Origin of the sequence: Streptomyces sp. NPDC050433 (genome assembly GCF_044458565.1) — a bacterium.
GTDB lineage: Bacteria > Actinomycetota > Actinomycetes > Streptomycetales > Streptomycetaceae > Streptomyces.
In genome coordinates, this window is sequence record NZ_JBITIB010000005.1 from 243,190 (window position 1) to 300,860 (window position 57,671).

General features: G+C 70.5%; 49 protein-coding genes (1 of these 49 running past the window's edge). 22 read left to right on the forward strand and 27 right to left on the reverse strand.

The window, feature by feature from the left end; all coding sequences use genetic code 11:
* The 13 genes from ACIBLA_RS09065 to ACIBLA_RS09125 form a co-directional block, all read right to left on the reverse strand.
* The coding region (locus tag ACIBLA_RS09065) for a family 16 glycosylhydrolase (protein ID WP_399198211.1) at positions 1-854 on the reverse strand (854 nt) is incomplete at its 3' end.
* A 155-nt stretch (positions 855-1,009) separates the two neighbouring features.
* Positions 1,010-2,278: a cytochrome P450 gene (locus ACIBLA_RS09070; RefSeq protein ID WP_399198247.1), complete on the reverse strand. Its 1,269-nt coding sequence runs from the start codon at positions 2,276-2,278 to the stop codon at positions 1,010-1,012.
* Between the two features lie 126 nt (positions 2,279-2,404).
* On the reverse strand, positions 2,405-3,697 hold the full coding sequence (locus ACIBLA_RS09075; RefSeq protein ID WP_399198212.1) for a cytochrome P450: 1,293 nt from the start codon (positions 3,695-3,697) through the stop codon (positions 2,405-2,407).
* Positions 3,698-3,713: 16 nt separating this feature from the next.
* Positions 3,714-4,316, reverse strand: a complete 603-nt coding sequence (locus ACIBLA_RS09080; RefSeq protein WP_363243159.1) for an ATP/GTP-binding protein — start codon at positions 4,314-4,316, stop codon at positions 3,714-3,716.
* Entirely contained in the window at positions 4,294-4,653 is a 360-nt protein-coding gene (locus tag ACIBLA_RS09085) for a DUF742 domain-containing protein (RefSeq protein WP_363243158.1), read from the reverse strand. Before ACIBLA_RS09085 ends, ACIBLA_RS09080 begins: the two co-directional genes overlap by 23 nt.
* Positions 4,650-5,096, reverse strand: coding sequence for a roadblock/LC7 domain-containing protein (locus ACIBLA_RS09090; RefSeq protein WP_363243245.1), 447 nt, complete (start codon positions 5,094-5,096; stop codon positions 4,650-4,652). Before ACIBLA_RS09090 ends, ACIBLA_RS09085 begins: the two co-directional genes overlap by 4 nt.
* Before the next feature lie 8 nt (positions 5,097-5,104).
* The gene (locus ACIBLA_RS09095; protein WP_363243157.1) at positions 5,105-6,532 is read right to left on the reverse strand and encodes an ATP-binding protein; all 1,428 of its coding nucleotides are present in this window, start codon (positions 6,530-6,532) and stop codon (positions 5,105-5,107) included.
* Between the two features lie 437 nt (positions 6,533-6,969).
* On the reverse strand, positions 6,970-8,019 hold the full coding sequence (locus tag ACIBLA_RS09100; protein ID WP_399198213.1) for a serine hydrolase domain-containing protein: 1,050 nt from the start codon (positions 8,017-8,019) through the stop codon (positions 6,970-6,972).
* The gene (locus ACIBLA_RS09105) at positions 8,016-8,897 is read right to left on the reverse strand and encodes a DUF6895 family protein (RefSeq protein WP_363243243.1); all 882 of its coding nucleotides are present in this window, start codon (positions 8,895-8,897) and stop codon (positions 8,016-8,018) included. Before ACIBLA_RS09105 ends, ACIBLA_RS09100 begins: the two co-directional genes overlap by 4 nt.
* Before the next feature lie 104 nt (positions 8,898-9,001).
* Positions 9,002-9,913, reverse strand: a complete 912-nt coding sequence (locus ACIBLA_RS09110) for a DUF6895 family protein (RefSeq protein ID WP_363243156.1) — start codon at positions 9,911-9,913, stop codon at positions 9,002-9,004.
* A 101-nt stretch (positions 9,914-10,014) separates the two neighbouring features.
* On the reverse strand, positions 10,015-10,707 hold the full coding sequence (locus ACIBLA_RS09115; protein ID WP_363243155.1) for a hypothetical protein: 693 nt from the start codon (positions 10,705-10,707) through the stop codon (positions 10,015-10,017).
* A gap of 13 nt (positions 10,708-10,720) precedes the next feature.
* Complete coding sequence (locus tag ACIBLA_RS09120) at positions 10,721-10,906, reverse strand: hypothetical protein (RefSeq protein WP_363243153.1); 186 nt, start codon at positions 10,904-10,906, stop codon at positions 10,721-10,723.
* Positions 10,907-10,982: 76 nt separating this feature from the next.
* Positions 10,983-11,840: a helix-turn-helix domain-containing protein gene (locus tag ACIBLA_RS09125; protein WP_399198214.1), complete on the reverse strand. Its 858-nt coding sequence runs from the start codon at positions 11,838-11,840 to the stop codon at positions 10,983-10,985.
* A 245-nt stretch (positions 11,841-12,085) separates the two neighbouring features.
* On the opposite strand from ACIBLA_RS09125, the gene ACIBLA_RS09130 reads away from it, so the two are divergent.
* Together ACIBLA_RS09130 and ACIBLA_RS09135 are read left to right on the forward strand one after the other, a co-directional pair.
* Complete coding sequence (locus ACIBLA_RS09130) at positions 12,086-12,931, forward strand: ABC transporter ATP-binding protein (RefSeq protein ID WP_363245678.1); 846 nt, start codon at positions 12,086-12,088, stop codon at positions 12,929-12,931.
* The gene (locus ACIBLA_RS09135) at positions 12,928-13,776 is read left to right on the forward strand and encodes an ABC transporter permease (RefSeq protein ID WP_399198215.1); all 849 of its coding nucleotides are present in this window, start codon (positions 12,928-12,930) and stop codon (positions 13,774-13,776) included. The genes ACIBLA_RS09130 and ACIBLA_RS09135 overlap by 4 nt, the downstream gene beginning before the upstream one ends.
* Before the next feature lie 411 nt (positions 13,777-14,187).
* Here the strand turns inward: ACIBLA_RS09135 and ACIBLA_RS09140 are convergent, their stop codons facing one another.
* Complete coding sequence (locus ACIBLA_RS09140) at positions 14,188-14,982, reverse strand: RNA polymerase sigma factor SigF (protein ID WP_399198248.1); 795 nt, start codon at positions 14,980-14,982, stop codon at positions 14,188-14,190.
* A gap of 462 nt (positions 14,983-15,444) precedes the next feature.
* On the opposite strand from ACIBLA_RS09140, the gene ACIBLA_RS09145 reads away from it, so the two are divergent.
* Positions 15,445-15,813 (forward strand): STAS domain-containing protein, encoded by a 369-nt coding sequence (locus ACIBLA_RS09145; RefSeq protein ID WP_363245641.1) that lies wholly within the window; start codon positions 15,445-15,447, stop codon positions 15,811-15,813.
* A gap of 232 nt (positions 15,814-16,045) precedes the next feature.
* Positions 16,046-16,534, forward strand: coding sequence for an ATP-binding protein (locus ACIBLA_RS09150; protein WP_363245642.1), 489 nt, complete (start codon positions 16,046-16,048; stop codon positions 16,532-16,534).
* 64 nt (positions 16,535-16,598) lie between these two features.
* Here the strand turns inward: ACIBLA_RS09150 and ACIBLA_RS09155 are convergent, their stop codons facing one another.
* Entirely contained in the window at positions 16,599-18,158 is a 1,560-nt protein-coding gene (locus ACIBLA_RS09155) for an oligopeptide:H+ symporter (protein ID WP_363245643.1), read from the reverse strand.
* 282 nt (positions 18,159-18,440) lie between these two features.
* On the opposite strand from ACIBLA_RS09155, the gene ACIBLA_RS09160 reads away from it, so the two are divergent.
* Both ACIBLA_RS09160 and ACIBLA_RS09165 read left to right on the forward strand, forming a co-directional pair.
* On the forward strand, positions 18,441-19,118 hold the full coding sequence (locus ACIBLA_RS09160; protein WP_363245644.1) for a response regulator transcription factor: 678 nt from the start codon (positions 18,441-18,443) through the stop codon (positions 19,116-19,118).
* A 79-nt stretch (positions 19,119-19,197) separates the two neighbouring features.
* Positions 19,198-20,463: an ATP-binding protein gene (locus tag ACIBLA_RS09165; protein WP_363245645.1), complete on the forward strand. Its 1,266-nt coding sequence runs from the start codon at positions 19,198-19,200 to the stop codon at positions 20,461-20,463.
* Here ACIBLA_RS09165 and ACIBLA_RS09170 read toward each other — a convergent pair.
* On the reverse strand, positions 20,456-20,959 hold the full coding sequence (locus ACIBLA_RS09170) for a GtrA family protein (protein WP_363245646.1): 504 nt from the start codon (positions 20,957-20,959) through the stop codon (positions 20,456-20,458). The two genes, ACIBLA_RS09165 and ACIBLA_RS09170, sit on opposite strands and share 8 nt — an antisense overlap.
* A gap of 191 nt (positions 20,960-21,150) precedes the next feature.
* On the opposite strand from ACIBLA_RS09170, the gene ACIBLA_RS09175 reads away from it, so the two are divergent.
* From ACIBLA_RS09175 to ACIBLA_RS09190, 4 genes are all read left to right on the forward strand, one after another.
* Entirely contained in the window at positions 21,151-22,290 is a 1,140-nt protein-coding gene (locus ACIBLA_RS09175) for a 5-(carboxyamino)imidazole ribonucleotide synthase (RefSeq protein ID WP_363245647.1), read from the forward strand.
* A complete protein-coding gene (purE, locus tag ACIBLA_RS09180) occupies positions 22,287-22,811 on the forward strand; it encodes a 5-(carboxyamino)imidazole ribonucleotide mutase (protein WP_363245648.1) in 525 nt (174 codons plus the stop codon). The genes ACIBLA_RS09175 and purE overlap by 4 nt, the downstream gene beginning before the upstream one ends.
* Positions 22,812-22,819: 8 nt before the next feature.
* Positions 22,820-24,013, forward strand: coding sequence for a dipeptidase (locus ACIBLA_RS09185; protein ID WP_399198216.1), 1,194 nt, complete (start codon positions 22,820-22,822; stop codon positions 24,011-24,013).
* An 804-nt stretch (positions 24,014-24,817) separates the two neighbouring features.
* A complete protein-coding gene (locus ACIBLA_RS09190) occupies positions 24,818-25,996 on the forward strand; it encodes a dipeptidase (protein ID WP_399198217.1) in 1,179 nt (392 codons plus the stop codon).
* Positions 25,997-26,013: 17 nt separating this feature from the next.
* Here ACIBLA_RS09190 and ACIBLA_RS09195 read toward each other — a convergent pair whose 3' ends face one another.
* Positions 26,014-27,357, reverse strand: a complete 1,344-nt coding sequence (locus ACIBLA_RS09195) for a UDP-glucose dehydrogenase family protein (RefSeq protein WP_399198218.1) — start codon at positions 27,355-27,357, stop codon at positions 26,014-26,016.
* Positions 27,358-27,562: 205 nt separating this feature from the next.
* On the opposite strand from ACIBLA_RS09195, the gene ACIBLA_RS09200 reads away from it, so the two are divergent.
* Positions 27,563-28,735: an acyl-CoA dehydrogenase family protein gene (locus ACIBLA_RS09200; RefSeq protein WP_363245653.1), complete on the forward strand. Its 1,173-nt coding sequence runs from the start codon at positions 27,563-27,565 to the stop codon at positions 28,733-28,735.
* Between the two features lie 114 nt (positions 28,736-28,849).
* On the opposite strand, the gene ACIBLA_RS09205 is transcribed toward ACIBLA_RS09200, so the two are convergent.
* Positions 28,850-30,130 carry an LCP family protein gene (locus ACIBLA_RS09205; protein ID WP_363245654.1) on the reverse strand — a complete coding sequence of 427 codons (1,281 nt, stop codon included), beginning with the start codon at positions 30,128-30,130 and terminating at the stop codon, positions 28,850-28,852.
* Positions 30,131-30,269: 139 nt separating this feature from the next.
* Here ACIBLA_RS09205 and ACIBLA_RS09210 point away from each other — a divergent pair, with 139 nt between their 5' ends.
* The gene (locus tag ACIBLA_RS09210) at positions 30,270-30,818 is read left to right on the forward strand and encodes an acyl-CoA thioesterase (protein WP_356584539.1); all 549 of its coding nucleotides are present in this window, start codon (positions 30,270-30,272) and stop codon (positions 30,816-30,818) included.
* 53 nt (positions 30,819-30,871) lie between these two features.
* On the opposite strand, the gene ACIBLA_RS09215 is transcribed toward ACIBLA_RS09210, so the two are convergent.
* Positions 30,872-32,263 (reverse strand): LCP family protein, encoded by a 1,392-nt coding sequence (locus tag ACIBLA_RS09215; RefSeq protein WP_399198219.1) that lies wholly within the window; start codon positions 32,261-32,263, stop codon positions 30,872-30,874.
* Positions 32,264-32,594: 331 nt separating this feature from the next.
* Between ACIBLA_RS09215 and ACIBLA_RS09220 the strand changes: the two genes are divergently transcribed.
* Entirely contained in the window at positions 32,595-33,626 is a 1,032-nt protein-coding gene (locus ACIBLA_RS09220; RefSeq protein WP_399198220.1) for a glycosyltransferase family 2 protein, read from the forward strand.
* Between the two features lie 76 nt (positions 33,627-33,702).
* Here ACIBLA_RS09220 and ACIBLA_RS09225 read toward each other — a convergent pair whose 3' ends face one another.
* From ACIBLA_RS09225 to ACIBLA_RS09240, 4 genes are all read right to left on the reverse strand, one after another.
* Complete coding sequence (locus ACIBLA_RS09225; RefSeq protein ID WP_399198221.1) at positions 33,703-35,433, reverse strand: LCP family protein; 1,731 nt, start codon at positions 35,431-35,433, stop codon at positions 33,703-33,705.
* A gap of 70 nt (positions 35,434-35,503) precedes the next feature.
* Positions 35,504-37,411, reverse strand: coding sequence for an LCP family protein (locus ACIBLA_RS09230; protein ID WP_399198222.1), 1,908 nt, complete (start codon positions 37,409-37,411; stop codon positions 35,504-35,506).
* 224 nt (positions 37,412-37,635) lie between these two features.
* Positions 37,636-39,003 (reverse strand): LCP family protein, encoded by a 1,368-nt coding sequence (locus tag ACIBLA_RS09235; RefSeq protein WP_363245659.1) that lies wholly within the window; start codon positions 39,001-39,003, stop codon positions 37,636-37,638.
* A 180-nt stretch (positions 39,004-39,183) separates the two neighbouring features.
* Positions 39,184-39,963, reverse strand: coding sequence for a TIGR03089 family protein (locus ACIBLA_RS09240; protein ID WP_399198224.1), 780 nt, complete (start codon positions 39,961-39,963; stop codon positions 39,184-39,186).
* Positions 39,964-40,100: 137 nt separating this feature from the next.
* Between ACIBLA_RS09240 and ACIBLA_RS09245 the strand changes: the two genes are divergently transcribed.
* From ACIBLA_RS09245 to ACIBLA_RS09255, 3 genes are all read left to right on the forward strand, one after another.
* Positions 40,101-41,369 carry an N-acetylmuramoyl-L-alanine amidase gene (locus ACIBLA_RS09245; RefSeq protein WP_363245661.1) on the forward strand — a complete coding sequence of 423 codons (1,269 nt, stop codon included), beginning with the start codon at positions 40,101-40,103 and terminating at the stop codon, positions 41,367-41,369.
* 62 nt (positions 41,370-41,431) lie between these two features.
* Positions 41,432-42,514 (forward strand): sugar phosphate nucleotidyltransferase, encoded by a 1,083-nt coding sequence (locus ACIBLA_RS09250; protein WP_399198225.1) that lies wholly within the window; start codon positions 41,432-41,434, stop codon positions 42,512-42,514.
* An 867-nt stretch (positions 42,515-43,381) separates the two neighbouring features.
* Positions 43,382-44,383, forward strand: a complete 1,002-nt coding sequence (locus tag ACIBLA_RS09255; RefSeq protein ID WP_399198226.1) for a DNA-3-methyladenine glycosylase family protein — start codon at positions 43,382-43,384, stop codon at positions 44,381-44,383.
* A gap of 34 nt (positions 44,384-44,417) precedes the next feature.
* Here the strand turns inward: ACIBLA_RS09255 and ACIBLA_RS09260 are convergent, their stop codons facing one another.
* Genes ACIBLA_RS09260 through ACIBLA_RS09270 form a run of 3 tightly spaced genes read right to left on the reverse strand, consistent with a single transcriptional unit; the run spans position 44,418 to position 47,276 of the window.
* On the reverse strand, positions 44,418-45,797 hold the full coding sequence (locus tag ACIBLA_RS09260; protein ID WP_399198227.1) for a coenzyme F420-0:L-glutamate ligase: 1,380 nt from the start codon (positions 45,795-45,797) through the stop codon (positions 44,418-44,420).
* Positions 45,794-46,762 (reverse strand): 2-phospho-L-lactate transferase, encoded by a 969-nt coding sequence (cofD, locus tag ACIBLA_RS09265; protein ID WP_363245664.1) that lies wholly within the window; start codon positions 46,760-46,762, stop codon positions 45,794-45,796. Before cofD ends, ACIBLA_RS09260 begins: the two co-directional genes overlap by 4 nt.
* 13 nt (positions 46,763-46,775) lie before the next feature.
* Positions 46,776-47,276, reverse strand: coding sequence for a cysteine dioxygenase family protein (locus ACIBLA_RS09270; protein ID WP_363245665.1), 501 nt, complete (start codon positions 47,274-47,276; stop codon positions 46,776-46,778).
* A 659-nt stretch (positions 47,277-47,935) separates the two neighbouring features.
* Here ACIBLA_RS09270 and ACIBLA_RS09275 point away from each other — a divergent pair.
* From ACIBLA_RS09275 to ACIBLA_RS09285, 3 genes are all read left to right on the forward strand, one after another.
* Positions 47,936-48,199: a WhiB family transcriptional regulator gene (locus ACIBLA_RS09275; RefSeq protein ID WP_023541320.1), complete on the forward strand. Its 264-nt coding sequence runs from the start codon at positions 47,936-47,938 to the stop codon at positions 48,197-48,199.
* A gap of 279 nt (positions 48,200-48,478) precedes the next feature.
* Positions 48,479-52,207 carry a glycosyltransferase gene (locus ACIBLA_RS09280; protein ID WP_399198228.1) on the forward strand — a complete coding sequence of 1,243 codons (3,729 nt, stop codon included), beginning with the start codon at positions 48,479-48,481 and terminating at the stop codon, positions 52,205-52,207.
* On the forward strand, positions 52,204-53,805 hold the full coding sequence (locus ACIBLA_RS09285) for a DUF5719 family protein (protein WP_399198229.1): 1,602 nt from the start codon (positions 52,204-52,206) through the stop codon (positions 53,803-53,805). The genes ACIBLA_RS09280 and ACIBLA_RS09285 overlap by 4 nt, the downstream gene beginning before the upstream one ends.
* Before the next feature lie 67 nt (positions 53,806-53,872).
* Here ACIBLA_RS09285 and ACIBLA_RS09290 read toward each other — a convergent pair whose 3' ends face one another.
* Positions 53,873-54,301, reverse strand: coding sequence for a metallopeptidase family protein (locus ACIBLA_RS09290; protein WP_363245680.1), 429 nt, complete (start codon positions 54,299-54,301; stop codon positions 53,873-53,875).
* A 271-nt stretch (positions 54,302-54,572) separates the two neighbouring features.
* Here ACIBLA_RS09290 and ACIBLA_RS09295 point away from each other — a divergent pair, with 271 nt between their 5' ends.
* The 3 genes from ACIBLA_RS09295 to ACIBLA_RS09305 all read left to right on the forward strand — a co-directional run.
* Positions 54,573-55,001, forward strand: a complete 429-nt coding sequence (locus ACIBLA_RS09295; RefSeq protein WP_363245668.1) for a DUF3499 domain-containing protein — start codon at positions 54,573-54,575, stop codon at positions 54,999-55,001.
* A 201-nt stretch (positions 55,002-55,202) separates the two neighbouring features.
* The gene (locus tag ACIBLA_RS09300) at positions 55,203-56,819 is read left to right on the forward strand and encodes an L-lactate permease (RefSeq protein ID WP_399198230.1); all 1,617 of its coding nucleotides are present in this window, start codon (positions 55,203-55,205) and stop codon (positions 56,817-56,819) included.
* Between the two features lie 79 nt (positions 56,820-56,898).
* Positions 56,899-57,671: the 5' portion of a phosphomannomutase/phosphoglucomutase gene (locus ACIBLA_RS09305; protein ID WP_399198231.1), read on the forward strand. The gene runs 586 nt beyond the window's last position; the window shows 773 of its 1,359 coding nt (coding positions 1-773); it begins with the start codon at positions 56,899-56,901; the stop codon falls past the right edge of the window.

A 57,671-nucleotide genomic window follows, 5' to 3' on the forward strand; every position in this document is an offset into this window, starting at 1 on the left:
CGCACGTAGTCGACGGTCAGCGTGCTCGGGAAGGGCGTGCTGCCGTTGGGGTCGCCGGGCCAGTAGCCGCCGACCGCGAGGTTGAGGATCAGGAAGAACGGATTGTTGAACACCCATTCCCGGCCGCCCAGATCGGCGGGCGTACGGGTCTGGAAGACATTGCCGTCGACCGACCAGCGGATGGAGTTGGGCGACCAGTCGATCGCGAAGGTGTGGAAGGCGTCGGCGAACGCCTGGCCGCCGGGGAGGGTGTAGCCGGCGCCTATGCCGCCCGAGCCCGAGTAGCCGGGGCCGTGCAGTGTGCCGTGCACGGTGCTCGGCTCGAAGCCGACGTTCTCCATGATGTCGATCTCGCCGCTGTTGGGCCAGCCGACGTCGCCCATGTTGTTGCCGAGCATCCAGAACGCGGGCCACATGCCCTGCCCGCGCGGGATCTTCATGCGGGCCTCGACGCGGCCGTACTGCGCGGTGAACTTGCCGGCCGTGTTCAGCCGGGCGGAGGTGTACTCGCACCGGCCGTACCAGCACTGGTAGTTGCCGGGGTTGTCCTTGCGGGCGGTGATGACGAGATTGCCCTGGCCGTCGAGGGCGGCGTTGTTGTTGCCCGCCGTGTAGTACTGCCGCTCATGGTTGTTGACGTTGTCGCCGGTCTCGATCTGCCATCTGCTGCCGTTGACGGCCGATCCGGCGGGTCCGTCGAAGTTCTCGTCGAACGTCACGGCCATGGGCGCGTTCGCCGCGTTCGCGCTGATACGGGGCTCGGGGGAGGGCGCCGCCGCTCCGGCGGGCACGGCCGTGGCCACGCTCGTACAGGTGAGAAGAGCCAGGGCGTACAGCGTCACACGACGCCGCATGGGGATTCGCACAGGTCATCACTTCACTTCTCATGGGGGCATGTGCATGACATTCGTGCAGTTAATTCAATACTTGATTTAAGGGAGGTCCAGGGGGGCCGTCAAGGAGTTGGTATGGACCAAACTTGACCGGCCTCCCCTGGTTCCGGGCCCAACTACCCCAGCGAAACCGGCAGTCGCTGCACGCTGTTGCCCACGAAGCTTGCGTGCCGCGGCAGTTCCGCCTCCGTGACCGCGACGTCCAGGTCCGGGAAGCGGGTGAACAGCCGCTCCAGCGCGATCGTCGCCTCCATCCGGGCGAGCGACGACCCCAGACAGAAGTGCGCGCCGTGCCCGAGCGAGAGGTTACGGGTGGCCGGGCCCGTGGCGTACCGGGTGAGGTCGAACACGTCCGCGTTCTCGCCGTGCGCGGCCTTGTCGCGGCCCGCCGCCGAGTAGCCCGCCAGGACCGGCGTGCCCTGCGGGATGACCGTGCCGTCCACAGTCAGGTCCCGCGTCGGATAGCGGAACGGGAAGAAGCTCACCGGGCTGTCCCAGCGCAGGGTCTCCTCGACCACGTCCGACCAGCTCGCCTTGCCCATCTGGACCAGTTCCAGCTGATCGCGGTGGCGGCAGAGCGCGCGTACCGCGTTGGTGATCAGGTTCAGCGTCGTCTCGTGCCCGGCGATGATCATCAGCAGCAGGGTGCCGATGAGTTCGTGCCCGCTCAGCCGGTCGCCGTCCTCCTCGCGCGCCGCGATCAGCGCGCTGGTCAGGTCCTCGCCGGGGTTCGCGGTACGGGAGGCGGCCACGGCGCCCAGTACGGCCACGATGTCCCGGTTGGCGGCCATCGCGTCCTCGGGGGAGATGTCCGTCGCGACAATCTGGTTCGACAGATGGTGCAGCTGGTCGTGGAACTCCGCGTCCACGCCCAGCAGTTCGCAGATCACGCTCATCGGCAGCGGCAGGGCGAAGTGCTCGCGGAGATCGACGACGACCGGCCCGTCGACGACGACCGGCCCGTCGACGACGACCGGCCCGTCGACGACGGCCGCCCCGTCCTCGCCGCCGGCCGCCGCCAGGTTGTCCAGCAGCTCCGCCGTCACCTCCTCCACCCGCCCGCGCAGCGCCTCCACCCGCCGCGTCGTGAACGCCTTGCTCACCAGCGAGCGCAGCCGCCGGTGGTCTGCGCCGTCCGCCGTCGTCATGCCCTGCACGGTCGCGAACGTCTTCAGCGGCCACCCGTCGGGGATCCGCCCCTCCCGCAGCGCCGTGAAGTGCGTGGCGCCCTTCGCGACATCGGGATGCGACAGGAACTCCTTCAGCGCGTCGTGCCCGATGACCGCCATCGCCTCGACCTCACCGGGGAGTACGACGGGGGCCACCGCGCCCCGCGCGAGCAGGCGCGCGTTGGCGGCGTGCGGGCAGCCGCCGGCCGGATCCATCCGGTGCGGGACGGCGGGCCTGTCGGTTGACGTGTCGGACGACGTGTCGGACGGCCTGTCGGTTGACGTGTCGGACAACGTTTCAGCGGCGGGTGTGTTCGGCTCGGGGCTCAAGGCGGGCTCTCCTCAACTCCGCGTCGCGCGCGGTCCACGCGGCAACTGCGGCTCGGTGAAGCGGACGGGAAGGGCCGCCAGGCCCTTGCTCCAGGGCGATTTGATCCAGGCCAACTCGGTCTCCGGCACGGCCAGTTCGAGATCCGGCAGCCGATGCCTGATGGTGTCGACCGCGGTACGGGTGATCAGCCTGGCAGGGTCCTGGGCCGGGCAGGTGTGCGGCCCGGCCCCGAACGCCAGATGGGAACGGTTGCCCACCACGGGCGTACCGTCCTCCGGCAGGATGTCCGGGTCGGCGTTCGCCGCGGCCAGACCGAGGATCAGCATGTCCCCGGCACGGATCTCCTGGCCGCCGAACCGCAGATCGCGGGTGGCGTACCGGGCGGGGAAGTTCTGCGTCGGCGGGAAGCGCCACAGCACCAGGTCCAGCGCGTCGTCGACGCTCAGATGACCGCCGCTGAGCGAGGACCGGAACGCCGGGTCGCAGAGCAGGATGCGCAGGGTGGTGGCGATCCAGTTCACCGTGGTCTGGTTGCCCGCGACGAACATCACCACCAGGTTGTGCAGCACCTCCTCGTCCGTCAGCCGCGCCGGATGGTGCAGCAGCGCGGACGTGACGTCGTTGCCGGGACGGTGCCGCTTCTCCTCGATCAGGGCGAGCAGGATCGCGCCCATCCGCTTGCTCGCGTCGGCGGAGTCGGCGTTCGCCACGACCAGCCCCGCGATGGCCTTCACCAGCTCCTGCCCCGTCGGCCCGTCGAGCCCGAGCAGACCGGTGATCACCATCAGCGGCAGCTTGCGCGCGTAGTCCGACACCAGGTCCGCCTGCTTGCGGTCGGCGAACTCGGCGATCAGCCGCTCGGCCGTCTCCCGTACGCCGCGCCGCAGTTCATGCCCGTTGATCCGGCCGAGCGCGTCCGACACCGCCGCCCGCATCCGGCGGTGCTGCTGCCCGTCGGCGAACAGCAGCGCCGGGCGCCAGCCCACCATCGGCAGGATCGGCGAGTCCGCCGGCACCCGGCCTTCGCGCAACTGGCCCCAGCGGCGCGGGTCGTGCGAGAAGTCCTGCTCCTCGCGGGTCAGCCGCAGCAGCTCGCGGTGGCCGAGCACCAGCCAGGCCGTGATGCCGGGTGCGACGGTGACCGGGGCCACCGGGCCGTGATCGGCGCGCAGTTGCTCGTACAGACTCGGCATGCGGTCGCCGTCGAGATGCTCCCCGTAGATCGCGGTCGCGGTCCCGGTCGCGGTCGGGGATGTCGGCGCGGGTGTCGGCGCGGATGCGGGTGTCGCAGCGGGTGTGGTCATGGTGTGGACTCCGGCGTCATGAGGACTCGGCGGCGAGGACGAGGTGGCGTACGAGGGCGATGAGCGCCATGACGGAGGACCGCTCGTCCCGCGCGTCGCAGGACACCAGTGGCGTGTCCGGCAGCAGGTCGAGCGCGGCGCGCAGCTCGGCGTCGGTGTGCAGCGGGCTGCCCGGAAAGACGTTGACGGCGACGGCGAACGGCAGCCCCAGGTCCTCCAGATGGCCCAGCGCGTCGAAGGACGCGGTCAGATCGCGGGTGTCCACCAGGGCGAGCGAGCCGAGCGCGCCCCGTGCCAGATCGCGCCAGGCCGGGAGGAAGCGCTGCTGCCCCGGCGTACCGAACAGATAGAGGACCAGCTCGCCGTCGATCGTCATCCGGCCGAAGTCCAGGGCGACGGTGGTGGTGGCCTTGGCCTGGTCCACCGTGACGTCGACCGAGGCGCCGGCCCGGGTCATCACGGCCTCGGTGCTGAGCGGCTTGATCTCGGAGACCGTACCGATGAACGTCGTCTTGCCGACGCCCAGCGGCCCGACGACCATGATCTTCGCGGCGCCGGCGACGCTGGAGCTGACGTACTTGCCGGCGGCGAGGGCCTCAGAGGCGGCTTTCGAGGCCATGGAGGACCTTTCTCAGCATGGTCACATCGGCTCGTTCGGCCGGCGGTATGGGCGGGCGGGTCACGATCAGTCCCCATTCGATGAGGTCGGCGAGCAACACCTGCACCACGGAGGGCGGTTGGCCGAGATGGGCCGACACCTCGGCCACCGACAGCAGTCCCTGACAGTGCGTCAGGATGGTGCGGTGCTCCGGCTGAAGTGTCACCGGCGGGTCCGTTTCGGCCGCCATCACGAGCGATTCCCAGGACAGTGGTTCGGCTCCGGCGGCCGTCCTTCCACCGGTGATCACGTACGGGCGCACCGCCGACGTGGTCCGGTCGTCGGGACGTTCCGTCATGAGGACGGGCTCACCGGATCCCGAGGCTGGCTGCTCAGGTGGCTGCCGATCTTCACGACCAGCAGCTGCATCTGCTGGGCCACCAGGCCCACATCGGCGTCGGTCTCGGTGGCGGCACCCAGCTGGGCACCCACACCGGCCGACGTGAAGAGGACGAAGCCCTGGTCGGACTCCAGCATCAACTGCCGTACGTCGGCGCCGCCCCCGAACACCAGCCCGGCCGTGGAGCGGCCCGTCATGGTCAGCGCGGCGGACGCGGCGGCGAGCGATTCGGCCTCGGCGACGGTCAGTTCGGCCACGGGACCCTTCAGATTGTCCGCGGACGCGTGGCCGAGCCGCAGGCCGTCCTCCGAGACGACCACCGCGTGTCTGACCCCCGGTATCTCGGTCAGGGGGCGGAGCATCCACCCCAGGTCGGGGAGTCGGGAGATCGTTCCGGTCACTCTTCCGGTCACTGCCGGCCTCCGTCGTGTTGGTCGGGCACATCGGTGTCCTGGTCGGCCGCGGCGCGGCCACGACGCGAGCCGGACAGCACGCTGGTGATCGACGCGCGGGCCGCTTCGGGGGTCCAGGCCCGGTCGGGCCGCGCCTGCTGCGGGGGTTGCGGCTGCGACACCTGTGGTGCTTGTTCCGCCGCGCGGTCCTGGTCGGCCGCCGTGGCGGGGGCCCGCCGACGGCTGCGGCGGCGGGGCAGCCCGCCGGGCTCGGGTCCGTCCTCCGCACGTACGGTGCCTGCCGCAGACCGCTCGTGCTCCTCGTCCGGCACTGACACCGACGCCGACACCGGCTCGCGTACGGGCACGTGCACCGGCTCCGCCGGAAAGTGCGACAGCGGTTCGGTCAGCAGCCGGTGCGGTACGAAGGTGACGGCCCGCGTCCCGCCGTACGCCGACGCCCCCGTCAGCTCCACGTTGAAGCCCATCTCCCGGCTCCAGCGCCCCACGCACGCCAGCCCCAGCCGCGGTACGGCCCCGAGCCGCGTCAGGTCCAGATCGTCCCTGAGCTGGGACATCGCCTGGTGCAGCACGTCCGGAGGCATGCCGAGACCCGCGTCGTCGATCTCCACGACGGCCCCCGCGCCCACCTCACGGATCGTCACGATCACCTGGGTGCGGGAGGGGGAGAACACGGTCGCGTTCTCCAGGAGTTCGGCGATGGCGTGCATCAGACCCTCGACGGCGGGCGGCACCACGAACAGCGTCTGCCCGCCGTGCACCTCCACCCGTCCGAACTCCACGATCCGCGACTGCGCGCCGCGCACGCAGTCGTACAGCGAGACGGGCTGCGACTCGCGCCTGGCCGGCCAGATCCCGCACATCACGAGGAGCGTCTGGGCCTTGCGGGTCATCTGCGAGGCCGCGTGGTCGGCCTTCATCACGTCCGCCATCAGCCGCGGGTCGTCGATGGCGCGCTCCACGTGGTCGAGGACCTGCTGCTGCACCGTGGCCATCGCGTGCATGTTGCGGGCGACCGACTCGAAGGCCGTCTGCACCGAGTCGCGCAGCCCGCGCTCGCGCCGTACCGCCTCGTCCGAGCCGAGGGCGGCGACCACAGCGGCCAGCGCGTGTGCGAAGTCCTCGCCGGTGTCGGCCTCGGGCGCGACAGGTCCCGGTACACCGTCCAACCGCCGTCCCGCGCGTACCCGTTCGGCGATGGCGGGGACGCGTACCGCAGCCAGATGGGCGACCTCGGCGCCTCGCGCGGCGGCGGTCCGCCGCTCCCGGTCCCGTTCGGCGCGCTCGGCGCCCAACCGCCGGTGCAGCACCAGCACCCAGGCGATGAGCAGCACGGCCAGGGCCGCGCAGCCGCCCGCGAGTGCCTGCCGCCACTCAGCCGTGGACGCCCGGCCGATCAGCACGGCGGCGACGCCGGCTGCCACGAGGACTCCCAGCCACTGGACCGCCCGTCTGCTCTGACTGTTCACCGGACGGCTCGACACGGAGACGGGGCCCCTTCCAGGATTCGTCGGGACACCTAGGGCTCCCGATGGGGGGTGATCGCGAGCACCCAGATCCTACGAGCAATGTGCTTGATTCGGGCGGGAGTTGGCCAACATCTGTCACTCGGCGGCACAGGCCGGGCACCATCCGCACATGTGTACGGAGGGGGTTGTCGGTCATACGGGCTGGCCGCAGCACGTGAACACATCCCGTATCGCACGAACTCACCCCCCACACCGACACCCTCACCACCATCGGGCCCATGTACAGGTTCACCCGCCATGTCAGCCGCATTCGGATCATTTACGGCTCCGACCACCGCCGGCCCTCGCCCGCCGCGACCGCGCTGCCCGGTGGTTCACCACCGTGCCGGATCTCAGGCGCCGAACAGCACCCCGTACGCCGTCGGCACGAACGCGTCGGCCCGCCTGAAGCGCCGCGAGGCGACGGCGGCCACCGCCGTTCCCGTCCCCGGGCAGAACCCGAGGAACGCCTGCTGCCCGCTCGTCGCCCCGCAGTGGAAGTACGCCGGACCGTCGTCGGTCGGGTGCTGGAACCAGGTCAGTGTGTGCGTGTGCGCCTTGCCGATTCCGCGCCGCAGCACGGGGCGGCGCACCGCGTGCAGGGCGTGCGCCAGCGACGGCGTGCGCTCCGGCCGCAGATGCGCCTCCAAGAAGGTCAGCAGATCGTGCGGAGTGGCCCGGACGGCCCCGGCCGCCGCGAAGCCGCCGATGCTCAGCGGGGGCACCTCGCTCACGCCGTCCCCGGCGTGACCGACGGCGTCGGCCGCCCCGGCGCTGCCCGCGCCGGCGGCGCGTGTCGATGTCCCGGACAGCCCGAGCGGCGCCAGGACCTGCTCCTCCATCAGCGCGTCCCAGCCGGTGCGGGTGGTGGAGGACAGCGCGTGCCCGAGCACGGAGACGGCGAAGTTGGAGTAGTGCCAGCGCGTGCCGGGCCGGTGGCGCGGACGCGCGCGCAGGAACGCGTCGACCACGCGGTGCGCGGGGTACCCGGCGAACGGGTTGGTCGTCCAGCGTGGCAGCGCCTGCCGGTAGAAGTCGCGCGGCAGGGCGGGCAGTCCGGACGTGTGGGTGATCAGATGGCGCAGGGTGATCGGCGCGACGTGCGGGGGCGGCTGGGGGCCGAAGCAGGCCGCCGCCGAGTCCTCGTACGCGACGTGACCGGTCCGCGCGAGCTGGGCCAGCAGCAGTCCGGCGTACGGCTTGGAGGCGGAGCCGATCTCGTAACGCAGCCCCTCCGCACCCGGCGAGGCGCGGACGGTGCGGGCTCCCTGCACGGAGACGGCGAAGACGACATCGGGGGCGTCGACCGCGCGCACGGCGGCGTCGAGCCGTTCGTGCGGGGTACCGGCGAGGGCGGCACGCGCGCTGTCCGCCCGTACGGCCATGATCTCGCGCTCGCTCATGACGCCACGGGGGTCGTCAGGCGCGCCAAGGCGCGTGAGGTGGCCAGCACGGAGGCGAAGGCGGCGACCAGCGTCGGGTGGTAGACGATGTCGAACACGTCGTCCGCGCTCCCCTCCGGCATCTCGTGCACGGCGGGCATCGCGCCGTCGGGCTGCTGCGCGGCGGCGAAGCCGCGCCATGCCCGTTCGTCCAGGGTCGGTTCGGGCAGGCAGGCGTCCACGACGAGCAGTTCGCCGAGGAGATCCCAGCGCTTCAGGTCCAGCCAGTCGTCGAGCCAGACCGGCAGCCACAGGGCCAGGTAGTCGGCGATGGCGGCCGGCAGCCCGGCGGGCTCCTGGCCCCAGTCGGTGAGATGGAAGACCGTGTGGGTGATGTCGTACCCGATATGGCCCTCCACGGTCCACGGTTCGGGTGTGCGGGCGAGCCAGGTGCGCGCGGTCGCGTCGTCGAGGGGAGTGCTGGGGGCCAGTCCGAAGCGCTGCTCGTAAGTGGAGATGCCCAGCCGCCGGACCGGCAGCACCTCCAGGGCGGCCCAGCTGCCGAGCCGGTGGTTGAGGCGGGCGGCCCGCTCGGTCTCCGGTTCCTGGTAGCCCATCTCCTTGAAGGGCAGATAGACCTCGAAGGGGATGGGCGAGATCGGCTCCTGCCGCTGGCCGCGCGCCAGCATCCGTCCGCCGTCGAGGGCTTCACGCCACAGGTGGTCCATCAGCCCGCGGGCGAGGGAGGCCTGCCGGGAGCCCGCCACCCCTTCGCGGAAGAGGATCTTGCAGATCATGGCGGCTTCGCCGATCGGCTTGAAGCGCTCCAGGAAGCCCACTTCGGGATCGGCGTCGGGTTCGAGCCGGAAGCCGGCCCGGTTGGTGTGCAGCCACTCCATGGCCTGCGCGCCGACGCCGTGGATCAGCCGCGTGTGGTCGGGGCTCGTGCCGTCCGCGCCCCCGGTGTTCTCCGCGCTGTCCGTGCCGTCCGTGCTGTCCGTCGTCATGCGACGCCTTCCTGTACGGCCGCCAGGCGGACGTCGGCCAGCGTGGCGGCGAAAGCGGCCATCAGCGTGGAGTGGTAGCAGTACGCGAAGTCCCGCGGCGGCTCGCCGGGGCGCCCCGCGCCGTTCTCGGGGATGCCACCGGCCGCGTCCTGGACATCGGCGATCCGTGCCCATCCGGCGTCAACCGCGTCGGCCAGGCCGCGATATGACGAGGCATCAGGAACGCTTCCGGCAACGGCGAGCAGTTCACCGCTCAGGTCCCACTGCTCCGCCTCCAGGCAGGTGTCCAGCCACGCGGGCAGCCACGTCGCCAGATAGTCGGCCAGCCCGCCCGGCATCAGATACGGCGCGTTGCCCCAGTCGGTGAGGTGGAAGACGACATGCGTCAGCCCGTAACCCGCCGTCCGCTCGAACGTCCATGGCTCCGGCAGCCCGCCCAGCCAGGTCCGCGCAAGCGCGTCCGACGGCTCCTCGTACGGCGGAAAGCCCACGCGCCGCTCGGAGTTGAGCACACCCAGGCGTCTGTTCGGCTCCTGCTCGACGCGCTGCCAGCCGCGTGTACGACGCACGGCCGCCGCCAGTTCCTCGAAGCCCGTGTGCCGCAGATCCGCGGCGGCGAAGGCCGCGTAGATCTCCAGCGGATACGTCGCGAAGGGCTCGCCGCGCAGCAGGTCGAGAAAGAGCCGGCCCCGCCGGGTCTGGTCCCACGCGAAGTCCAGCAGCTCCGAGGCGAGTCGGTGGCGGAGGGAGCCGGGGTCGCTGTGCGCGCGGATCGAGAAGCTGAGCTGCGCCAGCTCGCCGAGCGGCTTCAGCGTCCGGTTGACGTCCGCGTCCGGGGCCAGCACGTCGTCCGGCAGCCGGAAGGAGTCGCGGTGGTCGTGCACCCACTCCAGGGCGGTCCGGGACACGCGGGACGCATGAGACTCCCGTGCCTCCCGCGACTCCCGTGCCTTCCGCGATTCCCGCGATCCGCGAGACAGCTGTGACGCGCCGGCCGTCTGCGACGTACTCATCGGCGGCCCACGGCGCGGATGTGCCGCGCGGCGTGCACATGCAGGCCGACCCGCGCGTCCGTCCCCGCCATCTGCCCGACGAATTCGAGTCCGGTGTCCAGCCCGAGCGTGTCGGGGACACCGTCGACGACGGTCAGCCAGCGCCCGGCACCGGCCGCCTGGAGCCAGTCACGACGGCGTACGGCGCGTACGAAGCCCCGCGCCACGTCCACGGGGCGGCGGGCGGCGGCCCGTGCCACCCCCGAATCGGCGCCGGGCACGGCGAGCGCCCCCAGGAGGGAGAGCTGATGGGTCAGCTGCGGCCACGCCAGGCCGTCCAGCCACGACGCGTCGGGCCCGGCATGCGGTCCGGTCGTGGGTGCGTCCAGTCTGTGCAGGGTCTGTGTCATCGCCCAGTGGCTCCAGACCGTCGTCTCGGTCGACGTGGCGCCGGGCGCGAAGGTGAGGGCCGCACGCTGGAAGACCGCCAGATCGTCCGGGAGCGGCCGACGGTGGGTCAGCACGCTCGGCAGCAGGACGTCGGCGCCCAGCACGCGCACCGCCGCCAGACCCAGCTTGTCGTCCGCGAGGGTGCCGACGGTGCCGCCCACCACAGAGGAATGGCCTCCGTCCCGAAGGACGGAGACCACCTCTGAAGCCAGGTCATGCACCACACCCGCAAGGCGGGAAGAGGTACCTGACTGCTCCATATGACGTTTCCCGTCAGCCCTTCTTCGGGCGGGGGGTCGGCGGCGAGAGCAGAACCGCGCCACCTCCGGCGGCCAGCGCCAGTGCGGCGCACTCCCGGCTGTCGCGGTATGTGCCTTCGGCCTCGCTCGGGCTCAGGACGGAGTCGATGTCGACATCCAAGTCCTTAGTAACGTCTCGGGCGTTGGTCGCAGTGGACATGCCATCATCCCCTCAGAAGGAAGCTGGTTCGGTGTACCCAGCCAGTGGAACTCACAAATCGGACACCCGCAAACGCTCAGCGTCCGAACGGGCTCCGCCGGGCCGGGGCGAGCCGTTCGGGCCCGGCGCGCCGCAGGGCGGCGGCGACGCGCTCGGCGGACCAGCCGAGCGCGGCGGCCGGCCCCTCGATCTCGACCGGCGCCTTCCCGTGCACGAGGGCCGCGAGCAGTGTCAACGCGTCGTCGACAGAGCTGGGATCGATCGCCATCTCGTCGTGGAGGGAGGCGAAGAACCGGGCCATACGGTCGAGCCGGACCCCCGCCGGTGTGTCCGCGCCGACGATGCCGGCCCCCTGCCGGGCGGTGTCCGCCCAGGTCGCGGTCGAACGCGTGTCGCGCGTCCAGGCCCGCAGCCAGACGTCGTCGTCCACGACGTACAACTCGCGGCGCGAGCGGGGATCCCGGTCGCGCCGCACCACCTCCAGATCTTCGAGATAGCCGATGGCCTTGGAGACGGACGCGGGGCTGACCCGCAGCTGACGGACCAGGTCGGCGGAGGTGAGGCTGCCGGAGTCGGTGAGGAACAGCCGGACCAGGATCCGCGACACCATGGGGGGCAGCCCGGTACTCACCAGCATCGCCACGAACTGCTCGGCGAAGTGGCGGAGTTCGTCGCGGTCGGGCCCGGCGGGCCCGTCGGCGCCGATGTCGCCGGGCCGGCCCGGCGCGGGCCCGCGCCGCCGGGCCCGCCGCTCGGTCGCCCGCAGCGCGCGGTCCGCCCGGTAGCCGTCGGCGCCGCCGTTGCGCGCCACCTCCCGGCTGACGGTGGAGGTGGGCCTGCCGAGGCGTCTGGCGATCTCTGCGTATCCCAGTCCGCCGGCCAGTCCCGCGCCGATGTCCCGGCGGTCCTCGGCGGTCAGCCTGCCTCCGGGCATCCGCGTTCGCCTCCTGACGGTCCATGGGTGAGGGGTCGGCCCAGTATGCGTTCAGCGCCATCTCATTGCAACGATTCTCTCGCCGAAGACCGTTGCGTTCACCGTCATGACCATTGCAATTGATGTTGACGACTAGCGAAACGCAACGTAGCTTTCCTCGTCACTGAAGCAGTGAAGCGGCGAGGCCAAGGGATTTCGATGTGGCGAACAGCGACAGAGTCGTGCTCGATGTCGAGGGACTGCGCATGCGGTACGGGACGCACGACGTCCTGCGCGATGTGCGGTTCCAGGCACACCACGGGGAGGTGCTGGCCCTGCTGGGGCCGAACGGGGCCGGCAAGACCACCACGATCGAGATCCTGGAGGGCTTCCGGATGCGGTCGGCGGGCCGCGTCGACGTACTGGGCTCCGACCCGGCGCACGGCGACGAACGCTGGCGCGCCAGACTCGGGGTGGTCCTCCAGTCCTGGCGCGACCACGGCAACTGGCGGGTACGCGAATTGCTCGCCCATCTCGGCACGTACTACGCCCCCTACGCGACCGGACAGGTACAACGCCCCTGGGACACCGCCGAGTTGGTCGACGCGGTCGGCCTGACGGCGCACGCGGGCAAGAAGATCAAGACCCTGTCCGGCGGGCAGCGGCGCAGGCTCGACGTGGCGATCGGCATCGTCGGCCGCCCCGAACTGCTCTTCCTGGACGAGCCGACGGCGGGCTTCGACCCGAGCGCGCGGCACGAGTTCCACGACCTCGTCCAGCGCCTCGCCCGCGACCACGCGACCACGGTCCTGCTCACCACGCACGACCTGGACGAGGCCGGAAAGCTCGCCGACCGGATCGTGATCCTCGTCGGCGGCCGGATCATCGCCGACGGCTCGGCGGACCAACTGGCCCGGCAGGTTGCGGGCGAGGACGAGGTGCGCTGGACGTACGGCGGACAGCACCGCACCCACACGACCACCGACTCGACCGGATTCGTCCGCGACCTGTTCGCCCGGTACGGCACGGCGATAGGTGAACTGGAGGTCCGCCGGGCCTCGTTGGAGGACACGTACATGGCGCTCGTACGCGAGGAGGAGGCGGCCCGGTGAACCTGACGACCAGCACGGTACGGGCGGGCTGCTCGCGCGGCCTGATCGAACTGCGGCAGTCCTTCACCAACGGCGGTGAACTGCTGTCCCATCTGCTGTGGCCGACCATGATGCTGACGGTGCTGTACTTCCTGCGGGACGCGTCCTTCGGGTCCGCCGGGCTCCTGCTCGGCACCCTCGCCCTGCCCGGCATCCTCGGCATGAACGCCGCGATGGGCATGGTCTCCATGAGCCAGATACTCACCGCCGAACGCGAGGACGGCACCCTCATGCGTGCCAAGGCGACGCCCGACGGCATGCCCGCCTATCTGATCGGCAAGGTCGTATCGGTCGGCGGCGGTCTCCTCGCCGACCTCGCGATCCTGCTGATCCCCGGCCTGCTGATCATCGACGGCCTCACCGCCGGCGACGCCGGATCCTGGCTCACCGTGACGTGGGTCCTGCTCCTCGGCATGGCGGCGACGCTCCCCATCGGCGCGATCCTCGGCTCGGTCTTCACCAGCGCCCGCGGCCAGGGCCTCATCCAGCTCCCGGTCATGGGAATGATCGCGATCTCCGGCATCTTCTACCCGCTCACCTCGATGCCGGAGTGGGTGCAGTGGCTCGGCCAGGCGACCCCGGTCTACTGGCTCGGCCTGGGCATGCGCTCCGCCCTGCTCCCGGACTCCGCGCTCACCGCGGAGATCGCCGAGTCCTGGCGCCACTGGGAGACGGCCGGGGTACTCGCCCTCTGGGCGGCACTCGGCCTCGCGCTCGCCCCGCTCGTACTGCGCCGCATGGCACGGCGCGAGTCGGGTTCGACCGTCTCGGCACGCCGCGAGAAGGCACTGCGCCGGGTCGGCTGACCTGACGGCGCCCGTATCGGGACCCGCCCCGGTGCGGGCGTAATACCTGACCCGACAAGGCCGTCCGGCCAGTACATCGATACGAATCGGAGGCGGGGCCATGTCCGCCGGGGAAACGCCCCTCATACCGGATCCGTCCGGACATCCGAGGCCACCCACCGCACCCCGCGTCCAAGGGCCTTGGCAGGCCGAGCGCCACCGGCCGACGGCGGCTCACCACCAGGTCTCCGACCGGCTGTTCGTCGGCTCAACCGGGCAGGGGCCCCCGCTGCTGGAGAGTGTCGCACCCGGCGGCTGCTCGACCTGCCGCCACGCGACCTCGACTCCACCCGGTGAATGCACCGGTGGCCCGGCAGCCGTCAGGAACGGCCACCGGACCGCATGCGGAACCCGCCCCCGGTGAAGTCGCCGTCACTCCTCGATCGTCAGACCCTTCCGCAGTCTGACGAGCGTGCGCGACAGCAGCCGGGACACGTGCATCTGTGAGATGCCCAGCTCCTCGCCGATCTCCGACTGGGTCATGTTGGCCACGAACCGCAGCGACAGGATCGTGCGGTCACGGGTCGGGAGGCCGGCTATCAGGGGCTTCAACGACTCGACGTACTCGATGCCTTCGAGCCCGTGGTCCTCGTAGCCGATGCGGTCGGACAGCGCGCCCTCGGTGTCGTCGTCCTCCGGCTGCGCGTCCAGCGAGCTGGCCGTGTACGCGTTGCTCGCCGCCATACCCTCGGCGACCTCGTCGGTGGTGATGCCGAGCCGGTCGGCGAGTTCGGTGACGGTCGGTGCGCGGTCCAGCAGCTGGGACAACTCGTCGCCGGCCTTGGCCAGTTCGAGACGGAGCTCCTGGAGCCTTCGCGGCACCCGCACGGACCACGACGTGTCGCGGAAGAAGCGCTTGATCTCGCCGACGATCGTCGGCATCGCGAAGGTGGGGAACTCGACGCCCCTGCTCAGCTCGAAGCGGTCGATCGCCTTGATCAGACCGATTGTGCCGACCTGGATGATGTCCTCCATCGGCTCGCTGCGGGAGCGGAACCGGGAGGCGGCGAACTTGACCAGGGCGAGATTCAGCTCGACCAGGGTGTTCCGTACGTAAGCGTGCTCGTGGGTGCCCTCTTCCAGGAGTTCGAGGCGCCCGAAGAGGGTCTTCGACAGAGACCGGGCATCCAGCGCGCCCACCTCGTCGAAGGGCGGGATCTCTGGCATGTCATCGAGGTCCGGGAAACCGGACGCGAGTGCGGTGCCGTTCTCGTCAGGTTCGGACGGGAGTGTCGACGGCGCGCCCATCTTCTCGGGCCGCGATTCGTCGAGCCGGGGTGACATGGGTCTCCTCCATACGTTCTCGGCATATGGCTGCCGATGCCAATACGCGCTGCTGCGGTTTGCGGCGCCTCCATAGCCGGTCGCGTTTCGGTCAGGTCGGTTGTGCAGCTACTAGCCCTATCGGTTGAGTACGGACACGTGCAAGTGTCATTTCGCACGTATGTCCGCATTGCGTGGGAGATTGGCTACCGGAGGCCGTGTGAAAGGCGTAATGTTTCGGCGAACGTCAACGGCAAATGACGCGACCAGGAGTGCCATCGCGGGCGCGACCACAACGCCACGGGCGGCAGCTCCCAGAGACATCCGACGACGGTGCACCACACGGCAGAAGAGGGAAAGACGGGCATGGACCGCCAGACCGTCGGCAGCGCGAACCGGGGCCGGCTTCGGGTCGAAGTTCGGACCGAGGGCCGAAGCGAGGTCGTGACAGCGGCGGGTGAGTTGGATCACCACACCGCCGAACTGTTGCGCGCACCCCTGGAAGAAGCGATCGACCAAGGACGGGTACGCCTCGTCGTCGACTGCTCGCAGCTTGAGTTCTGCGACTCGACCGGGCTGAACGTCCTGCTCGGCGCCCGCCTCAAGGCCGAGGCCGCCGGAGGTGCCGTCCATCTCGCCGCGATGCTGCCTGTGGTCGCCAGGGTCTTCGAAATCACCGGCGCCGACGCGGTCTTCACCGTGCACGAATCGCTGGAAGCAGCTCTTGCCGAGTGACCTGGGGGCCGCGTCACGGCCCTGCGGGAATCAGGTGTTGCAAGTGTCACGTCACCCGCGTAGGTCTTGTGGGTGTTGTCACGATTACGAGGGGCAGAAGAGTCCCCGGGCGGTTCGGGACAGGCCGGGCACTCTCTGTACTGACGACGTAACGACGCTATGACGACGTACTGACGACGCAATGACGTATCGACCAAACGGCGAACCGGTGAATCGGTGAGGTGAAGCGCTGATGAGCACCACCCGGCAGTTTCCGCCGGGCGATTTCGGCTCCGAGCCGGACGGCGTGGGTATCACCTCCGCCGGGTCCGAAAGCCGGGTGCGCACCCTGGTGTTGGGCAGCGCCAGCGGAATCGTCCCGATGGCCCGCGACTTCACCCGTCAGGCGCTCTACGACTGGGGCTGGCTGCCGGCCGGGACCGCCGACCGCCGCGCCGCCGCCGAGGACGTCCTGCTCGTCGTCTCCGAACTGGTCACCAACGCGTGTCTGCACGCCGAGGGTCCCGAGCGGCTGCGGGTCTCCTCCGACACCAAGGTGCTGCGCCTCGAAGTCACCGACCGCGGCACCGGCCAGCCCGCGCCCCGCACCCCGCACCGCGCCGGACGGCCGGGCGGGCACGGCATGTTCATCGTGCAGCGGCTCTGTCTGGACTGGGGGGTGGCCCGTACGCCGGGAGCGCCCGGAAAGACGGTCTGGGCGGTCCTGGCGGCTCCCGCGTAGTACGCGACCGTACGAGACGCGGTGCGCGCGGTCCCCGGACACCGGGAACCGCGCGCACCCCGTCTCAGCGCACGTCACCCATCAACGACCGCACGGTCCTGCGGTACATGAACACCGCGAAGCCCGCGGCCGTGGCCAGCGCCGCCTCCATGGCGACCACCCCCGTACGGCTCAGATCGATCCCGGCGATGGAGAGCATCCCCGTCACCGAGTCGCCCGCCGTGACCGCGAGGAACCAGACGCCCATCATCTGGCCGGCGTACTTCGCCGGAGCCATCTTCGTCGTCACCGACAGACCGACCGGCGAGACGCACAGCTCGCCGACGGTCTGGATCAGATAGATGCCGACCAGCCAGACCGGGCTGACCAGAGTCCCGTCCGCCGCAAGGACCAGCGGGATCAGGAAGAAGAAGAACGAGACGCCGACGAAGGCCAGGCCGGCGGCGAACTTCACGACCGTGCTCGGCTCCTTGCCCCGCCGGTTCAGCCACAGCCACAGCCAGGCGATCACCGGGGCCAGCGCCATGATGAACACGGGGTTCAGCGACTGGTACCAGGACGTCGGGAAGCTGATGCCGAAGACATGGTCGGCGGCCTTCGTCGTACCGAACGCCTGGATCGTCGACCCGCCCTGGTCGTAGATCATCCAGAAGACGGCCGCCGCGACGAAGAACCAGATGTACCCGGACATCTTCGTCTGCTCGGCCTGTGACAACTCCTTGTCACGCTTTATCCGGATCAGGACCCCGGCCGGAATGACGATGCCCGCGAGCGTCAGCGGCACCATCGCCCAGTTCATCGTGAAGTTGCCGGTGAAGACGACGACTCCGTAGAACACCGCGCCGATCAGCAGCCAGCTCAGCCCCTTCGTCAGCCACCGCGCGCGCTCCTCGCGCGACAGCGGCGTCGGGACGCGGCTGCTCTGCGGGGCCAGGTGCTTCGTACCGAGCAGGAACACGATCAGGCCGATGCCCATGCCGACGGCCGCGAGCGCGAAGCCGAGGTGCCAGCTGTACTTCTCGCCGACAGTGCCGATGATCAGCGGCGCGAAGAAGGCACCGATGTTGATGCCCATGTAGAAGATGGTGAACCCGCCGTCGCGGCGCGGGTCGTTGGGGCCGTCGTAGAGATGGCCGACCATCGTGGAGATGTTGGACTTCAGCAGTCCCGAGCCGAGCGCCACCAGCGCCAGACCGGCGAAGAAGGAGCCCGAGCCCGGCAGGGCGAGCGTCAGATGGCCCGCCATGATGGTGCAGGCCGCGATCGTCACGGTCTTGCGCGGGCCCCAGACCCGGTCGCCCAGCCAGCCGCCGGGCATGGCCAGCAGATAGACCATCGACAGATAGATCGAGTAGATCGCCGTCGTGGTGGCGAGGGTCAGGCCCAGACCGCCCTCCTGGAGCCCCTTCGCGGCATCGGGGCCGCCGGACAGCAGATAGATGGTGAGCAGGGCCCGCATGCCGTAGAAGCTGAAGCGCTCCCACATCTCCGTCATGAAGAGCGTGGCCAGCCCGCGGGGGTGGCCGAAGAACGTCTTCTCGGGGGCGGTGCGGGGGCCGGGGGTGTGGGGACCGCCGGGCGGGTCGGACGGGTCGGGGGAGTCCTTGGTGAGGCTGGACGCCATGGGGGGATCCTTGCTTGCTCGGGGCGTGTTCGGGGTGCGCTCGGGTTCATGAAAAGGGGACCTTCGGCCCTCAAGCTGCCAAAGATCCCCATCAGTCCTGTGTTGAGCCAAGCCACCATACGGCATGACAGAGACGCATATGGAACGACTTGAGGGAAGGATCACAGGTTTTCTCTCGAACCACGGAGCACATTCGAAGGCGGCTGACCCAATCGCATCTCAGAGCCACAGGCATCGGCGATCACTGCCCGGCCGCTTGTCCACGCGGACTACCATCACCTCATGACCCGTGTACTGCTCGCCGAGGACGACGCGTCCATCTCGGAGCCGCTGGCCCGCGCACTGCGCAGGGAGGGCTACGAGGTGGAGGTACGCGAAGACGGTCCCACGGCCCTCGAAGCCGGCCTCCAGGGCGGAGTGGACCTGGTCGTACTCGACCTCGGACTCCCCGGCATGGACGGCCTCGAAGTGGCGCGGAGACTGCGTGCCGAGGGCCATTCCGTGCCCCTTCTGGTGCTGACAGCCCGCGCCGACGAGGTCGACACGGTGGTCGGCCTCGACGCGGGCGCTGACGACTACGTGACCAAGCCCTTCCGGCTGGCCGAACTGCTCGCCCGCGTGCGGGCCCTGCTCCGGCGCGGCGCGAGCGAGCCGGCCGCCTCGCCCACCACGCACGGCGTGCGTATCGACGTCGAGTCGCACCGGGCCTGGATGGGCGAGGAGGAGCTTCAGCTCACCGCGAAGGAGTTCGACCTGCTGCGCGTCCTGGTCAGGGACGCGGGCCGGGTCGTCACCCGTGACCAGCTGATGCGCGAGGTCTGGGACACCACCTGGTGGTCGTCCACCAAGACCCTGGACATGCACATCTCGTGGCTGCGCAAGAAGCTGGGCGACGACGCGGCGAACCCGCGGTACATCGCCACGGTGCGAGGCGTCGGATTCCGCTTCGAGAAGAGCTGAGCCGGACGGCGATCCGCATGCGTCGGGCGATCCGGCCCGAGCCGGAACGCGGGCCCCGGCCGAACAGAAGTAGGGCACAGTGCGCCGTCGTCTGATCAACTCCACGCTCGCCGTGGTGCTCGTCGTCATCGCCGTCTTCGGGGTCTCGCTCGTCATCGTCGAGACCCGCACCATCACCAGCAGCGCCCAGGAGCGCGTGGACCTGGAGGCGGTGCGGCTGGTCAGCATCGTCGACAGCCGGCTGATCGGCGGCGAGCGCGTCACCCGGGCGATCCTGCGGGAGCAGATCGACGGCGACCGGTATGCCAAGGTCGAGATTCCGGGCCGCCCCACCGTCGAGATCGGCACGCCCCCCGAAGGCGGCGCCATCAAGGGCAGCGCCAAGGGCGAGCAGGGCGAGACCGTCACCGTCCGGGAGTCCCGCGCGTCCGTCACCCGTGAACTCGGCCGCACCCTGTTGATCATCGGCGCTGTGGCGCTGCTCGCCGTCGTCGCCGCCGTCCTGCTCGCCGTACGCCAGGCCAACAAGCTCGCGTCACCGCTCACCGACCTCGCCGAGACCGCCGAACGCCTCGGCTCCGGCGACCCGCGCCCCCGCCACAAGCGGTACGGCGTGCCCGAACTGGACCGGGTCGCGGACGTGCTCGACTCCAGCGCCGAACGGATCGCGCGGATGCTGACCGCCGAGCGCCGGCTGGCCGCCGACGCCTCCCACCAGCTCCGTACGCCGCTCACCGCGCTCTTCATGCGGCTGGAGGAGATCTCCACCACCGATGACCCGGACACCGTCAAGGACGAGGCGACGATCGCGCTCACGCAGGTGGAGCGGCTGACCGACGTGGTGGAGCGGCTGCTCACCAACTCGCGCGACGTCCGCACCGGCTCGGCGATCGTCTTCGACCTCGACGACGTCGTGCAGCAGCAGATCGAGGAGTGGCGCCCGGCCTACCGCAGCGCCGGACGCGCGATCGTCTGCTCCGGGACCCAGCACATGCGGGCCGTCGGCACCCCCGGCGCCGTCGCCCAGGTCCTCGCCGCGCTGATCGAGAACTCCCTGATGCACGGCGGCGGCACGGTCGCCCTGCGCAGCCGTATCACCGGCAACCAGGCCGTGATCGAGGTGACGGACGAGGGACCCGGCGTTCCGGCGGACCTCGGGGCGCGGATCTTCGAGCGCGCGATCAGCGGGCACAACTCGACGGGCATCGGGCTGGCGGTCGCCCGCGACCTGGCGGAGGCGGACGGCGGGCGGCTCGAACTGCTCCAGCAGCAGCCGCCGGTCTTCGCGCTGTTCCTGAGCCGCGAGGTGCGCGTACGCGAGGAGCCGAAGAAGACCGTCAGATGACCCGGCCGGGCTCCGGCTCGGGCCGCCCCTCCGCCACCAGCACCGTCGCCGGCTGGAGCCTGCGGAACACCCAGGTGCGGTACGACCAGAAGCGGAACAGCGTCGCCACTCCGATCCCGAGGAACTTGAACACGTTGCTCTGCAGCGGCCCGTCCCAGCCGAACCCGTACGTCGCCGTGTAGAGCACACCGTTCTCGATGACCAGCCCGACCGCGCTGAACAGCAGGAAGAGCGTCAGCTCCTTCGTACGGCGGGTCTTGTCGCGGTCCCGGTAGGCGAAGTAGCGGAAGCCCACGTAGTTGCAGCCGATCGCGACGACGGTCGCCAGGATGCTCGCCCGCACCACCGGCAGCTCGGTGACATGCCGTACGAGGTTGAAGACGGCCAGATTGACCAGCAGGCCCACCCCGCCGACGGCGCCGAACTTGGCGACCTCGCGGGCGAGCAGGGTCAACCGCTCCCGCAGGGCTGGTCGCTGCGAAGGCGCGGCAGTCATCTGGTTGTTCAGCCCCGTCCGGTCTCGGTGTTCGGTCGACGACGCAGTCTCATCGACGGAGTCTCACGCGGCGCCGCGTCGGCGCCGACCGGCCCACTCTAACCACCGGACCGGCGCGGGGCCGCCCGCCCCGACGAGGCCGGACGAGGCCGGACGAGGGGCCCATACCCGGTGACGGATACCCTGGGTGTGTGACGTTCCCGGTAGTCGGCATGGTCGGCGGCGGTCAGCTCGCCCGTATGACCCACGAGGCGGGCATCCCCCTCGGCCTCAGATTCAAGCTTCTCAGCGAGACCCCGCAGGACTCGGCGGCGCAGGTGGTCAACGACGTGGTCGTCGGCGACCACCGCGACCTGGAGACGCTGCGCGCGTTCGCGCGCGGCTGCGATGTGATCACCTTCGATCACGAGCATGTGCCGATCGAGCATCTGCGCGCACTGGAGGCGGACGGCGTCGCCGTACGCCCCGGTCCTGACGCCCTCGTCCACGCGCAGGACAAGGGGGTGATGCGCGCCAGGCTCACCGAGCTGGGCGCGCCCTGCCCCCGCCACCGCATCGTCACCGACACCGCCGATGTCGCGGCGTTCGCCGCCGAGGTGGGCGGCTTTCCCGTCATCCTCAAGACGGTGCGCGGCGGCTACGACGGGAAGGGCGTGTGGTTCGCCCGATCGGAGGACGACGCCGAGCAGCCCTTCCGCGCCGGCGTCCCCGTCCTGGCCGAGGAGAAGGTCGACTTCGTCCGGGAGCTGGCCGCCAACGTCGTACGCTCGCCGCACGGCCAGGCCGTCGCGTACCCCGTCGTGGAGTCCCGGCAGGTCGACGGCGTGTGCGACACCGTCATCGCGCCCGCGCCCGGCCTCTCGGAGGAGCTGTCCGGCGAGGCGCAGCAGCTCGCGCTGCGGATCGCCGCCGAGCTGGGCGTCGTCGGTCATCTCGCCGTCGAGCTGTTCGAGACGGCCGACGGCCGGATCCTCGTCAACGAGCTGGCCATGCGCCCGCACAACTCCGGCCACTGGACGCAGGACGGCGCGATCACCTCGCAGTTCGCCAACCACGTACGGGCCGTGCTGGACCTGCCGCTCGGCGACCCGCGCCCGCGCGCGCCGTGGACGGTCATGTGCAACGTGCTGGGCGGCGACTACCCCGACATGTACGCGGCGTATCTGCACTGCATGGCGCACGACCCGCAGCTCAAGATCCACATGTACGGCAAGGACGTGAAGCCCGGCCGCAAGGTGGGCCACGTCAACACCTACGGTGACGACCTGGCCGACGTGCTGGAGCGCGCCCGCCACGCCGCCGGATACCTCCGAGGAACGATCACCACATGAGCTCTCCCCTCATCGGCGTCGTCATGGGGTCGGACTCCGACTGGCCCGTCATGGAGGCCGCCGTCCAGGCGCTCGCGGAGTTCGGGATCTCCTACGAGGTCGACGTCGTCTCCGCGCACCGGATGCCGCGCGAGATGATCGCGTACGGCGAGGAGGCCGCCGGACGCGGACTCAAGGCGATCATCGCCGGCGCGGGCGGCGCGGCCCATCTGCCGGGCATGCTGGCGTCGGTCACACCGCTGCCGGTCATCGGGGTCCCCGTACCGCTGAAGCACCTGGACGGCATGGACTCGCTCCTGTCGATCGTGCAGATGCCGGCGGGCGTACCGGTCGCGACCGTCTCCGTAGGAGGAGCCCGTAACGCGGGTCTGCTGGCCGCGCGGATCCTGGCGGCCCACGACCCGGAGCTGCTGGCCCGTATGAAGGACTTCCAGCAGCACCTCAACGAACAGGCGACGGACAAGGGCAAACGCCTCCGTACGAAGGTCGCGGGCGACGACGCCTTCGGCTTCGGGAAGTGAGGGCCACCATGGGTGCGGCGGACTATCTGGAGCAGGCCCGCGAACTGCTTGAGGACTTCCCCGTGGTCGACGGGCACAACGACCTGCCGTGGGCGCTGCGCGAGCAGGTCGGCTACGACCTCGACCGCCGCGACATCGCCGACGACCAGTCGGTGCACCTGCACACCGACATCCCGCGGCTGCGGGCGGGCGGCGTGGGGGCGCAGTTCTGGTCGGTGTACGTACGCTCCGACATGGCCGGCGACGCGGCGGTCAGCGCGACCCTGGAACAGATCGACGTCGTCGGGCGCATGATCGCCCGCTACCCCCACGACCTCGCCGCCGCGCGCACCGCCGACGACATGGAGGACGCCCGCCGCACGGGCCGGATCGCCTCCCTGATGGGCGCCGAGGGCGGCCACTCCATCAACAACTCCCTCGCCACGCTGCGCGCCCTCTACGCGCTGGGCGTGCGCTACATGACGCTCACGCACAACGACAACCTCGCGTGGGCGGACTCGGCGACCGACGAGCCGGGCGTGGGCGGCCTGTCGCCCTTCGGCCACGAGGTCGTACGCGAGATGAACCGCACCGGCATGCTGGTCGACCTCTCACACGTGGCCGCCACCACGATGCGCGACGCGCTCGCGACGAGCGCCGCGCCCGTTCTCTTCTCGCACTCCTCCGCGCGGGCGGTCTGCGACCACCCGCGCAACATCCCGGACGACGTGCTGGCGCTGCTGCCTGCCAACGGCGGCGTGGCGATGGTCACCTTCGTACCGAAGTTCATCCTTCCGGAGGCGATCGCCTGGACGAAGGCCGCCGACGACAACATGCGCGAGCACGGCGCGCATCCGCTCGACACCACCGAGTCCGGGATGAAGATCCAGCGCGCGTACGAAGCGGCCAACCCGCGTCCGACGGCCACGGCGGCGACGGTCGCCGACCACCTGGACCATATGCGCGAGGTGGCAGGCATCGACCACATCGGCATCGGCGGCGACTTCGACGGCACCGCGTTCACACCTGAGGGCCTTGAGGACGTGGCGGGCTACCCGAACCTGATCGCGGAACTGTTCGCCCGCCGCTGGTCCCCCGAGGACCTGTCGAAGCTGACGTGGCACAACGCGGCACGGGTGCTGCGCGCGGCGGAGGACGTATCGCGTGGACTGCGCGCCCAGAGGGGCCCGTCGATGGCGACGATCGAGGCCCTGGACGGCTGAGGGGGCGGCAGGGTTCGCGACGGGCCAGCGCCGCTCGGCGGGCGGCCTGCGACGCGCACCTGCCCGGGTCCGGGAGCGGGCTGCCGTTCTTGCGGTGGGGGTTGCGACGGGCCCTGGCCTTACGGCACGGCCGTACGGCGCGTCACCTTCCACGGCTTCCCGATGGGGATCCGGCTCGCGCCGCGCGCACCCCTGGGCGTACGAGGGCGGCCCGGCGGGGTTCGCGACGGCCCGGTGCCGTTCGGCGTGGCGCCTTCACGGCCGCGGGGGCGTGGACCTGTCCGCGTACGAGAGTGGGCTGCCCGCCCTTGCGGCGGGGTTCGCGACGCCCCCGTGCCGTACGGCGCGTCACCTTCCACAGCCTCCGGATGGACATCCGGCCCACGCCGCGCGGACCCGCCGGCTTGCCGGCATGGCTGCGTCCCCGTGACGGTTGTAGGCGGACGGCTACTTCGTCCCGTTCGACTCGACGCTGCCCGCAGGGCCGCCTACCCCCTGAACGGCTGTATGCCGACGGGCTTCGCCTCTGGGGCCATCGCCGCCCGGCACCCTCTGAGGCCTCGCGCAGGCCGCGTCGGCCTCGTGACCCTACGGCGTAGCCGTGCTCCGGCCTGCACTCGTCACGGTCTCGGCGGGCGCGGCGCGCACGTCGTGTGCGACCCGGCCCCGCACGGCATGGTCGGCCGCCTCCCACTGAACGCCGTCGGCCGACGCCCGTACCCCCGAACGGCCCGTCCGCCGCGACCCCTCCGTTTGGGCGTGGCACGGTGGCCCTACTGCCTTCGCACCTCACGGAGCCCTGTCATGGCCGACCTTCAGGACGACCCCTACGACACGGATTCGACGGCCGCGGTCGGTGACCTCGACGCGCCGCCGAGCCCACCCGCTCCCGGTACCGACCCCAGTACCGCCCCCGCGTCGGCCGCCGAGCGGGCCGGCATGTTGATGGCCGCGTATCCCGTCATCGACGGGCACAACAGCCTCGCCCCAACCCTGCTGCGGCGCCGCGGTGCCAACCACACCCACGACCTCGAACAGGGCGAGACCTTCCTGGACACCGACATGCCGCGGATCCGGGCGGGTGCGCTCGGGGGCCAGTTCTGGTCCCTTCAGGTCGACGCCGTCGAGGCCCGTGAGGGTGGGGCCGTCAGCACCACGCTGGAGCTGATCGACCTCGCACGGGACCTGATCATGTCCTGCCCGGACAGCCTGCGTCTCGCGCTCGGAGCCGGGGACCTGGCCGATGCCCGCAACTGCGGTCGTGTCGCCTCGTTCCTCGGCCCCGTCTCCGGCGCGGCCATGGGCGACTCGCTCGCCACGCTCCGCGCGTTCCACTTCCTCGGCATCCGCGCGCTCGCTCTCGCCGGCGCGCGCTGGGCCGACGACGGGCTCACCCGCTTCGGCCAGGAGGTCGTGCGCGAGCTGAACCGCCTCGGCGTCGTCATCGACCTGTCCGGCGCGTCCGACGAGACGGCGCGCGCCACCTTCGCGGTCACCAAGGCCCCGGCGATGTTCTCCCACTCCGCCGCCCGCGCCCTCACCGATCGCCCCGGCGACGGCGACGGCGACGGCAACGTCCCCGACGAGATCCTGAGCCTGCTCGGCGCCAACAGCGGTGTCTGCATGGTGAGTTTCGCCCCCGACCGGACCACCCGCGACAGCGGTGGTCCGTCCGTCTCCGACGTCGCGGACCATGTCGAGCGGGTACGGGACGTGGCGGGCCAGGAGTGCGTCGGTCTCTCCGGGACGTACGGCCACGAGGCGGACACGCCCCACACCACCGGCCTCGAAGACGCCTCGTGCTACCCGCGGTTGATCACCGAACTGCTCGACCGCGGCTGGGACGACACCGCGATCACCGACCTCACCTGGGGCAACGCGGCCCGCGTGCTGCGCGACACCGAGTTCATCGCACGCGCGGCCCAGCAGCGCCGACCCGCGTCGACGGCGACGATCGAGGAACTGGACGGCGCCCGCCGGTAGTTGTCCACGGGGGCCGGTCAGGCCCTCGGCCGCCCCATCGCCCGGTACGTCCAGCCCGCCCCGCGCCACACCGCCGGGTCCAGCGCGTTGCGCCCGTCGAGGATCAGCCGGCGGGCCGCGGCCTCGCCGAGCGCCGCCGGGTCCAGCTCGCGGAACTCGCCCCACTCGGTGAGGTGCAGGACGACATCGGCGCCGCGCACCGCCTCCAGCGCGGACTCCGCGTAGCCGAGCGTCGGGAAGAGCCGGCGCGCGTTGTCCATGCCCTTCGGGTCGTACACGGTCACCTGACCGCCCTGGAGATGGATCTGGCCCGCGACGTTGAGTGCGGGGGAGTCCCGTACGTCGTCCGAGTCCGGCTTGAACGTCGCGCCCAGCACCGCGACCCGCTTGCCCAGGAACGACGCGCCGCCGACGGCCTCGCGTGCCAGCTCCACCATGTGGCCGCGGCGCCGCATGTTGATCGAGTCGACCTCGCGCAGGAACGTCAGCGCCTGGTCCGCGCCCAGCTCGCCCGCCCGCGCCATGAACGCCCGGATGTCCTTCGGCAGACAGCCGCCGCCGAAGCCGATCCCGGCGCGAAGGAACTTCTTCCCGATGCGCTCGTCGTAACCGATGGCCTCCGCCAGCTTCGCCACGTCTCCGCCGGCCGCCTCGCAGACCTCGGCCATCGCGTTGATGAAGGAGATCTTGGTGGCGAGGAAGGAATTCGCGGCGGTCTTCACCAGCTCGGCGGTCGGGAAGTCCGTCACGATGAACGGCGACCCCTCCCCGATCGGCGTCGCGTACACCTCGCGCAGCAGCTTCTCGGCCCGCTCGCTCGCCGTGCCCGCCACGATCCGGTCCGGGTGGAGCGTGTCCTGTACGGCGAAGCCCTCCCGCAGGAACTCCGGATTCCAGGCCAGCTCGACGTCCCCGCCCGCGGGCGCCAGCCCGGTCAGTCGCCGCGCGAGCCGTTCCGCGCTGCCGACCGGCACGGTCGACTTGCCGACGACCAGTGCCGTCCGGCCCAACTGCGGGGCCAGCGAGTCGAAGGCGCTCTCCACGTAACTCATGTCGCACGCGTACTCGCCGTGCTTCTGCGGGGTGTTCACACAGACGAAGTGGACGTCGCCGAAGGCGCCGATCTCCTCCCAGGAGGAGGTGAAGCGCAGTCGGCCGGTCGATCCCTCGAAGCCGGCGACGTGTTTGCGCAGCAGCTCCTCGAGGCCGGGCTCGTACATCGGGGCCCGGCCCGCCGACAGCATCTCGGTCTTCTCGGGGACGATGTCGAGCCCGAGGACTTCGAAGCCCAGTTCCGCCATGGCCGCGGCGTGGGTGGCGCCGAGATAGCCGAGACCGATCACAGTGATCTTGAGGGCCATGGGTGCTCCTGGGAGTGCGGTCGGGATGCGGTGCCCGAGCATAGCCTCGCCGTACGGACCCTTGTCCGGGCGCCCGCGCGACAACGCGCGACATCCAACGACAACCCACGAGAGCTGTCGTCAAACTCACGTACCCCCCTCACGCTCCAGCCCTCTAAAATTAGGGTTACTTAACGGTAGTTAGCATCCAGGGGAGTGGAAGACTGTGGCCGGATCGGCTGATTTCGACCTGTACCGCCCGTCCGAGGAGCACGACATGCTCCGAGACGCCGTACGCGCGCTCTCCGAGGCGAAGATCGCGCCGTTCGCCGCCGCCGTGGACGAGGAGGCCCGCTTCCCGCAGGAGGCTCTCGACGCACTGGTCGCCGCCGATCTGCACGCGGTCCACGTTCCCGAGGAGTACGGCGGCGCCGGGGCCGACGCCCTGGCCACCGTGATCGTCATCGAGGAGGTCGCCCGGGTCTGCGCCTCGTCCTCCCTGATCCCGGCCGTGAACAAGCTCGGCTCGCTGCCCGTCGTCCTCTCCGGCGGCGAGGACCTGAAGAAGAAGTACCTCGGCCCGCTGGCCAAGGGCGAGGGCATGTTCTCGTACTGCCTCTCCGAGCCGGACGCGGGCTCCGACGCCGGCGGCATGAAGACCAAGGCCGTACGGGACGGCGACAGTTACGTACTCAACGGCGTGAAGCGCTGGATCACCAACGCCGGTGTCTCCGAGTACTACACGGTGATGGCCGTCACCGACCCCGACCTCCGTACGAAGGGCATCTCGGCGTTCGTCGTCGAGAAGGGCGACGAGGGCGTCTCCTTCGGCGCCCCGGAGAAGAAGCTCGGCATCAAGGGCTCCCCGACCCGTGAGGTCTACCTCGACAACGTCCGCATCCCGGCCGACCGCCTCATCGGTGCCGAGGGCACGGGCTTCGCGACGGCGATGAAGACCCTGGACCACACCCGCATCACCATCGCGGCCCAGGCCCTCGGCATCGCCCAGGGCGCGCTCGACTACGCGACCGGCTACGTCCAGGAACGCAAGCAGTTCGGCAAGCCGATCGGCGACTTCCAGGGCGTGCAGTTCATGCTCGCCGACATGGCGATGAAGCTGGAGGCGGCCCGCCAGCTCACCTACTCGGCGGCGGCCCGCTCCCAGCGCGTCTCCGGCGGCGGCGACAAGGAACACCTCACCTTCTTCGGCGCGGCGGCCAAGTGCTTCGCCTCGGACGTGGCGATGGAGATCACGACGGACGCGGTCCAACTCCTCGGCGGCTACGGCTACACGCGCGACTACCCGGTCGAGCGGATGATGCGCGATGCCAAGATCACCCAGATCTACGAGGGCACGAACCAGATCCAGCGCATAGTGATGGCCCGCAACCTCCCGTAGGGCAACCACAACCGGCCGCCCCCGCCCGCGAGTCGGGCGGGGACGGCCGGTTGAGGGGTGACCGTCCGCCGGTCCCGTCCGAATCCGAATCCGGCCCAGGCCCAGGCCCCGGTCTCAGTTCGAGGTGACTGTGACCTTCTCGTCGTTGTTCAGCTGGTCCACCAGCTGCTTGACCTTGGCCTTGTCCCAGACCAGGTTCCCGCCCTTGCTGCCCGAGATCGGGATGTTCATCGACGTACCGTCGCCGCCCGTGACGCCCTTCATCGCGAAGAACATCTGGCTCAGCGACCAGAGCGACATGTCCTTGTCGACGATCAGGGTGTCCAGGCCGGCGCTCATCGTCGGGTAGAGCTTGAACGGGTTGAGGATCGTGCCCGGTGTCGCCGTCTGGGAGGCCAGGGCCGCCAGGAACTTCTGCTGGTTCTTCGTACGGTCCAGGTCGCTGCGCGCGAAGGCGTACCGGGTGCGGACGAACGCCAGGGACTGCTCACCGTCCAGCGTCTGCTTGCCCGCCTGGAAGTCGGCGCCCGACTTCTTGTCCTTGAAGGCCTTCGGGATGTCCAGCTCGACCCCGCCGATCGCGTCCACGATGTTGGCGAAGCCCGCGAAGCCGATCTCGACGTAGTGGTCGATGCGCAGACCGGTGTTGAACTCGACCGTACGGACGAGCAGTTCGGGCCCGTCCTCCGCGTACGCCGCGTTCAGCTTCGTCTCACGGCCCTGGTTGGGGAACATCTTCCCGGACTCCGAGCCGCGGAACGACGGGATCACCACGTTCGAGTCACGCGGCAGCGAGACCAGCGTCGGGCCGTTGGAGCCGTCGTGCAGGATCATCATCGAGTCGGTGCGCTTGCCTTCCGCGCTGCCCGTGTGGAGGTTCTTCTTCTCCTCGTCGGACATGCCCTCGCGGCTGTCGGAGCCGACGATCAGATAGTTCGTGCCGTCACCCGACCCCGGGCGTTCGATGACCTTCGCGAGATCGACCTCGCGGTTGAGCTTGGAGTCGGCCCAGAAGTACGTGCCTATGGAGACGGTGAGCATGACGACGACCAGAGAGAGCGCGGTGATCTTGATACGGCGCCGCCAGTCCGGTGCGTGGTCCGGGGGATATCCCCCGCCGTTGTTGTACGAGCCCTGTGGAGGCACCCGCGGCGGCTCCCCCCGGCCCCGGTCGGCCGGGGAGCCGTAGACCTGCCCGGTGTTGTAGCCGCTGTTGTACGGCGGCGGGTCGTACCCCCCGTCGTAACCCTGCGAAGGCTGCTGGGGGACGGCGCGGCGCTGGACGTGCGGCATCGCGCGTGCGCCTTCCGGCTGCCCACCCGCGCTGCCTCGTCCGTAACGCTCGCCGCCACGGTCAGCGCGGTCGCCGTTCCATCCGTCAGGCCAATCGTTCATGCGGACCAGTGTGGGGCTCAGACGTGTCGCGTAAACAGGGGGGGAGGAAAATCACAGCATCCCTGTTGCCAAGCTGATGCAATGTGCCCCGACGCGACCCGATGCGATCCGTGACGGACCCCCGCATAGGGTGGAGGGCATGACAGACCAGGCTGTCCGCCCGGAGACAGATATTCCGGGTAAGCCCACGTCGGCGTCCCGCACCACGCTCAGCCACATCATGAGCGGCAGTGACACCAACCTGCTCGGCACGGTGCACGGCGGTGTGATCATGAAGCTCGTCGACGACGCCGCGGGCGCCGTCGCGGGCCGGCACTCCGGCGGGCCCGCCGTCACCGCGTCCATGGACGAGATGGTCTTCCTGGAGCCGGTACGGGTCGGTGACCTGGTCCATGTGAAGGCCCAGGTCAACTGGACGGGCCGGTCCTCCATGGAGGTCGGCGTCCGCGTGCTCGCCGAGCGCTGGAACGAGTCGACCCCCGCCCAGCAGGTCGGCAGCGCCTATCTCGTCTTCGCCGCCGTCGACGCGGACGGCAGGCCCCGCCCCGTACCGCCCGTGGTCCCGGAGACCGAGCGCGACAAGCGCCGCTACCAGGAGGCGCAGATCCGGCGTACGCACCGGCTCGCCCGGCGGCGCGCGATCAAGGAGCTGCGCGAGAAACGCGCCGCGGACGGCATCGACGACTGACCGGCTTCATCCCCGCACGCGGTTGGTGCGTACGCGGTCGGTCGTACGCAGCGTCACGGGCACACCACCTGGTCGCCGGTCACCGCCCCGAACTCGCCTTGGTGCGCGTCCTCCGCCCGCACCGGCCGCACCGCCTTGTAGTCCGTCCCCGCCATCACCTTCAGCGTCGCGCCCTGCCGGTCCACCGGCCGCGGCTCACAGCCCGGCAACGCCGTGGCCAGGGACTTCGCCGAGCGGTCCCAGCGCGGATCGAACAACACCTGCGTACGCGACACCTCGGGTCCCGCGTGGTTCAGCGGGGCGCGCGTCGTCTTGAAGCCGGTCGCGCGCAGGGCGCCGTCGACGCGCTGGCCCAGACCGTCCTGCCGCGTCGCGTTGTAGACCTGCACCTTGATCTGCTGCGGCGACACCTCGACCATCGTCGCCGGCACTCGCGCCTGTGCCTGCGGCCCGCGCCGCCCCTCGGGGCCGGACGGCGTCAGCGGCTTGTCCTCGCGCAGCGCCTGGAAGAGCTTCTTCGACTTCACCGGGTCCCACTTCAGCGTCGAGCCGATGCCCTTCACCAGGAAGCCCTCGCCGGTGACCGGCACCGACGTGAACTCCGACGACGCCGGCGTGAAGTCGCGCATCGCCTTGCCGAGCGCCAGCATCTCCTCCGTACCGAAGCCCTTGTCCGCCCGGACCGAGTCGAGCATCGTCGAGGTCACACCGCGGAGCTTCACCGGGTTCAACAGCACACCGCTGCTGGTCGCCTGCTTGATCAGCGCCGCCATGAAGCGCTGCTGGCGCTGCATCCGGCCGAGGTCGGAGGAGCCGTCGAGATGGCGGGACCGTACGTACTGGAGCGCCTGGCCGCCGTTCAGCTTGTGCGTCCCGGCGGTCAGGTCGAGAGCGGTGTGCGAGTCCTTCAGCGGCTTGGCGGTGCAGATCTCCACCCCGCCGAGCGAGTCGACCGTCTTCATGAAGCTGGTGAAGTCGACCTCCAGATAGTGGTTGATCTTCACGCCCGTCATGCTCTCGACGGTCCTGACCGTCAGGTGCGGGCCGCCCTCCGCATACGCCGCGTTGAGCTTCACCGGGTGCTGTCCGTGCTTGTCGCCGCTGGTCCCGTCGGTGTGCGCCGGCAACTCGGCGTAAGTGTCGCGCGGCAGGCTCACGACGCTCGCGCGCTCCCGGTCCGCCGAGATGTGCACGAGCATGATCGTGTCGGTGCAGTGGCACGGGGCGCCGCCGAGCCGGTACTTCTTCCGCTCCTCCTTGGTGATCTTGGAGCGGCCGTCGGTGCCGACGACGAGGATGTTCAGGCCGTGGCCCCCGTCGGGACGGTTCTTCATGTCCTTGAACGGGTCGACCCGGCTGATCTCACTGTCGAGACTCGTCACGACCGCGTGGCCGATTCCGCCGGCGCCGAGCACCAGCACCGAGAGGGTCGTGGCCACCCGCATCCCCCAGCGGGGCCGTCCGGGGCGCCTGTTCCGCCGTCCGCCGCGAACGGGCCGGGCACCGCGCGCGGCCCGGACACCGGTCTGCGACGGTCTCGGCCGACCGGCGGGCCGGGGCCGGGGGGAGCGGGGTGGTGCGGGCACGGGGGACACCTCCGCGGGTGACGGGAACGACTGGACTACCGGGTGACGGGGCGAAGGGCGGCCAGGGGACGCAACGTAGGCCCATACGATCAGCAGCCTTGCCCTGAGCCCGCCCGACGCGCGTCGCAGTCCCCCATTCGCGGTAACGTGGCGTGCGATGAAGCCGTCTCCCTGACGCCCGAAGGACCACATGCCTGCCCAGCCCCCCGCCGTCTCCGTGATCATGCCGGTGCTCAACGAGGAACGGCATCTGAGGAACTCCGTCCAGCACATCCTGGAGCAGGAGTACGACGGCGAGATGGAAGTGGTCATCGCCCTCGGCCCGTCCACGGACCGCACCGACGAGATCGCGGCCGAACTCGTCCGTGAGACGGCGGACAGCGCCCGCGCCCGCGTGCAGACCGTGCCCAACCCGACCGGCCGTACGCCGGCGGCGCTCAACGCGGCCATCAAGGCGTCCAAGCACCCCGTCGTCGTACGCGTCGACGGCCACGGCATGCTCTCGCCGAACTACATCGCGACCGCCGTACGGCTCCTGGAGGAGACGGGCGCGCAGAACGTCGGCGGCATCATGCACGCCGAGGGCGAGAACGACTGGGAGCACGCCGTCGCCGCGGCGATGACCTCCAAGATCGGCGTCGGCAACGCGGCCTTCCACACGGGTGGCAAGGCCGGGCCCGCCGAGACCGTGTATCTCGGTGTCTTCCGGCGGGCCGCGCTGGAGCAACAGGGCGGCTACAACGAGGAGTTCATCCGCGCCCAGGACTGGGAGCTGAACTTCCGGATCAGGGAGGCCGGCGGCCAGATCTGGTTCTCGCCGGAGCTGCGCGTCCAGTACCGGCCGCGGCCGTCCGTCCGGGCGCTCGCCAAGCAGTACAAGGACTACGGCCGTTGGCGCCATGTCGTCGCCCGCTTCCACTCGGGCTCGATCAATCTGCGCTACCTCGCGCCGCCGGCCGCCGTCTGCGCCAACGCCGCGGGTGTCGTGATCGGCCTGGCCGTCACGCCGTTGGCGCTGATCGTGCCCGCCGGCTATCTCGCCGCGATCGTCGTCGGCTCGATACCCGCGGGCAAGGGCCTGCCCCTCAAGGCGCGGCTCCAGATCCCGCTCGCGCTCGCCACGATGCACATGTCCTGGGGGTTCGGTTTCCTGACGAGCCCGCGCTCGCTCGCCAAGAAGGTCATCGCGAGCCGCCGCCCGGCGGTCCAACAGCCCGTCTGAGCAAGGCCGTTACGCACGAAGGACGCCAAGAGGCCCTGGGCTTCCTGGCGTCCTTCGTGCGCACACCACCTCCCGGCTACCAGGTGAAGCCGGGCTGAATCTCCATGCACTCGCTCTCATCGGCGCCGTTGAGCGCCCGCGCCGTGTCCGGCGTCTTGTTCTCGTCCTTCGCCGCTGCCTTCGGGTACGTGTCACCCGTACGCCAGTCGGCGCCGACGACCAGCGTCACACCCGACACGTCCGTCGACTTCTTCGCCGAACTGACCGGAATGCCGAGGGACTTGGCGACCGCCTGCGCGTCTCCTTCCAAGTCGGCGCTGGGGTACAGGACTTCGGTGCGTTCCGTGGCGTCGGGCGTCCTGTCCGCCACGGCCTTCGTGTAGCCCTCGCCGACGAGCAGCCCCGCCACGGCGGTGGCCCGCTGAGGCGTCGGCGCCTGCGTGTCGCCGCCCGTTCCGTTGCGTACGAGTACCCCGGTGTCGGCCGGAGCCGCCGCCGGGTCCTTGGACTCGGCCGGGGGCTTGCGCTTGGACGCCTTGCCGTCGAGCGGCACGTCGTCGCGGACCATGGTGAACAACTGGTCGGCGTCGCCCGGCTTCGGGAACACCCGCCCGGCCTCGGTGCCCTCGCCGTACACGTTCGGCATCGTCGCCATCGTGATGCGGTTCGTGGGTACTTTCTTGAGCTCTTCCGCCAGGTCGTACAGCTTCTTGACCCCGCCGAGCCCCTTGTCGACCGTCAGCGCTTCGGTGGCCGCCTCGGCGAGGCCCATCAGCTTTCCGGGGTCGGTCAGCTTGGCACCCTTGCGCAGCTCCCGGACCATCGAGTTCATGTACATGTGCTGGGCGTGGGTACGGGCGAGGTCGCTGCCGTCCTCGAAGCCGTATCGCGTACGCAGCCACTGCAGGGCCTGCTCGCCCTGGATGACGTTCTCGCCCTGCTCCAGCTTCAGCCCGGAACCCTTGCCCTCGGCGTTGCGTGAGTGGACGTTCTCCTGGACGCAGACCGGTACGCCACCGATGGCGTCGGCCATCGACACCACGCCCGCGAAGTCGATCATCATGAAGTGGTCGATGGTGATGCCGGTCAGCTCGTACCAGGTGGCCACCGTGCAGCCCGGACCCCCGCGTCCCAGGCTTGCGTTGGTCTGTACGTTGTCCTGGCTCGCCGGGTAGACCTTGCCGGTGTCCGGGTCCGTGCACTTGGGCATCTTCAGCATGGTGTCGCGCGGCATGCTGACGACCGACATGTTGCTCCGGTCGGCCGAGACGTGGAGCAGCATCTGTACGTCGGCGAGCGGCGGGCCGCCGAAGGTCTCCTTGGCGCCGCCGAGTTCCTGGTTCGCCTTGGAGTCGCGGGCGTCGGAGCCGATGAGCAGGATGTTGAGCGGGGTCTGGCCCGCGGCGTTGGCCTTGTGGTCGGCCATCGGCTTGTCGCCGAGCGTCAGGTCTTCCTTCTTGAGCTTGCCGTCGAGATGACGGTAGTAGAGGTATCCAGCGCCGGCCGTGCCGAGTATCAGCAGGGCGAGAACGGAGGAGACCCAGCGCAGTATTCGGCGCTTCCCCCGCCGGTTGCGGGGGCGCGGGCCGTTGCGGCGGGGCCGGCCCCTCCTCGTCCCGTCAGAGGTGGAGCCGGAGCCGTCACCACCGGCGGCACTGTCGCCGGGGGAGCCCAAGCCGACTGACGTGCCGTCAGGACCGGTGGCCGTGCTGCCCCCGCCGCCCTCGTACAGACTGTCGTCCCAGCCCAACTCACCGGCGTGCGCGACGCGTTGTCGCGTCCCTTCTTCGTGCGTGCTCTGCCCCACCCCGAGCCCCCTGCCCCTGTCGCTCAAGCGCCACGTACGAGCCGGCGCTCCGGGCGTACCGGAACCGGTCTCACTTGGCGCACACTTGCTTGTCCGCTTCCGTCTTCTCCACGCCGTCCGGCACCTTTGCCGGACCGACGATGGGCACCCCCGCGCCCTTGAAGTCCGCCCCGAGGGTCAGCGTCATCGCCTCAAGCCCCTCGGCGTCCTCCTTGCCCGGCTTCATCGCACCGGCGGGCAGGCCCATCATGTCCGCGAGACGGCGGGCCTGGTCCGCCTGGTTCGGTGCGTACTCCAGCGACGTCTTGTCCAACTCCTCAGGCGCGTTGCCCTTGTTGGTGGACTTCAGTACGCCTTCGTCGATCTGCAGCCAGTTGAGAGTCTCCTGGGCGGAACCCTGCGGCCCGCCGCCGTTGAACACATCGACTCTGACATCGGCCGGGTCGGCCTTGGTTCCCTTGAGGAGCGCCGCCTGCTTGCTCTTGGCGGCCTTCTCCTGCTCCTTCACCTCGGTGAGGGACGTGTCGTTCTGCATCATGGCGAACAACGGCTTCGCCTGGCTCTCGTTCACGACGACCGTCGCCTTCACGACCTCCGCCGGGTTGTCTATGACGGGCAGCGTGGTGAAGCTGATGTTCTTCGGGTCGACCTTGGACAGCTCCGTACCGAGGTCGCGAAGCTTCTCGATGCTGCCGATACCCGTGTCCACCGTGAGCGCGTCGGTCGCCGCCGACGCCAGGTCCCACAGCTTCGAGGGATTGGTCAGGGTCTCGCCGGACTTCATCTTCCGGATCAGACCGCTCAGGAACTGCTGCTGGGTCTTGATCCGGTCCAGGTCGCTCTCGTTGCCGAAGCTGTGCCGTGTGCGTACGAAGGCGAGAGCCTGCTCGCCCTTGATGACGTGCTTGCCCTTGCTCAGCTTCAGTTTCGAGTCGGGGTCGTCGACGTCCTTGGCGACACACACCTCGACGCCGCCGACCGCGGTCGTCAGCGTCTTCACCGCGTTGAAGTCGGCCATCATGAAGTGATCGACCGTCAGACCGGTCAGCTCCTTGACCGTACGCATGGTGCAGCCCGGATCGCGCTCGGACTGGCCGAGGCTGGTGTTGAACCGGACGCCCTGCTGTCCGGGGATGACCTTCGTCTCGTCCCCGATCTTCGTCTCGCAGTCCGGGATGTCGGTGATCAGGTCACGGGGGATGGAGAGCGCGGTCGCGTTCGTCCGGTCCTTGGAGACATGGAAGAGGATCGTGGTGTCGGCGTGGCCGACACTGTTCTTGTCGCCGTATCCCTCGTTGCCGGACCCCGTGCGCTTGTCGGTGCCGATCACCAGGATGTTCACGGCCTGGTCCTTCTTGAAGCCGCCGCTGCCCGCGCCCTGGACGTCAATCGTGTCGATGTTGCTGTTGAGCTTCTCGTACGCGTAGTACGCCGCGCCCGCGCCGCCGATGAGGACGAACGCCACGATGCCGCCGGTCCAGGCCAGGATCTTCTTCTTCCGGGACTTGGGCGGCGCCTTGCGCTTACGGCGGCCCGCCCCGACGGGCCCGGCGTCGGAGTTGTTCGCGGCGCGGCGGCCCCGCTGGCCGGGTACGTCCCGCCGGGACGTACCCGAAGTGCCCGTGGAACCTGCGGAGTTACGGGCCCGGGGGACGCGCGTGGTCGCGTCGTCGACACCTGAACCGGCACCTGTGCCGGTGCCCGCGGCTCCCGCTCCCGTTCCTGCTCCGGCTCCCGTTCCCCCGGCGCCGGGCGCTCTGCGGTCCCTGCCGGAACGGCTGTGCGGCGCGCCATCCGTGGGAGGCGCGTTTCTGGACCGACGAGGGGCGCCGTGCCCGTTTCCCGTGTCACGGGAAGGGGCGGACGACTGCCCTTCGGAGTGGTTCAGTCGCAATTCGTAATTGCCGGTTTGCGGGTTGAGTACCCACTGGTCGGCGGGGTCGATCCCGTCCGACTCTCCACGGCTATGCGCATCCACGGTTGCTTGAGTCCTCCGTCGGTGCCACGCGAAGCGCCTCTTCCCCCAAAGGCGCTCGGTCTTTCGGTCCGGCAGTCCATGACCTCGCGGTCCGATGAACCGGATTGCGTCACACTATCCGCCCAGTTCAGCGTCGAGCGACGCCAGTGACAAATTCGACTCCTCTTACAAGGGGGCAATCTGCCCAATCGTCATAGACTGTCGACCTCTCCTTGGTATTGCTTTTACTCACAGAGGCCGGCGGCGGCATTTGTGCCCGGAAAAGTCGGAGTCGGAGTGGCACTCGACGGTCCCATGTCATCCGGTTTTCCATCTGTTTTCGAACTTCCGCCGTCACGCTGAGTGTTCTCGTTGGCTGGTTTCTCACCGGCGGGCACGATCGAGACGGGCTCGTCCTTGCGTAGTTGCGTGAACAGATTCCCCGCGTCCGGCTGTACGAGTTGGTCGCGGTTCGGGTCATTGATGTAAGGCTGTCTCGGTACGGTCAGGAATTGAACCTTTTCCGTCGGTACGTTCCGCAGGCCCCGCGCCAGGTCGTAAAGATCCTTGAGGGAGTTCAGACCGGGATCGGTGGTCAGGGACTTGGTCGCCGCGTCCAGCACCGGATACAGCCGCGTGGGATTCAGCAGAACACCGTTACTCTGCACCTTCTTGACGAGCGAACCGAGGAACTGCTGCTGGCGCTCCATGCGTTCGGTGTCGCTGCCGTCGCCGATGGCCTTGCGTGCCCGTACGAAACCGAGGGCCTCCTCACCGGTCAGGGTCTGCTTGCCCGCGGGCAGTTTCAGACGGGCGTCGACGTCGTCGACGGGCTTCTTGAGACAGACCTCGACACCGTTGACCGCGTCGACCATGTCCTTGAAGCCGCTGAAGTCGATCACCATGTGATGGTCGACGCGAATGCCGGTGAGCGTTTCGACCGTACGGATCGAGCAGGCCGCCCCGCCCAACTGGAACGCCCAGTTGAACTGCGCGGACTGCTTGTTGGAGCGTCTGCCGTCCGGGCTGAGACAGCTCGGGATCTCGACCATCAGGTCGCGCGGGATGGACATGGCGGTCGCGCTCTGCCGGTCGGCGGCGAGATGCAGCAGGATCGTGGTGTCGGAGCGCTGCGAGCCGCCGTCGTCGCGGCCGTACTTGCCGTTGCCCGCGCCCGAGCGGGTGTCGGAGCCGATGAGAAGGATGTTCCTCGCGTCGACGGCGATGGGCCTGGGGCGTTCCTTCTCGTACGCCCGCAGCTCGGATTCGGCGGTCCTGTCGGTGGTGATGTTGCTGTCGAGCTTCTGGTAGAACCACCAGCCGATACCGGCTGCGGCGAGGACGACGACGGAGGTGCCGAGGGCGGTCCAGCGGAGCCAGTGACGTGTGTGCGGGGCGGGGGCGTCCGGGTCCTCGGGGCCGTAAGGGCCTTCGGAGCCTTCGGAGTCCGCGACGGCTTCTGCCTGGGGTACGGCGGTGGCGCCCGCGTCCTGGGACGCCCCGTCCTTGGTCCCGTCCTCCGGTTCGCCGGGCGACGCGGTCGGTGGCTCGTCCTCCGGCCGGGGGTCCGGTTCGGGCGGCGTGCCAGCACTGTCGGTCACGGCGGAGTCCATCCTTCATGGCGTCGGCGGCGCACGGCTCCGCCGGTTTCAGGGGTAGACGGCTGAACCGCGCGCTTGGTTGTGCACTGCACTGGAACTACCGACGATCATCTACCGGAGGCGGCGCTCCACGCCGGAACCTGTCGGACGATCAGGTCACCGTGTCGCCGACCGGCCGGCTTCGCGCACCACCTACATGCCGTCCGCCGTACCGGTGACCCGCTCGCTCTCGACCCGCTTGGCCAGCCCCTCCACCGACAGTTGGTCCAGATTGCGGCACAGCACCACGGACGAGCCCGCCGCGAGCGGCGCGTACAGCCCGGCCGAGAGCCCTTCCCAGGTGTCGTACGCCCTGCCGGACAACAGCCGCGCGCCGGGCGCCGTCAGGCCGAAGGCCGTCGCGTCGGCGCGCGCCCGCTCGACGACCTGGGCCGCTGTCAGTTCCGTACGCTCCCTACGTTCCGTACCGGCGACGACGAGCGCTGGCGCGTCCGGGTCCACCGGCGCGAACGGCGCGAACCGGTCGCCCTGCCCCGGCACCTCAACCGCGTAGTCGGCGAAGCCGTCGGGCGTCTGGGGGAAACGCCCGCCGAGCGGGCGCAGCGCGAGCGCCAGCCGCTCGCCGCGACAGGCGCGGGCGGCTTCCAGTGTGTCGGGGCCGGTGACGACGAGGTCCGCGTCCGCCGGGTCGCCGCCGATCTCGACGCTCACGCCGACCGAGGAACAGGCGAGCAGCCAGACCGCGGTCTGCCAGTGCGCGGGCAGCAGCAGCGCGAGCCGGTCGCCGGGTGCGGCGGCGAGGTCGCCCTGGAGGAGGTTGGCGGTCTTGGACACCCAATTGGCGAAGGTGGCCACGGACAATTCCACGCGTTCACCGGTGGCGTCGTCGTAGAAGGTGACCAAGGGGCGGGCCGGATCCGAGGCAAGGGCGGATCGCAGCAGGTCGGCGGGGGTGCGGTCGCTGGCGTTCACGCGGGCAAGGGTACGCGGGGCGGCCGGACGCACACCGCCGTACCGGTGACACCGTCCACCGGTTGGTCCGAGGGCCCGTCAGTTTCCCCGGCTGCTCCCGGAAGGCGGACACGGCCGGCCGGCCGCACGATCGGCACATGCGTGCATTCCTGTCTTCCTCGATCGGCGTCGCGTGTGCCGCGGCACTCGTACTCCCGCTCTCCCTGCCCTCCGGGGCTGCGGCGGCTCCCCAGGACGCCCGGAGGGGTTCAGCCGTTCCGGGCTCCACTGAGTCGCTGCCACTGGTCCCGCTCGGGTACGAGCGCTCCTCCGGTGTCGCCACCGAGCAGGGGCTGCCCCGGCGGGACGTCCAACCCTTCTCGCTCGTCGGTGTCGTCTGGGACGACGCCGACGCCGAACTCAACGGATCGGTCCAGGTCAGAAGCCGGTCCACCGAAACGGGCGCCTGGTCCGGCTGGCAGGACCTGGAGACGCACAACGCCGAGCACGGCGCCGACCTCGGTACGTCGGAACGCGACTCCGGCACCGTGCGGGGCTCGACGGCGCCGCTGTGGGTCGGCGCGTCGGACGGTGTCCAAGTACGGGTCCAGGCGCACGAGGACCCGCAGGCCGACCCGGAGACCCGCCCCACCCGCGTGCCGCTGCCGCACGGGCTGAGCCTGGAACTGGTCGATCCGGGGGAGGCGCCGGAGCAACTGCCGGTGACGGAAGCCGGCGCTCCGCGGGGTCAGGCTCTCGCGACAGCCCCGACGCCGACCCCCACCGCAGCCGTGGGCACCGACACGGCCGCCAAGCCGTACCAGGGTCCGCGCCCGAAGATCATCTCGCGCAAGGGGTGGGGCGCGGACGAGAAGCTGCGCGAAAAGCAGCTCGGCTACACGAAGACGGTCAAGGCCGCCTTCATCCACCACAGCGCCACGGGCAACAACTACACCTGCAAGCAGGCGCCCTCCGTCATCCGCGGGATCTACCGCTACCACGTGACGAGCAGCGGCTGGCGGGACATCGGCTACAACTTCGCCATCGACAAGTGCGGAAACATCTACGAGGGGCGCGCCGGGGGCGTGACGAAGCCGGTCATGGGGGCGCACACGCTAGGGTTCAACACGAACAGCACGGGCATCGCCGTCCTCGGGTCGTACTCCACGACCAATCCGCCCGCGGCCGTCACGACGGCGGTCGCCAAGCTCACCGCCTGGAAGCTCGGGCTGCACGGGATCAACCCGAAGGGCAAGGTGACGCTGACGTCGGCCGGGAGCAACAAGTACACGAAGGGCAGGAAGGTCAGCATGAACGCGGTCTCCGGCCACCGGGACGGCTTCGTGACCGACTGCCCGGGCAACAAGCTGTACAGCAAGCTCGGCACGGTGCGTGTATCCGCCGCGAAGTATCAGGGGCGCTCCTAGACTGGCTCGTCAGCCCCCGCACGGGGGACCGCCGGCCCCAGCTGGAAGCAGAGACGAACACGGTGACTGAAGCGATCCTCCTGGTCGGCGGCAAGGGCACCCGGCTCCGGCCGCTCACGGTGCACACGCCCAAGCCCATGGTCCCGGCGGCCGGTGTCCCTTTCCTCGCACACCAGTTGGGACGTGCGCGGGCCGCCGGGGTCGAGCACATCGTCCTCGCGACGTCGTACCTGGCCGAGGTCTTCGAGCCGTACTTCGGGGACGGCTCCTCCCTCGGCCTGCGGCTGGAGTACGTCACCGAACGCGAGCCGCTCGGCACCGGCGGCGCGATCCGTAACGTCGCCTCCCGGCTCGACTCCGGGCCGGACGACCCGGTGCTCATCTTCAACGGCGACATCCTGACGGGCCTGGACATCGGCGCGCTGGTCGACACTCACGCGACGTCCGGCGCGGACGTGTCGCTGCACCTGACACGGGTCGACGACCCAAGGGCGTTCGGGCTGGTGCCGACGGACGACGACGGCCGGGTCACGGCGTTCCTGGAGAAGCCGCAGACACCCGAGGAGATCGTCACCGACCAGATCAACGCGGGGGCGTACGTCTTCCGCCGCTCGGTGATCGACTCGATCCCGGCGGGGCGCCCGGTGTCGGTGGAACGCGAGACGTTTCCGGGGCTGTTGGAGTCGGGGGCGCATCTGCAAGGCATGGTCGACTCCACGTACTGGCTGGACCTGGGCACCCCCCAGGCCTTCGTCCGCGGCTCGGCGGACCTGGTCCTGGGCGTGGCCCCGTCCCCGGCGGTCCCCGGCCGCTGCGGCGACAAACTCGTCCTCCCGACGGCTGCGGTCGCCCCGGACGCGAAACTCACGGCGGGCACGGTGATCGGCGCGGGCGCGGTGATCGCGGAGGGCGCCCGCATCTCGGGCAGCGCGATCCTGGACAACGCGGTGATCGGCCCCGGAGCGGTGGTCACGGACTCCCTGGTGGGCGCGGGGGCGCGGGTGGGCGCCCGTACGACGCTGTCGGACACGGTGATCGGCGACGGCGCGACGGTGGGCCCGGACAACGAACTCCGCGCAGGCGCCCGCGTCTGGTGCGACACGACACTCCCACCCCGCTCGATCCGCTTCTCCTCGGACGCATAACCCCAAAGCCGCCGGCCGGGCATCTGCCTTCCCGGTACGTGTGTTCGGAACGGCCAGGTGTGCACTTCGTTGCCCCGGCCCGTACGCGTGAGGGCTCGCGCTCCGGTGCGGCTCGTCCGTCGCTTCGCCTTCCCCGTTGGGGAGTTGACGTGCCCCTATGCGGCACCGGTTAAGCGGGGAGGCCGGCCCGACTCGTTGCTTACCCGCCCCGACGGGCGCACTTGCTCCCGTTTTGGTGCCCGGTGCGCCGGTTCGTCGTGCGCTTTCCTGCCCGACGTGCCGCAGCGCTCCCCCAGGCGGGGGAGGGCTGCGGTCCGCCGCCGGTTCCGGCCTGTCGACGTGCCGTGTGCTTTCCCGCGCCTGGCGTGGCGCAGCCTGCCTCCTCGGCGAAGGTCCGGGGCGCTGTCCCCGTTCAGTGCCCGGAGTGTCGGACCGTGCCGTGGGCTTCCCGTCCCGGCGTGGCGCAGCCGGTCTCCCTCGCCTCCCCGGCAGGGGGCCAGGGCACCGCCCTCGGTTTCTGCCCGGCGTGCCGACGTGGCGTAGCCCGTCCCCCGGCACGGGGGTCCGGGGCACCGCCCCCGGCTTCGGTCTGGTGCCGAGTTGTTGTTTGGTTTTCCCGCCCGGCGGGTGCGGTCATTTCCCTCGCCTCCTCGGTGGGGGCGGGGCGCCGCCCCAGTTTCGGTGCCCGGTGTGGCGACGTGTCGTGCGGTTTCCTGCTCCGGCTTGGCGCAGCCAGCCCCCCCCGCCTCCCCGGCACGGGGGTCCGGGGGCACCGCCCCCGGTTTCGGGAAGGGGCGGGGTTGGGGAAAACGCCCCGCCCGCCACCGCCTACCCTCTTCACAGACCCCGACCCCCAAGGACCCTCCCGTGGCAGGCCGCTTCGCCCCCCGCCCCCGCCCCTTCCCCACCCCCCGGGCCGGCGACCACCGCGCGAGCGCCAAGACGCGCCTCTGGACTCCGCCGGGCGACGCCTTCCATCTGGGGCTCGTCCTCGGCCCCCTCCGCCGCGGCCCCGCCGACCCCACCTTCCGTACCGCCCCCGACGGTTCCGCCGTCCGCGCCACCCGCACTCCCGCCGGCCCCGGCACCCTCCGGGTCGTGGCGGACGGCCAGGGCGTACGCGCCGAGGCGTGGGGCCCCGGAGCCGACTGGCTGCTGGAGCGGCTGCCGGAGATGCTCGGCGCGGCGGACGACCCCGCCGCCTTCGTCCCGCGCCACAGACTCCTCGCCGCGTCCCAGCGCCGCCACCCCGGCCTGCGCCTGTGCCGCACCGGCCTCGTCCTGGAGTCGCTGATCCCGTCGATCCTGGAGCAGAAGGTCACGACGATCGAGGCGAACCGCTCCTGGCGCCACCTCGTACGGAAGTACGGCGAGCCCGCCCCCGGCCCGTACGGCGACCCGCCCGAAAACCGTCGCGGCAGCCGCATGTACGTCATGCCCGACCCCCGCACCTGGGCCATGATCCCGTCCTGGGAGTGGCACAAGGCCGGCGTCGACTCCAAGCGCTCCGACACCATCGCCCGCGCGGTCCGCGTCGCCCGCCGACTGGAGGAGGCCGCCGCCATGGAGCCCGGACCGGCCGCCGCCCGCCTGGAGTTGATCCCCGGCATCGGCCCCTGGACCTCCGCCGAGACGCTTCAGCGGTCGAACGGCGCCCCGGACGCCGTCACCGTCGGCGACCTCCATCTGCCGGGCATCGTCGGCTACGCGCTCGCCGGCCGCCCCGACACCGACGACGCCGGGATGCTCGAACTGCTGGAGCCGTACGCCGGGCAGCGCCACCGCGCCGTACGGCTCATCCTCCTCACCGGTCGTACGCCTCCACGCCGCGCCCCCCGCATGCCGGTCGGCAGAATCGCCCACCTCTAGCCAGGGGGTGTCCTGCCATCGCGGCAGAGACAACTCACCGCACCTCGATGAAGTCCTCCGCCGCCCGCTCCGGCCGCCGCTTCGGCTCCGCCGCCGCGTGCCCGACCGCCACCGCGCCCATCGGGTCCCAGTTCGGGGGCAGTTCGAGCACGTCCCGTACGACGTCGCGGCAGAACATCGTCGACGACACCCACGCGGAACCGAGCCGCTCACCCGCCAGCGCCACCAGGAAGTTCTGCACACCGGCGCCCGTGGCGACCACGAACATCTCGCGTTCCGCCGTATCGCGGCGCGCGTCCCCGTACGTGTGCGCGCCGTCCGTCACCAGGCACGGCACCACCAGATACGGCGCCGCGCGCAGCACGTCCCCGCGCCGCACCCGCTTGGCGACGGACTCCTCCGACTTGCCGTCGCGGCGCAGGTCCACGATCCACGCGTCCCGCATCGCGTCGAGGAGCCGGATGCGCGACTCCGGAGACTCCAGCAGGACGAACCGCCATGGCGTCGTGTGATGCGGCGCCGGCGCCGTCACGGCCGCGGCGACCGCGCGGCGCACCGCCCCCGCGTCGACCGGATCGTCGGTGAACTCCCGGACCGTACGCCGCTGGGTGACCGCTTCGCGTACCGCCTCGGACGTCCCGAGCCGGAACATGTCGTCGGCCGCGACCCGCACCAGCGCCCGCGCACCGTCCGCCGACGCGGATGACGCCCCCGATGCCGACCTCGATGCCGACCCCGCCACCGACGCCGGTTCACCCACCAGCCCCGCCAGACCGGTGACCACCGCCACCGGCAGCCCGGCGGTCTTGCCCTTCACCAGGTCACCGGCGGCGGCCAGTTCGTCGGCGAGAGCGACGACCGTCGCGCTCAGCGGATTGCCGTGCGCGTCCGTACCACCGCGCAGATCGTCCAGGACCCGCACTCCCGCCGCACCGATCGCGACGTCCGTCAGTCCGTTGCGCCACGGCCGGCCGAAGGTGTCCGTGACGATCACACCGACGTCCACACCCAGCGCGTCCCACAGCCCGTCGCGGATCGCGCGGGCCGAGGCGTCGGAGTCCTCGGGGAGCAACAGCACCGTCCCCGAAGGGGTGTTGGACGCGTCGACACCGGCCGCGGCCATCACCAGCCCCTGCCGGTTCTCCACGATCCGCAGTGGTCCGCGTCGCGCGACGACGCGGACGGTCTCCGCGTCTATCGCCGCCTCGCGGTCCCGCGCCTCGACCGTCCTGCCCTCGGCCTTGGACACGATCTTCGACGTGACGAGAAGGATGTCCCCGTCGACAAGACCGGGCCCCGCCGCGACGATCAGCTTCGCGAGGTCGTCGCCCGCGCGAACCTCCGGCAGCCCGCCGAGCGCCCGCACGCTGTAAGACGCGACGGCCCCGGCGTTTTCACCTCCGTAAGAGGTCACGCCCGCACCTCCTCGGCCAGCGTCAGTGCCTCACGCGCCATCGCGGCCGTCGCGTCCAGGTCGGTCATCATCAGCGGCACGGCCCTGCTGCGGATCCCCGCGCCTTCGATCTCCGCCACCGACGCCGCGTCCACCGTGTCGACCAGCCATCCGTCCAGCAGCCCCGAACCGTAGTGCTGCGCCACGGCGGTGGCCGTCGACTCGACGCCGATCGCCGCGAGGACCTTGTCGGCCATGCCGCGCACGGGCGCGTCCCCGACGATCGGGGAGAGCCCGACGACCGGCACCCCGGCGTCGGCGATTCCCTCGCGGATCCCCGGCACGGCCAGGATCGTGCCGATGCTGACGACTGGGTTGGACGGCGGGAAGAGGATGACGTCGGACTGGGCGACGGCCTCCAGTACACCGGGTGCCGGCTTGGCCTGGTCGGCGCCGACGGGCACGACCGCGTGGGCTTCCACGGAGGCGCGCATCTTCACCCAGTACTCCTGGAAGTGCACGGCCTTGCGCTCGCCGGTGGGGCTGTCGGGCACATCGACGGCGACGTGTGTCTCGACGCGGTCGTCGGACATCGGCAGCAGCCGCACGCCGGGCTGCCAGCGCGCGCAGAGCGCCTCGGTGACCGCGCTCAGCGGATAACCGGCACCCAGCATCTGCGTGCGGACGATGTGGGTGGCGAAGTCGCGGTCGCCGAGGCCGAACCACTCGGGCCCCACGCCGTACGCCGCGAGCTCCCCCTTGACCTGGAACGTCTCGCCCTCGCGCCCCCAGCCCTGCTCCTCATTGATGCCACCCCCGAGGGTGTACATCACCGTGTCGAGGTCCGGGCAGACCTTCAGCCCGAACAGATGGATGTCGTCACCGGTGTTGCCGATCACCGTGATGTCCGCGTCCGGCGCGGCCTGCTTGAGGCCACGCAGGAAACGGGCACCACCGATACCGCCGGCCAGAACCACAATGCGCATGCTGTGCAGTTTGTCAGGCGGGTACGACATCCTGGGCCGCCGGGGCGCACCGGGCGGAGTGCATCGGCATCTCGGTCAGACCCGGGAAGTAGATGTGCAGACTGACGGCCGGTTCGAGCGAATCGTTGACCACTTCGTGGATGTATCCGGGCGCGAAGACCCGCTGCGCGCCGCCGCCGAGTGCGCGGCCGGCCTTCTCCGTACGCTCCGTCAGTTCGCCGTCGAGGACGGTCAGGACGCCGGACGAGGGGCCGTGGTCGTGCAGGCCGCTGCGCTGGCCGGGCACCCAGGAGAGCAGCCACACCTCGTAGCCGGGGCCCTCGCTGAGGCGGTGGTACCAGCGGCTGACGGCGTCGTACTGGACGAGCGGGGCCCAGCGTGCCCGGTCGGCGGCGATGGCACGCGCCAGACCGGCGAATTCGGCCACGGTGACCGGATGCTCACGGGCGGGCTGAAGAAGGTGCGGCACCTCAAGGAGGTCGCCTGCGATTTGGAGGTCGCTGTCGCTGTTCATGGGGTGTGGGGTTCCTCGGCAGAAGGCCTGAGCGGGCTACGGGAGGTGAGACGTAAGAGGTGCGAACGACGAAACGCGGAGAGCTGCGCGTCCGGTCGGAGCTTCAGTGGCTCAACAACACGGACAACAGGAACAGCAACAGCGGGCCTGCACAGCGCTGCGGAATCCACGGGTGTGGATCGCGTACGACGCTGAGGTGACCGGCATGCGCTCAAAGGTGGCGGGACCAGTTCCCGCTTGTCAACTCAATGACCGATTTGGCGGCAATCTTTCACCTCATCCGGTTACGGAGTCCGGAGAAAGGTTTGTTCAGCTGCTGACATGGAGACATGGCGCAGCAGCCGCGCTCGTAAACACTGTCGGCCCCGTGATCAGACTGTGATTCGGGTCGCTTCTTTGGCTGGATAGCAACACCGACCAGGCTCCTGGCGTCTCCCTCGGGGAGGGGCGGATGCGAGCAGGCCAGTGGCATGTGTCAGGTTTTTGGTGATTTGAACACTTTCCGCATAGCCTTGGTTCCGCAGAGTGAATACCGGGACCAATAGCAGATCTCGGCTTGACTGGCTCGTATCCGCACACTTGTAATTTCACTCGTGTCGTTCGGCCGAAAACGGTAACGGCCGCAAGCACGAGGACGTAAAGACAGACGAGGGGCGCACATGACCGAGCTGTTCGAACAACTGCTGGTCGAGGACGCGGACGAGGAACTCGGCTGGCAGGAGCGCGCGTTGTGCGCCCAGACCGATCCCGAGTCCTTCTTCCCCGAGAAGGGCGGCTCCACCCGCGAGGCGAAGAAGGTCTGTCTCGCGTGTGAGGTCCGCTCCGAATGCCTGGAGTATGCCCTCGCCAACGACGAGAGGTTCGGCATCTGGGGTGGTCTGTCCGAGCGTGAACGCCGCCGTCTCAAGAAGGCCGCGGTTTGAACAGTTCCGGCCATTCTCGGGTCGCGCCCCGCGCGATAGCCCGCGCGACACCTCGCGCGACATTTTCTGAACGGTCCGTCGGCTGCGTCCTCTTCGCAGGCGGCGGACCGTTGTCGTGACCGGCGCGGACGGGCGAGCCCCGCGCCTGCTCCCAGGTCGTCCGGTTTGTCCGGGCGCTCGGCGATCCGGCGGTGGTTCCAACCGTTAGTGTGGGGCCCCGTCCGAGACGCCCCAACGCCCCGTCGGGGCCGACCCCCCGGCCGGAGGGCCCCTACCTCGATGTCCGCCACCACAGCCGCGTTCGTTCCCGCCGCCGCACCGGAGTACCCGCGGCACGTCGTGACCGCAGTCCTCGTCTCCCACGACGGTGCCCGCTGGCTCCCCGACGCCCTCACCGGGCTGATCGGCCAGGAACGCCCCGTACAGAACGTCATCGCCGCCGACACCGGCAGCGCCGACGAATCGGCCACGCTGCTCACCGAATCGCTCGGCCAGGACCGCGTCGTGCACCTCGCCCGCCGCACCAGCTTCGGCGCGGCCGTCGAGGAGGCCGTCCGTACCGCCGGCGTGCTGACGCCCGACGACCTGCCGTATCTGAAACGCCCGAGCGGTTGGGATCCGGCCACCCGGACCTGGCACGACGACGCGTACGACATGCCCGAACTGCCCCACGGCGAGCCCGTGCAGTGGCTGTGGCTGCTCCACGACGACTGCGCGCCCGACCCCGACGCCCTCGCCGAACTGCTGCGCGTCGTCGAGTCCGACGCGCACGCCGCGATCGTCGGCCCCAAGCTGCGCGGCTGGTACGACCGCAAGCAGCTTCTGGAGGTCGGCGTCTCCATCGCCAACAGCGGACGCCGCTGGACCGGCCTCGACCGGCGTGAACAGGACCAGGGCCAGCACGACCAGGTCCGCACCGTCCTCTCCGTCTCCAGTGCGGGCATGCTCATCCGCAGGGACGTCTGGGAAGAACTCGGCGGCTTCGACCGCAGACTCCCCCTGATGCGCGACGACGTCGACCTGTGCTGGCGCGCGCACGCCGCGGGCCACCGGGTGCTCGTCGCACCCGACGCCGTCCTCAGGCACGCCGAGGCCGCCGCACGCGAGCGCCGCACCGTCGACTGCGCGGGCCGCTCCGTCGTCAACCCGCACCGTGTCGACAAGGCCGGCGCCGTCTACACGATGCTCGTCAACTCACGCGGCGCCGTGCTCCCCTACGTACTACTGCGGCTCATCGTCGGCACGCTCCTGCGCACCGTCGCCTACTTGGTAGGCAAGGCGCCCGGACAGGCCGTCGACGAGGTCATGGGTCTGTCCGGCACGCTCCTGAGGCCCGGCAGAATCATCGGCGCGCGAAAACGACGAGGCAAAGGCGTCGTCGAAGCCAGTGAACTTCGCGCGCTTTTCCCGCCACCCGGCGCCACCGTCCGGGCAACGGTCGAGCAAGTAGCTGGAAGCCTCGGTGGCGGCTCTGAGACCGAAGCCAGTGGCTCACGCCACGGCGCGGTGGAGTCGGGCCCCGGCGGGGACGACGCGGACTTTCTGGAGATCGAGCAGTTCGCGCGGCTGAAGCGCCTCGCGCACAAGCCGGGCCCCGTCCTCTTCGCCGTACTGCTCCTCGTCTCCCTCGTCGCCTGCCGCGCACTGTTCGGCGGCGGCGCACTCGCGGGCGGCGCGCTGCTGCCCGCGCCGCCGGACGTGGCGGGCCTGTGGTCCCGTTACGCCGACGGCTGGCACCCCGTCGGAACGGGCGGCACCCAGACCGCCCCGCCCTATCTCGCGGTCCTCGCGGCCCTCTCCGCGCTGTTCCTCGGGTCGACCGGCTTCGCGCTGACCCTGCTGCTCGTCTGCTCCGTACCGCTGGCCGGACTCACCGCGTACTTCGCCTCCCGTCCGCTCGTCGAGTCGAAGCTGCTGCGGGCCTGGGCGAGCGTCGCGTACGCCTTCCTGCCCGCCGCCACCGGCGCCCTGGCCACCGGGCGTCTCGGTACGGCCGTGCTGGCCATCCTGCTGCCGCTGATCGCGCGGGCGGCCGTCTCGGCGTACGGATTCCGCGCCGACGGCGGGGAGGGCGGCGAGAGCGCCGCACGCGGCAGTTGGCGCGCCACCTGGGCGTACACCTTCCTGCTCACCTTCGTGATGGCCTTCACGCCCATCGTCTGGCCGCTGGCGCTCGTCCTCGGCCTCGTCGTCCTGGCCCTGCGCCGCGACGACATCGTGGCGTACGGTCTGCGCCTGCTGGCCGTGGTCGGCACGCCGATGCTCGTCCTGGCCCCCTGGTCGCTCTCGCTGCTGACTTCGCCGTCCGGCCTCTTCCGCGAGGCGGGACTGGAGTTCGGTACGGGACAGGCGACGGCGCTCGATCTGCTCGGCATGAGCCCCGGCGGCCCCAAGGCCGCCGGCGGGATCCTGCTGATCGGCGTCGTCCTGGCGGCACTGGCCGCGCTCCTGCGCGGCGAGCGGCAGTTCGCCGTACGGGCGGCCTGGGTGGCCGCCCTCGTGTCGCTGGTTTTCGCCGCCCTCGCGAACAACTCCGGCTGGGCCGGCCCCGCCACCCTCGTCTACGGTCTCGCGCTCATCGCGGCGGCCGTGCTCGGCGCCGACGGCGCCAAGGAGCGCGTCGCCAGCCAGAGCTTCGGCTGGCGCCAGCCCGTCGCGGCGGTCATCGCCCTCGCGGCCGTCGCGGCCCCGCTGCTCGCGGCGGGCAGCTGGATGATCAGCGGCGCGTCGGGCCCGCTGGAGCGGCGCGACCCGGTGCAGGTGCCGGCGTTCGTCGCCGAGGAGAGCATCACCCGTGACCAGCCGCGCACGCTGATCCTCGGTGGTACGTCGGCCGCGGAGGTGTCGTACTCGCTCGTACGCGGCTCCGGCGGTCGGCTCGGTGACGCCGAGCTGACCGAGTCGGGCGGCAGCGACCCCGGACTCGACAAGGTCGTCGGGCGCCTCGTCGCGGGCTCCGGCGCCGATCAGACGGACCAGCTCAGCGGCTTCGCGATCCGCTACGTCCTCGTGCGGGACGGCGCTCCGGCGCAGATGTCGCGCGTGCTCGACGCCACCCCCGGTCTCAGCCGGCTCAGCCAGCTCGACGGCAGCGCACTGTGGCGCGTCGACCGTCAGATCTCGCGGGCCACGATCGTCGAGGGCGAGAGCGACGCCGAGCCGCTGCCAGTCGGGTCGTCCACGGTCGAGGCCCACACGGACATTCCGGCGGGCAAGGCCGGACGGGTGCTGCGGATCGCCGACCGGGCCGCCGAGGGCTGGCAGGCCACGCTCGACGGCCGCCTCCTGGAGAAGACGACCGTCGACGGCTGGGCGCAGGGGTTCACGCTCCCCGCCGAGGGCGGCCGGCTGGACCTCACGTACGAGGACTCGTTCACGCACAGCGCGTGGGTCTGGGCGCAGGGCGCGCTCGCCGTCGTACTGCTTGTGCTCGCCCTGCCGGGTCGGCGCAAGGAGATCGACGACGACCTGCCCGAGGAGGGCGCCGAGGTGCCCGCACAGCCCGTGTCGGGCGAGGGCCGCCGGGCGCGCAGGCTGCGGGCCGCGGCGCAGGCGGACGCGGCCGCCGAGGCCGTACCGCCGCAGCCGACGGCGGATCCGTACGTCGCCGCTGCTGCCGCCGCTGTGCCGCAGCAGCAGTCGTACGGGGAGTGGGACGGCCAGGCGGCCCAGCCGGACCAGACGGCTTTCCAGGGCGCGGACTACGGCTCGTACACCAACGAGCAGCAGCAGTACGAAGGTGTCACCTACCAGGGCGCGCAGCAGTACGAGGGAACGCCTCAGCCTCAGTACGAAGGCGCTCCTCAGTACGACGCCGACGGATATCAGCTGTACCAGCAGTACCCGGCGGACCAGTACCAGCAGCAGGCGCAGGTGCAGTACGACGAGTACGGATACGTCGTCCAACAGCCGTACGGAGAAGGGCAGCAGCCCTACACCGACGCCCAACAGCCGTACGCCGACGGCAACGAGAACGAGCGGCGTCCCGACGGGAGCAGTAACCAGTGAACCGCACGACCCTCTCCCTCATCGCCGCCGCGACGGCGCTCGCGGCAGTCACCGGGTTCGCCGCGGTCACCGCGCCCGACACCGGTGACTCGACGACGGCGAAGGCGCCCGCGCGGCTTCCCGTGGAGCGCAGCAGCCTGCTCTGCCCGGCGCCCAGCACCTCAGAGCTGGCCGAGACGGCGTACACGTCGTTCACCCCTGCCGGGACGGCGGGCGCGGGTACGGGCGGCGCGGCCGAACTGGCGCCGTCCGTCGCGCCCTTGGACGACGTGGCCGACGACGAGAAGAAGACGGACGACAAGGCCAAGGACGACAAGGCCCAAGACGACGAGGCGAAGGACGACGCGCCCAAGGACGACGGCTCGAAGGAGCCTGCGGCCGAGGGGGCGGACGCGAAGGCCAAGCCTTTCCTGGCCCTCAAGGAGCCCGGCAAGCCCGTCTCCGGGACCAAGAACGTCGCGGACGCCCCCGCGCTCGTCGGCACCGCCACCGGCTCTCTCGCGCCCGGCTGGACCACCCAGCAGACGACCACGATCACCGGCGGTGAGTCCCGCGGGCTGCTCGGCATGACCTGCACCGCCCCCGGCACCGACTTCTGGTTCCCCGGCGCGTCCACGGACAAGTCGCGCCAGGACTACGTCCACCTGACCAACCCGGACGACACGGCGGCCGTCGCCGACGTCGCGCTGTACGGCAAGGAGGGCACGGTCAAGTCCGATACGGGGGAAGGCATTCCGGTCCCGGCGCGCTCCAGCGTCCCCGTCCTGCTGTCCACCCTCACGGGAGAGGCCGAGCCGAACGTCACCGTCCATGTCAGCACCCGTACGGGCCGCGTGGGCGCCGTGGTGAACGCCGCAGAGGAGAAGATCGGCGGCGACTGGCTGGCCGCCTCCGCCGATCCCGCACCCCGCGCGGTGCTCCCCGGCATCCCGGCCGACGCCACCTCCGTACGACTGGTGGCCTTCGCTCCCGGTGAGGACGACGCCGAGCTGAAGGTGCAACTGGCGGGCGAGAGCGGCACGATCGTCCCGTCCACCGCCGCCGAACCGCTCACCGTGAAGTCGGGCATGACGGCCTCGCTCGACCTGGGCGACGTCACCAAGGGCGAGGCCGGCTCGGTGCGGATCGGCCCGGCCGAAGGCGCGGGGGAGACCCCGGTGGTCGCCGCGCTGCGCGTCGTACGGGGCAAGGGCGCCGACCAGGAGGTCGCCTTCATCCCGGCGACCGGCCCCGTGACGGAACGCGCCACCGTCGCCGACAACCGCGCCAAGGGCTCGACACTGTCGCTGACCGCTCCGAGCAGCACGGGGAAGGTGAAGGTCACGGCCTCTGCGGGCAGCGGGGGCGGTGAGCAGGTCGTCAAGACGTACACGGTCAAGGGCGGTACGACCCAGGCCGTCACACCGCCCGTGCCGGCGGGGCTCAAAGGCTCGTACGCGCTGACGGTCGAGCCCGAGTCGGGCGGTCCGGTCTACGCGGCGCGCACGCTGGCACTGGCGAGGGACGGCGTACCGATGTTCACGGTGCAGACGATGCCGGACGACCGGGGCATGGTGTCCGTACCGGCGACGAAGGAAGACCTCTCCGTACTGAAGTGAGGCCGTGAGATGAGCCTCTGCAAGAGGACGGGCCGGGAACGAAGGGGTGCCTTTTCGCTCTCGGCCGTCAGTCCTGGCCGTACCGCGGATCGACCGACTCCGGTGACAGGCCCAGCAGTTCGGCGACCTGCTCGACCACGACCTCGTGGACGAGCATGGCGCGGTCCTCGCGGTTCTTCGTACGGATCTCGACCGGCCGCCGGTAGACGACGATCCGCGCGGGCCGGTCCTTCTCCTCGGGGACGGACCGGCCGAGCGGTACCGACTCGTCCTCCGTGCCGGGCACGTCGAGCACCAGGAAGTCGATCTCCGCCAGCTGCGGCCAGCGCCGCTCCAGCCGCTCCACGGAGTCCCGTACGAGATCACGGAACGAATCCGAGCGGCTCGCCGAGAGCGGGACCTGAGGAGGGGCGACGGGCCCTCGCATGCCCCGGCCGTGGCGGTCACGGCGGCGCGGTCTCGGCTCGGTCGGCTGCGGCGGTACGGGACTGTCCATCACTGACGCAGGGTAGCTCTCCGGGAGACCCCGCGACGGCCCTCCCGAGCCCGCGGGACGGCATGTCGCAAATTGAGCATTCCGGCCAAGCTTGGGCTCGTTTCGCTGGACCCGGCGGATCGTGGCGCTCGCCTTCGTTGGCGGGATTTGCCCCAAGTGGTGACTGAATCACTGACGGTGATTGACCGGATGTCCTTCTTCCCGTGCAGGTCAGGGCAGTTACGCGTGTGTCGGGTGGGGTGAATGCCGTCCGGCGACACGGTCGGGTGACGTGAGGGAGAGTCGTCGCGGCCCGCTCAAGAGTGCGGTACCGTCCAACATCGTGAGCCCTGTACGTCGCTGTTCGCGCACCGCGTGCGGCCGTTCCGCTGTCGCGACACTGACGTACGTCTATGCCGATTCGACCGCGGTCCTCGGCCCGCTCGCCACGTATGCCGAGCCCCATTGCTATGACCTGTGCGCGGAACACAGCGAGAGACTGACCGCGCCGCGCGGCTGGGAAGTCGTCCGGCTCACTGACGGCTCGGCGCCGGCGCGGCCCAGCGGTGACGATCTCGAAGCCCTGGCGAACGCCGTACGGGAGGCCGCGCGCCCTCCGGAGCGGGCGGGCGGGCCCGGTGGCAACGCGCCGCGCGGGGCGGATCAGGCGGAGGTCGGGCGCCGCGGTCACTTGCGGGTGCTGCGTTCCCCCGATTCCTGAGGCCGGCTCCTGCGGTGCCTTGAGGGCCGCTGACGCCTGAGTCCTGAAGTCGACCGGGGCCTCCCGGTCGCGTCGGTCCTGCATCCGAGTTTCCCGTGACGGTTCCTGCGGGGGCCATTGACCTGTCTTGTCGTGGACACGATCATGCCTCCCAGTAGTGAGAGATCACTTTCCGCATCGCGGAATTCGGAGGTCCCTGTCGTGTTCGAACAGCAATTGGAACCTGTCGCCGATTCGCTCGGCCTGTCCGCCCTGGTCGCCGCGCTCCCCCTGTTCACGGTGCTGGTGTTGCTCGGTGCCGTCCGTATGAAGGCTCATCGCGCCGGACTGATAGGCCTGGCAGCCGCCGTCCTGGTCGGCTGGCTCGCCTTCGGGATGCCGATCGGCCAGACCGTCTCCGCCGGCGCGCAGGGCGTCGTCTTCGGTCTCTTCCCGATCATGTGGATCGTCGTCAACGCCCTCTGGGTGTACCGGATGACGGTCCGCACCCAGCACTTCGACATCCTGCGGCGCTCGTTCGGGCGATTCTCCGACGACCCACGCATCCAGGCGCTCGTCGTCGCCTTCTGCTTCGGCGCGCTCCTCGAAGCGCTCGCCGGCTTCGGCGCACCGGTCGCCATCTCCGCGGTGATGCTCGTGGCGCTGGGCTTCGACCCCGTCAAGGCGGCGGTCGTCGCCCTGGTGGCCAACACCGCGCCCGTGGCCTTCGGGGCGATGGGTACGCCGGTGGTGACCCTGGCCCAGGTGACCGGGCTGCCGCTGGACACCGTCGCTTCGGTCGTCGGCCGCCAGACGCCGCTGCTCGCCATTGTGGTGCCCCTGGTGCTCGTCGGGCTCGTGGACGGCAAGCGGGGTCTGCGCGAGACCTGGGCGCCCGCCCTCGCATGCGGATTCGCCTTCGGTGCCGCGCAGTTCGTCGCGTCCAACTACGTCTCCGCCCAACTCGCCGACATCGGGGCCGCGCTGGTGGGCGCGGCGGCACTGCTCGCCGTACCGAGCGCGCGCAGGCCGGCCGACGAGGCGGTGCGCACCTCCGTACTGAAGGGCGCGCGCAGCGAGGACCTGGACGTCGAGGACGACCGCCGTGAAGTCGTCCGCGCCTACGCCCCGTACGGACTGATCGTGGTGATCTTCTCCCTCGCCCAGATCCCGCCGGTCAAGGACCTGCTGGCCAAGGCGACGCAGTCCTTCGACTGGCCGTTCCTCGATGTCGCCGACTCCGAGGGGAAGCCGGTCGGGGCGAATGTCTTCTCGCTGCCGCTCATTTCGACCGGCGGCACGCTCGTCCTGGTCGCGGGCCTGCTGACGGCCGGGGTGATCGGGCTCAAGGCGAAGGACGCGGTGAAGGAGTGGGCGGCCACGCTGCACGAGCTGCGGTACGCGATCCTCACCGTTGTGTCCGTGCTGGCCCTCGCGTACGTCATGAACCTCTCCGGACAGGCGGCCACCATCGGCCACTTCGTCGCGGCGGCGGGCGCGGGGCTGGCGTTCCTGTCGCCCGTGCTGGGGTGGTTCGGCGTCGCCGTCACCGGCTCCGACACCTCGGCCAACGCGCTGTTCGGCGCACTCCAGGTGACGGCGGCACGTGAATCCGGCCTGTCGCCCGAGCTGTTGGCGGCGGCGAACAGCTCCGGTGGTGTCCTCGGCAAGATGATCTCTCCGCAGAATCTGACCATCGCGTGCGCCGCGGTCGGCCTCGCGGGCAAGGAAGGGGACCTCCTCAGGAAGGTCCTGCCCTGGAGCCTCGGGCTGCTGTTGGTGATGTGCCTGATCGTGGTCGGGCAGAGCACCTTCGTACTGGGATGGATGCTGCCGTAGGGCGGCCTGTCCTTCGGATCTCGCCGAGGGCGCGGGTAGTTTGTGGTGACTGTCCGCAGAGACCTCAGGAGGGGTGGCCGTGGCCGACTTGGGCCAGATCGTGAAGGCGTACGACGTACGTGGCGTATATCCCGACCAGCTCGACGACCGGCTCGTCGAGCTCTTCGGGGCAGCCTTCGTGGAAGCCACGGGCGCCACGGCGATCGTCGTCGGTCACGACATGCGGCCCTCCTCGCCCCACCTGTCGGCGAGCTTCGCCAAGGGAGCTGTCCGGCGCGGGGCGGACGCCACGCTGATCGGGCTGTGCTCGACGGACCAGCTGTACTACGCGAGCGGAGCGCTGGACCTGCCGGGCGCGATGTTCACCGCCTCGCACAACCCCGCGCGGTACAACGGCATCAAGATGTGCCGCGCGGGCGCCGCGCCGGTGGGGCAGGACACCGGCTTGGCCGAGATCCGCGCGCTGGTCGAGACATGGCTGGCCGAGGGGCCCCCGGAGCAGGCGGCGAAACCGGGAACCATCACGCAGAGTGACACGTTGAACGACTACGCGGCACATCTGCTGTCCCTGGTCGACCTCTCGGCGATCCGCCCGCTGAAGGTCGTGGTCGACGCGGGGAACGGCATGGGGGGCCACACGGTCCCCACGGTCTTCGCCGACCTGCCCGTCGACCTGGTCCCGATGTACTTCGAGCTGGACGGCACGTTCCCCAACCACGAGGCCAACCCGCTCGATCCCCGGAACATCGTGGACCTCCAGGCCCGTGTGCTGTCCGAAGGCGCGGACCTGGGCCTGGCCTTCGACGGCGACGCGGACCGCTGCTTCGTCGTCGACGAGCGGGGGAGGGGCGT

Bases quoted from the DNA above. Each gene is read 5' to 3' on its own strand.
- ACIBLA_RS09280 (WP_399198228.1), top strand. From the start codon at position 48,479: ATGTCCGCCACCACAGCCGCGTTCGTTCCCGCCGCCGCACCGGAGTAC.
- ACIBLA_RS09275 (WP_023541320.1), top strand. From the start codon at position 47,936: ATGACCGAGCTGTTCGAACAACTGCTGGTCGAGGACGCGGACGAGGAA.
- ACIBLA_RS09100 (WP_399198213.1), bottom strand. From the start codon at position 8,019: ATGAGCGAGCGCGAGATCATGGCCGTACGGGCGGACAGCGCGCGTGCC.
- ACIBLA_RS09290 (WP_363245680.1), bottom strand. From the start codon at position 54,301: ATGGACAGTCCCGTACCGCCGCAGCCGACCGAGCCGAGACCGCGCCGC.
- ACIBLA_RS09205 (WP_363245654.1), bottom strand. From the start codon at position 30,130: ATGAACGATTGGCCTGACGGATGGAACGGCGACCGCGCTGACCGTGGC.
- ACIBLA_RS09155 (WP_363245643.1), bottom strand. From the start codon at position 18,158: ATGGCGTCCAGCCTCACCAAGGACTCCCCCGACCCGTCCGACCCGCCC.
- ACIBLA_RS09270 (WP_363245665.1), bottom strand. From the start codon at position 47,276: ATGAACAGCGACAGCGACCTCCAAATCGCAGGCGACCTCCTTGAGGTG.
- purE (WP_363245648.1), top strand. From the start codon at position 22,287: ATGAGCTCTCCCCTCATCGGCGTCGTCATGGGGTCGGACTCCGACTGG.
- ACIBLA_RS09130 (WP_363245678.1), top strand. From the start codon at position 12,086: ATGCGGTACGGGACGCACGACGTCCTGCGCGATGTGCGGTTCCAGGCA.
- ACIBLA_RS09125 (WP_399198214.1), bottom strand. From the start codon at position 11,840: ATGCCCGGAGGCAGGCTGACCGCCGAGGACCGCCGGGACATCGGCGCG.
- ACIBLA_RS09150 (WP_363245642.1), top strand. From the start codon at position 16,046: ATGAGCACCACCCGGCAGTTTCCGCCGGGCGATTTCGGCTCCGAGCCG.
- ACIBLA_RS09080 (WP_363243159.1), bottom strand. From the start codon at position 4,316: ATGGCCTCGAAAGCCGCCTCTGAGGCCCTCGCCGCCGGCAAGTACGTC.
- ACIBLA_RS09210 (WP_356584539.1), top strand. From the start codon at position 30,270: ATGACAGACCAGGCTGTCCGCCCGGAGACAGATATTCCGGGTAAGCCC.
- ACIBLA_RS09120 (WP_363243153.1), bottom strand. From the start codon at position 10,906: ATGTCCACTGCGACCAACGCCCGAGACGTTACTAAGGACTTGGATGTC.
- cofD (WP_363245664.1), bottom strand. From the start codon at position 46,762: ATGCGCATTGTGGTTCTGGCCGGCGGTATCGGTGGTGCCCGTTTCCTG.
- ACIBLA_RS09185 (WP_399198216.1), top strand. From the start codon at position 22,820: ATGGGTGCGGCGGACTATCTGGAGCAGGCCCGCGAACTGCTTGAGGAC.
- ACIBLA_RS09140 (WP_399198248.1), bottom strand. From the start codon at position 14,982: ATGCCAGAGATCCCGCCCTTCGACGAGGTGGGCGCGCTGGATGCCCGG.
- ACIBLA_RS09245 (WP_363245661.1), top strand. From the start codon at position 40,101: ATGCGTGCATTCCTGTCTTCCTCGATCGGCGTCGCGTGTGCCGCGGCA.
- ACIBLA_RS09070 (WP_399198247.1), bottom strand. From the start codon at position 2,278: ATGGATCCGGCCGGCGGCTGCCCGCACGCCGCCAACGCGCGCCTGCTC.
- ACIBLA_RS09195 (WP_399198218.1), bottom strand. From the start codon at position 27,357: ATGGCCCTCAAGATCACTGTGATCGGTCTCGGCTATCTCGGCGCCACC.
- ACIBLA_RS09115 (WP_363243155.1), bottom strand. From the start codon at position 10,707: ATGGAGCAGTCAGGTACCTCTTCCCGCCTTGCGGGTGTGGTGCATGAC.
- ACIBLA_RS09075 (WP_399198212.1), bottom strand. From the start codon at position 3,697: ATGACCACACCCGCTGCGACACCCGCATCCGCGCCGACACCCGCGCCG.
- ACIBLA_RS09220 (WP_399198220.1), top strand. From the start codon at position 32,595: ATGCCTGCCCAGCCCCCCGCCGTCTCCGTGATCATGCCGGTGCTCAAC.
- ACIBLA_RS09105 (WP_363243243.1), bottom strand. From the start codon at position 8,897: ATGGAGTGGCTGCACACCAACCGGGCCGGCTTCCGGCTCGAACCCGAC.
- ACIBLA_RS09190 (WP_399198217.1), top strand. From the start codon at position 24,818: ATGGCCGACCTTCAGGACGACCCCTACGACACGGATTCGACGGCCGCG.
- ACIBLA_RS09145 (WP_363245641.1), top strand. From the start codon at position 15,445: ATGGACCGCCAGACCGTCGGCAGCGCGAACCGGGGCCGGCTTCGGGTC.
- ACIBLA_RS09085 (WP_363243158.1), bottom strand. From the start codon at position 4,653: ATGACGGAACGTCCCGACGACCGGACCACGTCGGCGGTGCGCCCGTAC.
- ACIBLA_RS09170 (WP_363245646.1), bottom strand. From the start codon at position 20,959: ATGACTGCCGCGCCTTCGCAGCGACCAGCCCTGCGGGAGCGGTTGACC.
- ACIBLA_RS09215 (WP_399198219.1), bottom strand. From the start codon at position 32,263: ATGCGGGTGGCCACGACCCTCTCGGTGCTGGTGCTCGGCGCCGGCGGA.
- ACIBLA_RS09235 (WP_363245659.1), bottom strand. From the start codon at position 39,003: ATGGACTCCGCCGTGACCGACAGTGCTGGCACGCCGCCCGAACCGGAC.
- ACIBLA_RS09160 (WP_363245644.1), top strand. From the start codon at position 18,441: ATGACCCGTGTACTGCTCGCCGAGGACGACGCGTCCATCTCGGAGCCG.